Annotated in this window: 31 protein-coding genes and 1 pseudogene; 22 read left to right on the forward strand and 10 right to left on the reverse strand. The window is 58.8% G+C overall.

Annotated features, from left to right (window positions below; genetic code table 11):
• Window positions 1–209 precede the first annotated feature (209 nt).
• Window positions 210–472: pseudogene (locus tag RH90_RS21010) on the forward strand (transposase); the annotation flags it as partial.
• A gap of 1176 nt (window positions 473–1648) precedes the next feature.
• On the opposite strand, the gene RH90_RS23755 reads toward RH90_RS21010, so the two are convergent.
• From RH90_RS23755 to RH90_RS23030, 6 genes are all read right to left on the reverse strand, one after another.
• Window positions 1649–2041, reverse strand: a complete 393-nt coding sequence (locus RH90_RS23755; protein WP_157134794.1) for a toxin-activating lysine-acyltransferase — start codon at window positions 2039–2041, stop codon at window positions 1649–1651.
• Between the two features lie 118 nt (window positions 2042–2159).
• The gene (locus tag RH90_RS23760; protein ID WP_157134795.1) at window positions 2160–3512 is read right to left on the reverse strand and encodes a hypothetical protein; all 1353 of its coding nucleotides are present in this window, start codon (window positions 3510–3512) and stop codon (window positions 2160–2162) included.
• A gap of 172 nt (window positions 3513–3684) precedes the next feature.
• On the reverse strand, window positions 3685–5790 hold the full coding sequence (locus tag RH90_RS21015; RefSeq protein WP_081477066.1) for a peptidase domain-containing ABC transporter: 2106 nt from the start codon (window positions 5788–5790) through the stop codon (window positions 3685–3687).
• Entirely contained in the window at window positions 5787–6887 is a 1101-nt protein-coding gene (locus RH90_RS21020) for an HlyD family secretion protein (RefSeq protein ID WP_037493990.1), read from the reverse strand. The genes RH90_RS21015 and RH90_RS21020 overlap by 4 nt, the downstream gene beginning before the upstream one ends.
• Window positions 6888–7344: 457 nt before the next feature.
• Window positions 7345–9063: a hypothetical protein gene (locus RH90_RS23765; RefSeq protein WP_157134796.1), complete on the reverse strand. Its 1719-nt coding sequence runs from the start codon at window positions 9061–9063 to the stop codon at window positions 7345–7347.
• A 169-nt stretch (window positions 9064–9232) separates the two neighbouring features.
• Window positions 9233–11863 (reverse strand): prolyl oligopeptidase family serine peptidase, encoded by a 2631-nt coding sequence (locus RH90_RS23030; RefSeq protein WP_157134797.1) that lies wholly within the window; start codon window positions 11861–11863, stop codon window positions 9233–9235.
• Between the two features lie 617 nt (window positions 11864–12480).
• Here RH90_RS23030 and RH90_RS23035 point away from each other — a divergent pair.
• The 3 genes from RH90_RS23035 to RH90_RS21035 all read left to right on the forward strand — a co-directional run bounded on the left by RH90_RS23035 (window position 12481) and on the right by RH90_RS21035 (window position 16675).
• A complete protein-coding gene (locus tag RH90_RS23035) occupies window positions 12481–13521 on the forward strand; it encodes a prolyl hydroxylase family protein (RefSeq protein WP_081477068.1) in 1041 nt (346 codons plus the stop codon).
• A gap of 45 nt (window positions 13522–13566) precedes the next feature.
• A complete protein-coding gene (locus tag RH90_RS23770; RefSeq protein ID WP_157134798.1) occupies window positions 13567–15264 on the forward strand; it encodes a hypothetical protein in 1698 nt (565 codons plus the stop codon).
• 688 nt (window positions 15265–15952) lie between these two features.
• On the forward strand, window positions 15953–16675 hold the full coding sequence (locus RH90_RS21035; protein ID WP_010188911.1) for a hypothetical protein: 723 nt from the start codon (window positions 15953–15955) through the stop codon (window positions 16673–16675).
• Here the strand turns inward: RH90_RS21035 and RH90_RS21040 are convergent.
• From RH90_RS21040 to RH90_RS21050, 3 genes are read right to left on the reverse strand one after another with little or no spacing between them, the layout of a single operon-like run.
• Window positions 16625–17146 carry a Mov34/MPN/PAD-1 family protein gene (locus RH90_RS21040; protein ID WP_051124913.1) on the reverse strand — a complete coding sequence of 174 codons (522 nt, stop codon included), beginning with the start codon at window positions 17144–17146 and terminating at the stop codon, window positions 16625–16627. The two genes, RH90_RS21035 and RH90_RS21040, sit on opposite strands and share 51 nt — an antisense overlap.
• Complete coding sequence (locus RH90_RS22325; RefSeq protein ID WP_010188913.1) at window positions 17143–18891, reverse strand: ThiF family adenylyltransferase; 1749 nt, start codon at window positions 18889–18891, stop codon at window positions 17143–17145. Before RH90_RS22325 ends, RH90_RS21040 begins: the two co-directional genes overlap by 4 nt.
• A gap of 25 nt (window positions 18892–18916) precedes the next feature.
• Entirely contained in the window at window positions 18917–20155 is a 1239-nt protein-coding gene (locus tag RH90_RS21050; RefSeq protein WP_157134799.1) for a CBASS cGAMP synthase, read from the reverse strand.
• 454 nt (window positions 20156–20609) lie between these two features.
• On the opposite strand from RH90_RS21050, the gene RH90_RS21055 reads away from it, so the two are divergent.
• From RH90_RS21055 to RH90_RS23775, 18 genes are all read left to right on the forward strand, one after another.
• Window positions 20610–21452: a DUF932 domain-containing protein gene (locus RH90_RS21055; protein WP_010188915.1), complete on the forward strand. Its 843-nt coding sequence runs from the start codon at window positions 20610–20612 to the stop codon at window positions 21450–21452.
• 621 nt (window positions 21453–22073) lie between these two features.
• On the forward strand, window positions 22074–22952 hold the full coding sequence (locus RH90_RS21060; protein ID WP_157134800.1) for a replication initiator protein A: 879 nt from the start codon (window positions 22074–22076) through the stop codon (window positions 22950–22952).
• 421 nt (window positions 22953–23373) lie between these two features.
• Window positions 23374–24210, forward strand: coding sequence for an RNA replicase (locus tag RH90_RS21065; RefSeq protein WP_010188919.1), 837 nt, complete (start codon window positions 23374–23376; stop codon window positions 24208–24210).
• A 297-nt stretch (window positions 24211–24507) separates the two neighbouring features.
• Window positions 24508–25200: a hypothetical protein gene (locus tag RH90_RS21070; protein WP_232280469.1), complete on the forward strand. Its 693-nt coding sequence runs from the start codon at window positions 24508–24510 to the stop codon at window positions 25198–25200.
• 52 nt (window positions 25201–25252) lie between these two features.
• A complete protein-coding gene (locus RH90_RS21075) occupies window positions 25253–25582 on the forward strand; it encodes a single-stranded DNA-binding protein (RefSeq protein WP_029625573.1) in 330 nt (109 codons plus the stop codon).
• 157 nt (window positions 25583–25739) lie between these two features.
• The gene (locus RH90_RS21080; RefSeq protein WP_051124915.1) at window positions 25740–26252 is read left to right on the forward strand and encodes a DUF2726 domain-containing protein; all 513 of its coding nucleotides are present in this window, start codon (window positions 25740–25742) and stop codon (window positions 26250–26252) included.
• 84 nt (window positions 26253–26336) lie between these two features.
• Window positions 26337–26780: a hypothetical protein gene (locus RH90_RS21085; protein ID WP_010188930.1), complete on the forward strand. Its 444-nt coding sequence runs from the start codon at window positions 26337–26339 to the stop codon at window positions 26778–26780.
• 93 nt (window positions 26781–26873) lie between these two features.
• Window positions 26874–27812 carry a DUF7146 domain-containing protein gene (locus RH90_RS21090; protein WP_010188931.1) on the forward strand — a complete coding sequence of 313 codons (939 nt, stop codon included), beginning with the start codon at window positions 26874–26876 and terminating at the stop codon, window positions 27810–27812.
• Window positions 27809–28756 (forward strand): GGDEF domain-containing protein, encoded by a 948-nt coding sequence (locus RH90_RS21095; RefSeq protein ID WP_010188933.1) that lies wholly within the window; start codon window positions 27809–27811, stop codon window positions 28754–28756. The genes RH90_RS21090 and RH90_RS21095 overlap by 4 nt, the downstream gene beginning before the upstream one ends.
• 106 nt (window positions 28757–28862) lie before the next feature.
• On the forward strand, window positions 28863–29999 hold the full coding sequence (locus RH90_RS21100; protein ID WP_010188934.1) for a hypothetical protein: 1137 nt from the start codon (window positions 28863–28865) through the stop codon (window positions 29997–29999).
• 72 nt (window positions 30000–30071) lie between these two features.
• Window positions 30072–30539 (forward strand): type IV secretory system conjugative DNA transfer family protein, encoded by a 468-nt coding sequence (locus RH90_RS21105; RefSeq protein ID WP_157134801.1) that lies wholly within the window; start codon window positions 30072–30074, stop codon window positions 30537–30539.
• 66 nt (window positions 30540–30605) lie between these two features.
• Window positions 30606–34826: a strawberry notch-like NTP hydrolase domain-containing protein gene (locus RH90_RS21110; RefSeq protein WP_010188936.1), complete on the forward strand. Its 4221-nt coding sequence runs from the start codon at window positions 30606–30608 to the stop codon at window positions 34824–34826.
• Between the two features lie 127 nt (window positions 34827–34953).
• The gene (locus RH90_RS21115; RefSeq protein WP_010188937.1) at window positions 34954–37032 is read left to right on the forward strand and encodes a ParB/RepB/Spo0J family partition protein; all 2079 of its coding nucleotides are present in this window, start codon (window positions 34954–34956) and stop codon (window positions 37030–37032) included.
• 140 nt (window positions 37033–37172) lie between these two features.
• Entirely contained in the window at window positions 37173–38096 is a 924-nt protein-coding gene (locus RH90_RS21120) for an ArdC family protein (RefSeq protein ID WP_010188938.1), read from the forward strand.
• A complete protein-coding gene (locus RH90_RS21125) occupies window positions 38093–39064 on the forward strand; it encodes a phosphoadenosine phosphosulfate reductase domain-containing protein (RefSeq protein WP_010188939.1) in 972 nt (323 codons plus the stop codon). The genes RH90_RS21120 and RH90_RS21125 overlap by 4 nt, the downstream gene beginning before the upstream one ends.
• A gap of 85 nt (window positions 39065–39149) precedes the next feature.
• Window positions 39150–39419 (forward strand): HU family DNA-binding protein, encoded by a 270-nt coding sequence (locus RH90_RS21130; protein ID WP_010188940.1) that lies wholly within the window; start codon window positions 39150–39152, stop codon window positions 39417–39419.
• Window positions 39420–39534: 115 nt separating this feature from the next.
• Window positions 39535–40170 carry a hypothetical protein gene (locus RH90_RS21135; RefSeq protein WP_010188941.1) on the forward strand — a complete coding sequence of 212 codons (636 nt, stop codon included), beginning with the start codon at window positions 39535–39537 and terminating at the stop codon, window positions 40168–40170.
• Between the two features lie 22 nt (window positions 40171–40192).
• The gene (locus tag RH90_RS23775) at window positions 40193–40333 is read left to right on the forward strand and encodes a hypothetical protein (RefSeq protein WP_157134802.1); all 141 of its coding nucleotides are present in this window, start codon (window positions 40193–40195) and stop codon (window positions 40331–40333) included.
• A 56-nt stretch (window positions 40334–40389) separates the two neighbouring features.
• Here RH90_RS23775 and RH90_RS24665 read toward each other — a convergent pair.
• The coding region (locus tag RH90_RS24665; RefSeq protein WP_010188942.1) for a calcium-binding protein at window positions 40390–43107 on the reverse strand (2718 nt) is incomplete at its 5' end.

The raw sequence follows: 43107 nt of genomic DNA on the forward strand, positions 1-43107 counted from the left end.
GTATGAGCAGCATGGCGAAAAAGTTGAGCCAGAGCGCCGAAGTCAACGACCGCGGTGCAGTTGGTGGCGGATAGTGATCGCGATCATACTCAGCAGACCATCGCTGGTGGGCAAGCAGGACGGCAGAGGTGGCTCGGCAAATCTGGACAGGCTGCTAAGTGGAGTTTCTGCCTGAAGGCGGCCAGTATGGCTGCCGAACAGGATATCAGATGACGAAGCGAACACGCCGGAACCACAGCCGGCCTTCAAGGCGAAGCTGACGTTAGCTGCCGTGAAAGGCGAGAAGACGCTGGCCGAGCTGCCGCCGCAGTTCGACGTTCACCCGAACCAGATCACGAGGTGGCGCAGCCAGCTGCTGGACGGGGCTGCGGGGGTTTTCGCGTCGGAGAGCCATAGTGAGCCGGCAGAGCCGGCGATCGACGTGAAGACGTTGCACGCCAAAATCGGCGAGTTAACACTGGGGACGATTTTTTGTCATGGGCGCTCAGCAACGCGAGGATAGTCCCTCGAAGTCGGCTACGATCACAATCGGATACGCGCTCATGGAGTGTCCATGACAAGTGGCGATAGGACCGATGCTGCGCATCTTCAGGGTTATCAACAGGTACAGCCGCTTCTCCTCGGCCGCGGTGCCGCGGTTCAGCTTCCGGGCGCCAGATGTGATCGATATGCTCAATCGGGTCTGCAGCGAGACTGGCTATCTGGGCTCGATGGTTGATCAGGGGACAAGTTTGTCTCCGAGGACCTCGATCTGTGGCGTTCATCAAGGGCGTTACACTAGACTTCTAGCAGCTTAGCGCGTCGACCGACCACGCCTTGATCGAATCGTTCGAGGGCAAGTTCCAGGCGAAATCCCTGAACCAACACCGGCTCATGGGTCACGATGACGCAGTCAGAAAAATTCGAGACTAGTCCCAAACGCAATGATTAAGTGCGGCTAAATGCGCGATTGGCTATAAGCCGTCACTGGCTAGGTTTTGGCGGTGAAAGAGCAGAGCGGTGTGGCGAAGGCGCCCGCGCTCGGGGCGCGATACCGCCCGCCATCGTTATATCGTGTGACGAGACGCCTAACAACAACTCGGCCCACGCAGTTATGCATGGGCCGAGCATCTGGTTAAATACGCTTAGTTTTCCTGGCCGTAGAGATCGTAACCTCTGGTTCCCTTGTAAGGATAAGGATAAGGTCCCGACCCTGGACTCGTCGGCGTGGAAGGCGGCGTCGGGCTCGGAGCCGGGGGGCCTGCTTGCCCACCAAAGACCCGGTCCAACTCCTCAGCTGCCAGGGTCTGTAGGGGAGCGCCAAAGATTGGCCCCCGGGTCTTCGAATCGCTTCTCAGTTCCTTTTTCATGCCTTTAGCTCCTATTTGGCCTTGGAGGGCGCAATTGGTCTGCCGCGCCTAGCTCAAACCCTTATGTCACTTGGATTAATTGTCAAGTATAAGACCGGAGAAGACACAAAATACAACGCTCAAGCGCGCTGGTCATCGGACAAAAAGTCCGATCGGGTCCTAACCGACATAACTTTAAAAAATTTTAACGGCGCCATTACGGAACCGTAACACTTGAACTGCCTTGGATTTCCCAATGAACCATAAGTGATTCCCGTTGCCGCGAAGGTGGGGCTCACGTCGCTCGAAAGATCTCGATTCTAGAAAATTGCACATATTTTTGGAGATCCATAGACGCCTAGGTGGCATACACCAGATAACCTGGCCAATTCACGTAGTTGATTTCTAAAAGAAAGAGGCAAAGTTCGCTGTTGCGACATGAAGGCCCAAGCCCATAGGTTCAATCCTTCGTTCCATTCTGATAAATGAAGAATTCTCGCCTTGCCGCGTAATAGATCGCAATGAATGTCATCCCCGACAAATGCCCACACCATAATACCAGCAACCTGACTCGAGTCATCAAATTGCAAGGCTACCTGTTGGCGGGAGATGGGAACCTCTAGATGATACTGAATAAGCCAATCAGGCCACTCATATTTGTTGTAATCTAGCAAGAACTCCGTTAGCGTTTCGATGTCAATATCGGTCTTCATTAATCGACCCTTCATAGTATGCCGGAAAACGCTCCGTTTTTGGGGCCGCCAGTCTTCTCCAAGATAGAAAAATATAGCCTAGTTTGAAGCGCTGCGTGATATTCTGTAATATGTTCGATCATGGTATTTCGGAGACCTTTTGGCTTCCCACGTACTTTTTTAGAATTCGCTCAAGCTTTAACAAATGCCAAAGCCTTACGGCCATGTCTGTGGTAAAATCTCGGCCAGCTTGTTCCCTCGCATCACGTAACAGCTCGAAAATATTGATGCCATAGTCGGCCAAGATTGACTCGCCGACCTCAGCGTCGAAATCTGTGAGCGCGGCTTCTCTAATGAGCAGCGGACCAAAGTTTTCGCCATATCGTGGAAAAATGAAACTGTCGCTCAAACCTGATCTCGCGAGCGTAAGCACGTGAAGAAGTCGACCGTTTCGGAAAGTCCGCGGAAGTCGCCGGCAAAAATTGACAACGCGGTGAGTTGCAAGCGGATTGCATGGCCAAATTCCACGCCTCAGAAATATGTCTCCTCGTCCCACGCTCGCCAGAACGGCGGAGGAAGAAAGTAGGCCTGACACCTCGTAATCCCGGCGAATATATGTACGCTCCATACCTAACTCATCACCACCTATCCCGGTGATGACCATATCCAAACGGTCGACGTCAGGGTGGGAACTGATCGCATGCACGCAGGCAAGCCTATGGTTGTCATCCATCGGGGTGAAAAGGCATTCCTCGTACTTTAGGGCGGCAATGGGAGATACTACGTTAGACGGGTATTCGTGATCGTTCAGAGAGAGTAGTTCAACAAGTTCTCGCCGCCGCGAGCTTTGCTGTATCCCAACGGCCCCTTCGTGAACTAATCCGTAGGAACTCAGGTCATCACGGAGCAACGCAGCGGCTAACACGGAGCAACTGGAGTCCATACCACCACTTAATTCTAACAATACGCCCTTAGAGCGATTCAAACTACCTGCGATACTCTCTCCAATTACATGAAGAAACTCATTTGTCGCGGTGCTGCCCTGAGATAGATACGACTCCGCGGGCACTCCTCGAAGTTGCTGTTCGGTAAAGCTGATTCTATAACCGTCCGAATTGACGGTTTCACCTGGCCAAAGATTGAAGACACCTTTTAATACCTGATTCCTCGTAAGAGAGGGCCCGTGCTCTAGATAAAGCACGCAGGCCTCAATGTCAGGCTGCGGTGCCTGTTGCCAAAGTGCGATCTCTTCAAAATCCCACGTGGCTCTAAAATTGCCATTTTCGCATGCAATGTGCATCGGTGTCGAGCCGTCTGCCGCCCGAACCATACTTATGCGTGCAGGGTTGAAGTTCCAGTCGATCACAATTTTCGTAGCGTCAGCGCCCTCTAATGCCGAATATTTTTCTAAGCGATCAATCGTCCCGCGGTACGGGTCGGCTATCTCCCCAATCCAGACAATCAAGCGTTGGTCAGCATAGATGTGCTCCATCTGGATATGCCTAATCTGGAGACATTTGACAAACCCATCATCTATTTCGACCGATCGCTGAGATGTCGAACAAATCTTCGGCCGCAAATTCGTATTGACGCACAGGCTAAACATACCCAGTTCCTTTGATATAACTTAACTGATAGAGCTACAAAAACACGAAGGAATGGTATCAATGCATCGTCAATAATCCATCATTCATGGAATAAACAATATCAGCGTTCTTTATCGTCTCTTTTCTATGGGCAATGACAATTCTTGTGATACCCATTGCGTTAATAGCCTCATTAACAAGAGCTTCTGTTTGCCAGTCAAGATGGGCAGTGCCCTCGTCAAGAAGCAACAACCTTGGCTTTCTGTATAAGGCACGGGCCAATAGTATGCGCGCCTTCTGACCTCCGGATAGGGCTGATCCCATGTCGCCAACAAGAGACTCATATTTCATCGGCATTGCGTCAATTTCGCGGGCGATCGCGGCTAGCGAGGCGGCTTCGATCACCCGGTCCATAATAATCTCCTGATCGAACATCGCGATGTTGCTTGCGATTGACCCGGCGAACAGGCAGTCTTCCTGAAGAACGGCGGCTATTTTCGACCGATAGTTGCGGACGCCGTGTTGGAGCAACGGAACCCCGTCAACCAACATTAGCCCACTTTCAGGCTGATCGAGGCCCAGTAAAATCTTCGCAAGAGTTGACTTTCCGCCGCCAGAACTTCCCGTAATTGCGATATGCTGTCCACACTCGACTCGCAAATTCAAGCCGCGAAGGACCCAAGGTTCGGCTGGGCCATATCGGTAAAACACATCCTTAAGCTCGACCTGTCCGGAAAATTCGGTATCGGCCGAATGCGGCGGCGCGAAGCTGATGTCCTCCTTCTCGAGCGCAATGTCACTTATGCGATCAAGGTGAAGGCTCAGCATTCGGAATGCGATGCCTTGGTCGATCAAGGTCGATGCTCGCGATACAAATTGCTGTTTGTACGCAAGGTAGGCTACGAGCATGCCAATTGATAAGCCACCGGCTAGTACGAGATTGGCGGCCAGCCATACTATTAGAACCCCCTCTAGCCCAGTAATGATGCTATTTGCTGCCCCTTGCCAAATGCCAATTCTCGCTACCATCACGTTTGCGTTTGCTTGGTCCGTAAGTCTACCTTGCCAAAGCATGTGGCGATCATTTTCTCGTCCAAAAAGTCGGAGAACGGTGATACCCCTGAGAGTTTCTATTAACATCGATTGCTCTCGACCGCCGGCGATTATTGCAGCCTCACGCGCCTGTCGCTCAAGCCTAAACGAGACAATCCTTACGAGAATATAGAACGTAAAACTAATAAAAGTGATTGCTGTTAAAAGTATGCTGTACCACATCATTATTATTAAGGTCAGAAGAGCCATGGCGCCATCGACTAGCGATGACACGATTCCCTGAGTAAAGGCATCCTGAATAGGGTGCACGGATTGAAATCTCGACATCACATCGCCAACATGGCGTCGCTCGAACCACGCGATCGGAAGCCTGAACAGCCTTTTCCCTAGCCTGGAAGTGACAACGAAGCCTAATGACGTTCCGGTTGAAAGTAGTACAAATCCACGCACAATCACGGCGACGCCGTTGAGTATCGTTAGTGCAGCAAACGCTAAAGCTACAAGGGCCAACAAGGTCTCATCAGATGATGGTAAAACCTTGTCTATTACGATTTGCATATAAAACGGCCAAGCTATGGCGGCGATTTGTAGCACGATCGTGAGTATCAGGGTCTGCGTGGCTACACGCTTCCATCCCGTTACATTTTTCCAAAGCTGTGATGCCTTTAGACGCGGTCGCTTTTCAAATACCTTAAATTCTTCAGTTGGACTTAGCTCGAGGGCCGCGCCGGTAAAGTGGTCCGCAACCTCGTCCATCGTCATTCTAGAACCCTGCCCATTCGCTGGGTCGAAAATCTCGGCTCGTCCGTGTTTAATGCGCTCCAAAACCACGAAGTGGTTGCTATCCCAATGCAAAATCGCCGGGAGGTGTAAACGGGTTAGCGAGTCAGCAGGAACCCTCACTGGGCGCGCGAGTAGTCCGATGTTTTCGGCAACGTTGGACAAATTACGGAGCGACAGGCCCTTTAGGCTGGGCGCGTAGTCTTGCCTTAATCCTACCAAGTCGAGGTTCGAGCCGTAATACTCGCTTATCATTGCTAAACATGCCAAACCACATTCTGCAATCTCGGTTTGGCGGATGTGCTTTATCCTGCGTAGTGAGAAAATGCCTAGATTTAGCTGATCGATCATTGTTTCTTTACCGCGTAGATGGGCTCAAATAACCATTCCAAGAGGGACATCTGGCGAATAATTACGCGCGCTTTTAACGTCATTCCTGGGTGTAATAGCTGGAAGCCACCGAAAGCTCGCACCATCGACGAGCGTATGGAGCACGTAACGATGTATACGACCTCATTTTTTCCATCGGACCCGACATGATTTATCGTAACCGGGCTGATCGCTAGGATTGTAGCGGGCACAGCGCCGAAGGTCGCAAACGGAAACGCATCTACTTGCAGTCGAACCTTTTGCCCGATCGTAAGAAATCCGGCTGCCCGAGTAGGGACGTACAATGTGGACTGAAGGCGGGCTCCGCGAGGTACAACGGCCATCAGCGGCTGGCTCGGTATTGCTTGCTGCCCCTCCCTCACCACGACGGCGGTGACACGACCACTGACGGGAGCTACGAGCGTATAGCCGCGCGATGCAGCAACTTCGTACCGTTGTCGTGCGAGAGCGGCGCGCGTTTCCGCTATCTGGGCCTGAGCAACTTTCCTTTGATTCGTCGCCTCTTCAACCGTCTTACGAGTTGCGTTCAACTCCGCAAGCTTGTCCCCTCGCGCCTGTTCCAATGCCGCCATTTGCTGGCGCCGTAACGTCACGGCGTCCTCGCGCGCAGCCATGTCCCGGCGACTGATAAAGCCGCGGTCAGCGATAGTCTGAACTCGAGCAAGATCTGCAACGGCGTTTTGGATCAGGCTGCTTTGCTCGCCTATCTGGCGATCAATCGCCGAGACCGCGGCACGCTGCCCCAGCGCTTGCACCTCAAGCTTTTCGCGCGAGGAATCTGTCACGCTTGCGGCCGCCGCTTGCTGGAGCTGTAAGGTGCTGTCTTGCAAATCGAGCGCGGACAAAACCTGTCGCGGACCAGTTTCTCCCGGCGACACAATCTCCTCGACTTTAATAGACACAAGCGGAGCGCCGGCCGTTACTTGGTCTCCCTCATTGACTAGCAACTTGCCTACCAGTCCGGGCCGACTTGGGGTGATACTGATCGAGTTCACGGCGATTTCGCCCGACACAGTTTCTGATTGCGTGTACTTTCCCCAAGCCAGCGCGGCACCCATAACGACTACAAGAAAGAGCAAAGAATACCCGAATATATGCCACGAGACGGGTAAAAACAGATGTATGTCTCCCCCGATGCCATCACCTTGGTTGGACCTGGGGGGAAGCCGGTTCAATTGGTGATCCTATCAAGGGAACTCAATAAACTAACCGACCGCGCGAAAGGCTCCCGGGATTCGGGGAGCCACAGCGAATCAGCAGATATGGTGAAACTTCCAAAACGCCCTCTAACTATACCAATGGACGGCGCACCATTTGCGTTCGGCGTACCGCCAACCTGGCGTTTAGCGCTCCGCGACGCGCAGATTTGATCCTCGAACAGGGCCTCACGCTTCGATCGAGCAGGTGCAAAGGGCTGCTCAAAATCGTGGAGGTTGCGGATGGTGTTATCAATGCAAGGAAGCATAATTGAACGGCAGCGACCCGGGAAGTCGCGGCAACTGGAGGGCGCTGGGGTCAAAAACGCGGCCTTTGAATTGACGTCCTTCTAATAGGTACGAGATTCAAGACAATTGGCACAATAGTCCAGGCTATAATGGCAAAAGGTACGCCTGGGCCAGCGAAACCAGCGGTAAACGAAATAAGTGAGATTAAAATAAGAAGGACTTCAAGCTTTCTTCGGGCAATGATTGGTCTATTTATATCGTCCGGATACCATTCCAGTAATCCCTTTCGGCCGGGTAAAGTGAGCCTAAAGGACGTTTTTATTAACGCGTGGAATGTGATAAGCGCGTCGCGCTGAAGATAGAATAGCGTGCCTAATGATCGCATAAAAGCATTCGCGATGAGAAAGCGCGCGGTATTAAATAATCCATTTTTGCGATCCGTCTTTATTAAAAATAACGGAATGCGGCAGGCGGCAAGCAATGTTCCGCCACGATGAAATAGGAGCAGAAGTGATCCAATTACGAGTCCCAGGCGCCAACTGGTGAACAAGCATCTCACCACTACGATGTAGATAGCTACTGGATTTAACGCGTCGAGGATGACGTGCGCGATCGCTGCTCTCATTGAGAGAGTTATCGCGGAAACCCTTTTTTCACCTACTCCTTTGAAAAGCCAAGGTAGTACCTGAAAGTCTCCTCTCATCCAACGATGCTGCCGTCGTTCCCAGCTTGTCCGCGAAGCAGGAAATGGCTCGTAGACGCTGGCGATTGGCGAAGAGCATCCGTGACCAAGTATTGCCTCCAGATGATCGTGACTGAGAATTGTGTTATCTGGGATAGCGCTACTTAAGGAAAGGAAGTCGTCGACCGCAATGAGAGCTTTCCCATTATAAATGTCATGCCCAAAAACGCGATCGCGGAGTGTGTGTTCGCGCCAGTCCTTGTTAACCGAAAACACCCAAGGTTCGTAAAGCCATCTCTGGATCGGCTCTTCAGCGCGGTCCAGCGTCCGAACGACGGGCGACATAAGTGCAGGCCGCTTGTCGCGCTCCCAACCTGCTCTCCGCTGCTCGAATGTCTTCGACAGCAGCAGCAGACCTTCGCCGGTCACTCTTGTATCAATGTCCATGACGAAGACAGTTGACGCTCCCACCCACATCGCGGGGCAATCGCCGATGAAAGAAGTCGGCATTTCCCGCGTCAGTTTCAAAAACTCTACAACCTTTCCCCGCTTTCGCTCCCAACCCATCCAAGTTCGCTCGAACGGGTTCCAAACCCGTCTACGGTACAACAGACGTGCGGCGGGCAGCCCATCCTTCACACGGGCTTGGTTTAGAGAATGGACAGTTTGCTCCAAGCGTTTCTGGAGGTGAATATCTTCTTTTTCCTCGGCGAGAGCTGAATCGCGAAAGTCGACCAAAAGGATAATCTCTACAGGCCATTCGTACGTCATTGACCAGTTTTCGCTAAGGCACGACGCCGCAGCCTCGATATCGCGATAGCTCGCGACAAGAAGTGGCACAATGATTGGTACTTGATCAAGAGGATGGACGGGGCGTTCAAGCAGGCCGTCGATCCCGCAAAGTCTGCATTTTTCCAAATCCGGAAAAATTGTGGCAAGCACGATCAGGCTTAGATCAATACTAAATAGCACTGTCGGAATCAGTATAAAGATTCCAATTTCTGCGGTTAAAAGTCCAAGCCGATTATAATTAAAAACTAGTGTTATTATAATCGTTACTAACAGGACATAGAAGCAAATTTTTCGCAAAGAGAAGTTGTTAAACAAAGTAAATTATCCAGCCTAATTCAACTGTAGATGCCGGCGGGTTGCAGTTGGCATGCTATTGAAGTCACGCCGTATAACGTATGAGGGAGCCGGTGAGAGAAGCCTGTGAGAGCTGGGGGTACGTATCGTACCATTACAGCTGCCAGAACATAGCGTCGGAGCATTTCAATTAGGGCTTCTCTTTTGCAGCGTCGTTGGGTTTCCTTAGGTACCTGTCGAACCAAATGATCGTCTGCTCGAAAGCATCGCGAATGTTTGCAGGGGACTGAGATACGCTATGACTTTCGCCGCCATAGCGCCTGAGTTCCGCAGTTTTTCCTTGGGCGTACAGCGAAAAGAAGAAGCGCTCGGCTTGGGCTTGGTTGCCGCGTAAGTCAGCGTCGCCATGAATCATTAGCAGTGGCGTGGTGACGTGATCGACATGACTAAGCGGGGAATTAAGGGCATAGCCTGCTGGATCCCCCCAAGGCGGAAATTGCTCGCCGAACTGACCTATTTCGAACCAATTATCGCTCTTTTCGTGCTCAATGTTCGGGTATCCCCGTCCGGTCGGATCGAATTCGCCATAAAGGCTGGACAAGTCCGACAGTCCCGCGATCGCCACGGCTGCCTTAAAGCGACTAGTCTGCCCTAGAAGGCCATAAACGCTGTATCCTCCAAAGCTTTGGCCAATGACGCCCAATCGTTCGGGATCGGAAATGCCGAGGCTCACGAGCTTGTCGATCGCCGACATTACCCCGGTGGGGAGTTGCGAGTAGATGTCGCTCTTACTGCGATCCAATGGCATAGAAGGGACGACGACGACATAGCCCTTGGCCGCATAAAGCCTAAGGTTATAAAGCCCAGGCTGAAGCGGATCTGTCATGAAGTCATTTTCAAGTGAGCGCACATCATAGCCGCCGTAAACCCACGCCAATGTGGGGTAGGAACGCCCCGACTGGTAACCTGGCGGAAGAAGGACTGCGGCATTTAGCGATCCGCCACTTGGGGTTTGGTATTGGACAAGCCGTGTATCACCCCAGTCGATCTTATTTAGATATGTGTTCAGCTTGAGTAGCTCGCGACTTTTCCCCGTCGAAAAATCTTGCTCGAGGAGAGAAATTCCGGACCGTCCGCTTTGACTATACAGTAGGCGTCCACGCTCCAGATCCACATCCAAAATATCGCCCCCGGTCGCAGGGCTCAACGCCCCTAGCACTCCTGTCGCCGCATTTAGAGTTGCCAGTCGAAAGCCACCATCATTGCTGTGAAGGAGCGTCAGCTGCCCAGTAGATGGTGCATCGGACTTATTAAAGAGAAGGAATCTTCCTTCCTCGCCCAGTTCGGAAACCCGTACCATTCTAGATTTCGCGGGATCGAGCCTAAATACACCTTTGCCTATGAGCATGGTCAAGCTGCCATTCGCATCGCGGACGAGAACGTCTGACGGCAGGCCGGCGGTGCCGCTAACAAGGCTCTCGCGCCCATCGATGCTCAGCAGCCACCATTTTCCGTCGGATGCGCGAGCGAACAGCTTACGATCGTTGGCCCAACGGGCCAGCGGCGAGCGAGGCCGATCGGCGCCCGCAGCCTCGTTCCCGATGGAGATCGAGCCCAACGAACGGACGGAGTCTTTATCTGCATTCACAATAAAAAGTGGGGTGGCCACAGAGTACTGCGACGCGCGCGCGCGAATCGCGACGTCTTGACTGTTCGGAGACCAGCCGTAAAGTTCGAGTGGGAAATGCGAAGCCGCGGACATAGTCTGCCAGTGAAACCCGGTGCCAGTTTGAAGATTTGCAACCCCAAGGCGTCGTTCGACTGTCCATTCCGGCTCGCGGACATTGGGAAACTGTCGACCCACCTCTGGCTGAAACGCACTCACCGAAGCAAGTACAGCCAACCGCTGGCCGTCTGGAGAAACCGAAGCTGTCAGGCCGCTCCGGAAGGGGTAGGCTGGGACCGTGCCTACGGTTCTCTTTACGCCAGTTCGGACATCAATAATCTGAATGACCGAGCTAAACAGGCCCTGCGTTTGCTGTTTCCTAGCGTCGCCGCTTGCAGAGACGCTTACGGTGGCAGTTGAACCACTGCGGAGGCGAACAGCATCGTCGGCCTCGGCGCGATATCGCCGGGCATATTGATCGACAGCAATCGATATCTCGCCTTTTGGCAGGGTAACGGCCAGCAACCGATTGTCATCGAGCCAAAGAAACGGAGCATTCTCGCTCACCACCCCCGTGTGACAGGTATGCGCAGTCGTCTCGTGATCGGCACCCCCTCTTAAGTCGAGCTTATCAATGGGACTTCCGAAGCGAGACTGGGTCATAACGGCGTCGCCGCTCAGTCGCGAGAGATCGCTTGTCGTCCGATCCCAAATATAAAGTCGTACATTGTCGCCGCCGCGTGGTTCGCCCCCTTCCGGCGCGGTCGACAACATGGCTAATCGCTGTCCGTCCGGAGACCAAGTGGCGCACCAGAACCCAGCCGCGTTAGGAAGGCCATTGGTCAAGGCACGACGTTCGCCGGTCTCTGTCGAGATCAGCCATACGTCTCCGCGGGTCGGATCGATCTCGTATGATGCACGACCAAAAATTTCACCGTCTTTCGCACGCCGTCGAACGACTGCTGCGACCCATTTGCCATCCGGCGAAATCGAAGCGCGGTCGAGCTGCTCCATGGCCAAAACATCGTTGATCGACAACGGCAATTTGCTCGCGATGGTCGTCTGAGCCAATTGAGCATGGGCGGCATAGGCAAAGCCCACTGAAAGCGAAAATGCAATAATCAGCCGAGGGAAACGCGCACGGTAGCCAGTCAATCCACAAATCACCGTCGCGATACCTTCAATGATAAATTGTCAGATCGACGGTCGATCGTCCCGAGCGCTGTATCGTGACTTGACCACAGCCCCTAGCCGAGCGTCAAGCGTGCACTTGTCATGTGCGCGCGCAACGACCAAAAAAAGCTTAGAAAGGCTCGAAATCATGCTCTTAACCTGCAAAGCCAGCCCCAACCTGGGATCGGTTTTCGTATTGTTACGACTCGATGCACGCCTGTCGTAGGCCGTGGTGACATGGCAGGACGCGCGCTGCCCGAGAACCGAGGCTCGAGCGTTCTCTCATCCATCTTCTGGGCCCCGGTTCGGTCGCAAGGCGGAAGCTAAAATATTTGTCGCGCCGCTATGTGAGGTCGGCCTGAGGCGGCTGCTGTCCTTTCTCATGCATGTATCCTGCATTGCGCGGACGGTTTGATCTGGAGTGGGGCGGCAGGGATGCGACGGATCTATTGAGCTTTCATATCTTTGAAAATCCTAGCTGCCTGGGTAAGACAATTCTTGCGGTATATGCCGCGTCGATGCGGGCGAGCAAAGTCTCTATGTCGCAAGTTAGGCCTTATGTAAGAATAGTGATCGGTCTCAAATAAAATAATGGAGCTATGATTGAGATGGATGTTGGAACAATAGTAACGAGTACAGATCGGTATAATGAAATCATTAGAGACCGGACTGTTCTGACCCTAATCAGGCATCTGGCCAGACAGGACGTCGGCTTTTCATCGGATCGATTGGTAAATTATCTTGCCGGCATAAAAGAGTTCCCTTTTTTTTCTGCAAGAAATCTATTATCGGCCGCTGAAGCGGCGGGCGTCAACTTGATAGGGCGAAAAGTAGCAATTTCTGAAATTAGGCACTGCGGTACACCATTTCTGACCTATATGGAGAGTCTCACGGAGACGGATCACCGGGTACAACTCGTCGAGGTGATTCATGTCGATAAAGACCGGATGACGATGTCGAATGGTCCCGCTGGACCCGTCGATATGTCGCTCAAAAAGCTAGCTCGGTTTTGGACTGGCGTAGTGTTTCTCACGCCGTATCCGGGTGCGTCCGAGGAAGAGTCGGAGTTGGAGGCTTACCGCCGTCAGGTTGCTGTCTTGCCGTCCATTCTTTCTGATGCCGACTGTGCGGAGATGATTGAATATTGTGAGCAGCGCGTGTTTCGGCGCAGTCGAGTCTCAAATGGTGATGAGCGACTTGCTCGAGCGCCGGGCGTTATTGAGCAAAAGGTAAGAAATAGCACGTCATTAATTCTTGAGGACCGTAGATATCCTCTATTAGATCGATTGTACCGTAATATTGCTGATTTAGAGGGAGTGGATGAGAGAGATATTGAACAAATACAATGCGTTCGTTATAAAATCGGTCAGAGATTTACAACCCACTTCGATGCCGCGGTTGAGGTGCCAAGAAAAACTACGTATCTCTTATACCTCAATCGAACATTCGGCGGCGGCGATACCTATTTCCCAATGCTAAATCTAAACGTAGAGCCGCTTACAGGCAACTGCCTTCGATTCCCAAGCTGCGATGCTGCCGGCCGGATATATTGGCAATCTGAACATGGTGGCCTTCCTGTAACTAATGGCACCAAATATGCCTTGAACATCTGGGTCCATATTTCTGGAAAAGCGGTTTAGGCGATACTCTAATATTAGTGATTGCGGAGTTTTGCATTGATAAATATGGCGCTAGAAGACGAGACGTTTTTGTTGCGGGAATGCCAGCATTTATACGTTCCTTTTGAAGCGTTCCATTTCAACAAGGCTGCCGTACTATGGCTTAACAGCCGATATTGGTGCTCGCAGGACTTAAATCTCGGCGACCCGGGGCTTGTTCATGATCTTGAGAACTGGCTCTTAGCAAGATTCGGGGTGTCGGCATTCGGTGACTTTGACCAAGTGGATACCTTCCGTGAAACGAGCGTAACTCTCTACGCCGACCGGTATGGTGGCACGTTCGGGCATTCTCATGGGGGTAGTGGGCGGGCCGGGACTGCGGGGCGCTTTAACGCGAAGGGGGTCGGTGCTACGCCTCTCACGGACCCAAACGCGAACTGGTATCATTCACATGGATGTATGTGGCTTGAAGAGGCAATCCGCGAGGCGATCTTTTCGGAGGTCTGCTGGCATGTGTTTCCTTGGCGGGCAAATCCGATTGTGGCGATCATAGATACAGGGGAACACGTTAAATCCGTTGCGGGCGAGATTGGTGCGCGGCGCGTTATTGCCGTCCGACCCGCGGCCTTGCGATTAGCGCATCTCGAACGAAATATTCTTTTCGGCTCCGCCGGAACAGGCGAGTCGGATCAATTCCTCGACTTCCTTCGGGTTAAAGAAGTTGTAAACTGTGTTAAGGTGAATGGCGTAGATTTAAACGGCGAAACTAGCAGTGCGTCGATTTTGTCGGATATAATGTCTAGAGTTTGTGAACAAATAGGTTATGGCCGTGCTTACCGTCTATTTCACGGTGACTATTTGTCATCTAACCTCTGTATATCTGCTGCGCTCGTCGATTTTGGAGCGTTCCGCGGTGTCGCGGATTGGCGTCGAAACGCATGGGAAGACAACGGGTTACCGTTTGGTGGGGAAGATCGCCGTTTATTTCAGACGGCAAGATCGCTAAGTTTTCACTTTCGGAAGCATGGCGGAGATCCCTTTGAAAACCAGCTGATGTCATTAGACCAACTAAGCATTGCCATCCATAAGGCTTTCGTTTCAACCCTTACCAAGATTTGCGGTCAGCATTCCAGGGCAGGAGAAATTGTTACTAGATTAACAGAACTTTATGATCAGCAACAGGCGACGCCCCCTACCCAAGGGGCAAGTTGGCCCCTATTTTATGACGGGTTAAGAGGAAACACATCTGACAACTACGATGATGTCTCTTATAGAGTCGGATCCGCCGTTCGGGCTGATTTAAGTACGGATCCCGACAATGCTCTCGTTAATGTTACCAGGAACAGGCTGCTTCGATGGGCAGCTCCTTTTGACTATGCATCTCGTGAGGCGGTACTTTCACGTATTTCATCAGCTTTTGGAGCAAATGGTACGAACCTATGCCATGCCCGAGTATATGATTTCATTGCAGAAAACGTAAATTCAATACGACGAACGTTCATAGCTTCTTCTGAACGGGAGTTAATCCTTCAACAGCGGACTGTGGCAAGGTGTCTGCTTCTTACCTGCTACGACGCAGCAACAGGACTTCGTCATTGGCGTATTGAGGGGCCCGGAATTGGGGAGAGTTTGCTCGTGAATGGCAAATCTCGATCAGCATTGCCTGATTGTCACGTATATGACGCAGGTGAGGGCCTAATCGGTTTGCGATGTGCCTATGACCCAATAGGCTATCTGCTCGATGCGAATTATCTGGCAACTTGATCGGAAGGTAGAATCGGCGAGGCCTGGTACTGGCCGTAGCGCTGGGCCTGGGCTCTGAGTAACCTCCTCCCCGTTTTCAGGTCGCTGATAACTTAGCTTCGGTTTCCATTTGAGCTCCTACCCATTCTTGGACCACCCGGCTGGGCGTCATCCAGTTCCTGCCGGCCAGGGCGGGCCATGTGCCGCTGACCGGTTCACCAGCGATATCGGCGGCTTATTGCCGATCGCGCTATGTGGTCGCACCTCGTTATAGTCTCTACGCTGTGGATCGGCGCCCAAAGCGGGTCCCCCCCTCTGAGCGAAGCAGCTACCTGTAATCCTTTGGCAAATATGGGTTATGATGGGGTCCCGATCGGCGCCGATCGGGACCGCTGCCTCGGTAAAGATTGGACGCATGATCAATAGCTTGGCAACAATCTAGCGGGATCCCGCTTTAGGCGCCGATCCACATGCCTGATGAAACGGTCGTGCCATTTAGCTCTGACAGGACCGTGCCAATTAGCGCTGAAGTCTACAGGCTGCCGACCATGGTTATGAGAAAATGACTTTGGGAACGGTTTTTGGGAAAATGGAGATCGCCGTTTGCTCGGTGAGGCAGATAGGCCCGGCTATTACCGTTCAAACTCAGCTACATGATCTTGAGAGGAATGGTCGGCGACCATCAGAGCTACGAAGAAGTGCCGTTGCGATGAGCCCGCAGTGGCTTATGGTCTTTGCGATGTACGCTGCCCTTTCGCTCAAACGCCTCGCCCAAATTCTCCTTTGGCCGTTCGGTATCATTCTGCTGGTATTGATCGCGGTCAACGGTGCGCCTGGCGATTCGCGCGCCGCCTTTAAGCTTATCGGGTCGGCGCTGACCTGTTGGGGCGTGTTGATCTACGTCGTGTTCGGCTTTTCCGGACGGTTCGCGATCTGGCGAGGTATCTGGTGGTTGGTTCCAAGTCTGAACCGATCGGTGTTTCCCGATCTAAACGGCACCTGGACCGGCACGACCAGCTCGAACTGGCCTGTGATCGCGACGATGCTGGATGCGGCCGAGGGTGGAGGAGGTATCGACCGGGGTGCGCTTCCCACTGTCCCTCTCCAGGAGGACGGGGTGACGATGACCATCGTCGCATCTCTGTTCACCTTCCGCATCAGTGCGGTCCTCGATCGCACCGGCGGCAAGTCCTATTCGCTGACCGAGCGGGTCACGCACGAGAAGCGTCGCAACGTGCACGAACTCTACTATGTCTACCGACAGGAGACGCCACAACCTGTTGCGACGGATGATGACAGCCATATCGGCGCGGCGTCGCTGATCGTCGACACCGCCGCATGGACGCTTGACGGGCCGTACTGGACCCGACGCAGTTGGCGATCAGGGCTTAACACGGCCGGCATCATCGAGGTTGTGAGGCAGCGCCGTTGATAAAGCTACGGCCGGCTGCAAATGGTGCGTGCTCGTGCCATCCTGAAACATCATTGCCAGCCCCTCTGGCAGCGGATCGCGCCCGATGATGGCGAACAGGAAACCGGCGAAGCCGTGGACCGATAGCGCAACGCGGCTTGCCATCGTCTTGCGGTCCAGAGGCGAGGGCTTTGGCCTCGCCTCCGGATGCCAATCACCCACATAGTGGAGGCCCATGTCAAACCGGGTTTCGACGACGGCCTGCTGGCGCTCGAGCGACGTCGAAAAGGAAAAGCGTGAGCGCAAGTCCTTCGGGTGCGGGCCCGTCGCCTCGACGATCGTGATCTCAGGCCCGGCGATCCGTGCGAACAAGAGTCCGCCGGCTTCACGTTGCCACCAGCGCATCTGCTGGTGCTTAAGCAGATGGTCGAGCGCCGGATCCGTGACGATAACGACCTCACCTGACGTACCGATCGGGTATCGCAGGCTCAAACGCCCTTACCTCCGCACTGAGGACAATCGGCACGCGGGGGCCAAACCGTCTCTTCCTGATTACCGCCCAATGTCCTGCCGCCAGACAAATCCTGCCACGCTTGGGTGAGCCGACCGCCCGCCAGATCGACGAGCCGACGGGGTGCGGCCATGAGCCGGTGGGTGCCCGGCGTAGCTCGATCGAGCAGCAGATCGAGCGCCAGGTCGGCGACGAGCACCGCAATGGCTTCGATCTCGGCTGCGCCGTATGGCTGAAAGAAGGCGCCGCACGCCGTCTCGCGCCGCAGCGTCGGCGTATCGAATTCGGCAACTGGCAATCGAGCATCGCCATGGGCGTCGAGACCGCATGCGAGGCAACCCGAGCCGGGTCCCAGCAACACGGCTTGGCCCGCGACGCCATGCGGCTCGCCCCACCCGTAGAGCAGCGAGCCGCCAAAGTGATCCGCCAGATGCCACTCATTAAGTTCGCGTTCGTCATTCCAGCCACCGATCGTGCTGATGAGCAGGTTGCAGCGCGCGAGCAGTTCCGGCCGATCGCGGGTGATTGGCTGCCAGGGCATTGCAAACCCTTCAAATGTCAGATGTGGAAAGTCGCGCCGCAGCCGGTCGGCCAGCGCCGGAGCCTTGTATCGGCCAGCGCTGGCGGCGCCGAGCACGTGTCGTCCAGTATTCGCGCGGGTCAATGTTTCGGGATCAATCAGCACTTGCTCGCCAACCCCGGCCGCGGCCAGCATGCGCGCGACAGGTGACCCCAGCGAGCCGCATCCGATCAGTCCAACGGTGCATGCGAGCAGGTCGCCGACGTTCGGGTTGGAATCGCGACCATGGATCCACCAGCCGTCGGCGCGATCGACGCGCGAATGAACGATTCGATCATCTCGGCGCTGCGCGACCATCAAGGCTGGCGGCACCTTGCCCGGCCGAAATCCTGGCAGGTATCCACCACGGTGCCCGCGTCGGACACTGACGCCAGCGAAGACCGCGCCATCGCCGGATGGCGCGCCGAGTACCACTATCGTCTCGGTATCGCCGCGCGCGAGTTGTGCGTCGAAAAGCGCCGCCTCTCGCGCGCCACACATCGCTGCCAAGCCGCGAAGGTCGTCGACCGTCCGCGGATATGCATCGGGAAGCAACGGTGCATCAAGCCACAGCAACAGCCCTTTGCCAATCATTCGAGGCGCAACCGCGCCCTTGCCGAATGCGCGGCGCACATAATCCCGGATTGCTCGCTCGCTGTCCGCCGCAAGCATGCCCTTCTTGCTGCGCCATAGTCGGATCGGGCGACTGGGTTCGCAGGGGTCGAGCAGGCTGATGATTTCGACACCGTCGGCCGTCGGGTTCCAGTAGGACAGGAATTCGGTTTGGAAGTCGCCGGAATTGACTCCGGCCAATCCCTCTTCGAGCACCTGAGCGACACTGCCTAATACGCGCTGGGCGACCCCGACGGGTAGCTCGGGATCAACGCTGTCGTTCGAAGACAACGCGCAGAATAGACCGTCGTCCTCGACATGCGGAATGCTAGGAAATGGTGGCGCGTCGACCCACGCCGCGCGGGGGCGCGATCGCGGGAAGCGATTGTCGACGAGCAGATCGACCGTGACTAGCCTGGTAGCGGTCCTAATCGTCGGCAGACGCCAGCCGTACGTGAAATTTTTGAGGGTCCAGGGCGACAGCGCTGCCGTGTCGAGCGGAGTGGCGCCAAGCTGGTGCTCGAGCCACGCGCCAAGCTGCTGCAGTGCTACCACCCGATTATCCTCGGGTGGCCCGCCATCAGCCAACGCGTGAGTCGCCTCCCAGCCTGACCGAGCGCTGCGCCTCCTCGCTTTTCTCGAAATCCCCTAGCATGCCGGTCGTGAGGATCGAGGGGGCGCTTTCTACGACCAGCAGATCGGCATCGTCGGGCAGATAGTCGCCGAATAGCTCGCAAAGTTTCGCGCTCGCATCGGCCGCGCGCGTTCCGTTGAGAACGACTCGAAGACCGGCCGCAAGCTCTTGCGCCTCGGTGATGAACTCCCGGCGCATTTCGGTCGACCACCCGTCGTCCAGGAATTGTCCGGCGACGACCGGATTATACACCCGGTGGTTGAGCCGCATCGCCAGTTGCTCCGCCGCCATCAACAGCGCCTTGTCGTCACGGGTCTGATCAATGGTCGACCCGAGCTGGTCGAACGCGGCGACCGTGCATGCCATCAATGTAATAGAACTGAGGCGGCATACCCCCCAATGATGGTCGCGCCAGGCCTTGAGATAGCGGCAAACGCGCCGCAGCTGGTAGCCATGAAGCGCGATCGCCGCCTTGAACCACTCTTCGAGCTTGCGCGGGTCGGACGGTTTCCAACCCTCATCACGATGCGCGAGCATGATGTGATCGCTCGGCAAGCGAGGATAGACATCGCGCGTGAATGCAATCTGCTCGTCGAGCGCTCCGGCAAAAGCAACGCTGGCCTCAGCTTTCTCGATCAGTACGGCGAAATCGTCGTCCGGGATGGCGTAGAGCGCGAGATCGACATGCGCGCCATCGCGAACTTCGACGCGGACGCATGACGGCTTGGGGTCGGAAAGCGTCCATCCGCGCTTTTCGCAGATAGGCGCGAGCATCGCCTCGACCGCGGCGAAATATGCGCCGCTGATCACCGCCGGATGCGCCTCGCCGTTCTGGCTCAGAAACGACACTGGCAGGAACACGCCGTCGTCCAGGTCGATCTCCTGCGGCGGCTCGTGCGTAGTGCGATTGAGCGTGTCGTAGGACCAGCTACCTTGCATCTTGAATTTGGGGCGAAGCGGCGGCGGCGCCGCAGCAAACTCGACCTTCGCAAGTGCTGCATGCTCGAACATTTCCTGCCCTCCTAGATAATCTTCCCAATCGCGGAAGCCCTGGCGCAGTGTTTCGCGAATTTCGTCGCGTACGGCGCGCAAGGCGAGCCGATCCTCCTCGTCGATGTTTAGCGCCGATAGATAGGTGTCGTCCGCTCCCTCGCGGTAGAATGCACGATGTGCGTTGATGGCCACGGTCAATTCCCTGTTGTGATCTATTCCCCAGCTCGAATTAGGATCAATCCTAAATAGAACAAGAGGTGAGTACTCGTGTTATCGGGCGTCTCGTGGTGGGCGTGATGCGTGGTTGGCGCGCCCGATGTGACCGCGCTCTATCTGCGCTCCGACCGAACCGCCTCCGCCGTTTCGTCCCATCCGGGTGACGATCGCTCGCGCTCGCAGGCTGACGCCCGCGGGTGATGAGGCCGGCATCGTCGGCAAGATTCGCTCGCCGGGTCGGGGAAAGGGGCGCGCCGCCCCCTCTCCCCGGCAACGACAATCAGCCGGGCCGTGGCTCCCTCGCTTGCGCTCAGTGCGCCCGCACCACCCCGTCGGATTCTCGCTGCCCACCTCGCCCCCGGCTGTTCGCCACGAAGGCAGGGTTGATGGCGGGGCCGTCGCCCTGCGGTCGATTGAGAAGGAAACAGTCATGTATCACCAGCTCGCCACCCGGTTTGCTCACAATGCCCACCAGATCACGGGCCGCACGCCGCTCGACAATGACGCATTGCGCAGCCACGTCCCCTCGATTTTCGCAGGCGAGGCGCACGACAGTCGGTCGGATCGCTATGTCTATGCCCCCACGATCGAAATCGTTGAGGGGTTGCGCCGTGAGGGATGGCAGCCGTTTTTTGCAGTCCAGTCGGTGCCGCGTGACGGCAGCCGCCACGGCCACGCCAAGCACATGCTACGCCTTCGCCGCGACGACCAAATCGGAAAAGCCGAAGCCGCCGAGGCCATCATCGTCAACAGCCATGACGGCACCAGCGCCTACCAGATGTTTGCCGGGATGCTGCGGTTCGTCTGCACCAACAGCATGATTGCGGGCGAGCGGTTCGAGGAAGTGCGCGTCAGTCACAAGGGTAAGATTCAGGACCAAATCACCGAGGGGGTTTTCACCGTCGCCGAGGATTTCCCGCGACTGATCGACGCATCCGAGCAAATGAAGGAAACTCGCTTGTCCGAACCAGAGCAGCGCGTGTTGGTAGAGGCCAGCCTTGTCGCTCGCTTCGGCGAGGAGGACAGCCCCGTCCGACCCGAACAGATTATCAATCCCCGTCGCCGCGAGGACGTCGGGCAAAGCCTGTGGACCACGTTCAACGTCATTCAGGAAAACGTGCTGCGCGGCGGACTGACTGGACGTCGCCAAAAGGCCAACGGCCAAATCCGCCGCAGCACGACGCGCCGAATCAACGGCATCGATCAGGGTGTCGGTATGAATCGTACGTTGTGGACGCTTGCCGAAGGGATGCCCCGCTTCAAAAACGGCTAATCGGCATCCGGGGCCACCCTGCGGGGTAGCCCAAGAATCGCGGGCGGTCCTTGGCGGGCCGCCTGGTCCTCCTGTGATTCATGAGGTCGATCACCCGTGCCGGGTGTTTCAGACATTTAAGTCAGACCCGAAGCGGGACCCCACTTAAATCCTGCTAAACATCTGTTAAAGCCAATAAAGTCGGTATTAAAAGCGGTCCCGATCAGCGCCGATGGGGAACCCGTGGAAAAATCCTATTTCTTCGCGTTTTCAAGTGTTTGCGCTAAGAGGCGATGGGGGGCCTGCTTCTGCTTCGACGCTTATCCACAATCCAGACTCTCATAGTCGATGAACCAATCAGAAGGGCGCAGCTCAATCCGTCGGGCTATAACCCGGCCAGAACGGAACCAGCGACGATGATCCGGGAAAGCACGAAGCTCGCCTTGGAGAATGTTAATTGATCCGCGAAAGCACGAATTGCATGCCTCAGAATGCGGCCTACGGGGTATCAACTCGGGCAAAGCCCTCTGCTTTCGTGCTTTCGCGGATCAATCAGTATGGTCGGATTCGTGCTTTTGCGGATCAATGCGAAGTGGGCGTAGATAGTGCCGCGTCATGAGCGCCACGATGGAGACGAGGCCGATGCCAACCAACCAAGCTGATCTGTTCGCGCTCGATAGTCCGTTAATGAGCGAAGTGCGGGGCGAGCGGTCGCTAATGGCATTTCCGTTTTTCGCTCTGAGCAAAGGAAAATGGACAAAAACGCTGTCTTATAAGACGGATACGGTCTCGATCGAGATCGTTCCTACAGCTAAGGGTGTCGCGACGATCTACGACAAGGAGATCGTTCTCTACATTGCCAGTCTGATGGTGGCTAAGCTCGAAGCCGGCGAGGAAGTGTCTCAAGATTTTTATTTCACGGCGCATGACCTATTTTGTGTCACCGGAAACAACCCTTCAGCTCGTTCCTATACGCGTTTGTCGCAGGCGCTTGAGCGGCTGCAAGGTACACAGATCAAAACCGACATAGAAGCTGGTGGAGAGGGCGAGGAGGGGTATTTCTCCTGGTTGTCGGAAGCAAAGCTCTACTACACGAAAAATGGCGAGGGCCGGGGTGAGAAGCGCCTCAAGGCTGTAAAGGTCCGTCTCTGCGACTGGCTCTTCCGTGCGATCCTTCGTGATCGTCAAGTACTCGATTATGCGCCAGCGTATTTTAGGCTCGGTCCGGTCGAACGTCGACTTTACGAGATTGCTCGATCCGCTTGTAGCGGCGGCCCTCATGAGTTGAGCCTTGAAGAATTGCGCCTTCAATTAGGCTACCAGAATTCGCTCGCCCATTTTCGGCATGCATTGAAGGCGATATTGGAAGCCGATGCGATCCCTGACTACCGCGTGACTTTATTCGACGCACCAGCAGTCGGTATTCAAGCTGCTCCACGTCCAGGTCGGAAGACCGGGCATTGTCACGTTCTGATCGAGCCAAAAGTCACGAAGCTCGTACCTCCTACCGCGCGGACCTGATTCGGGCAGCCTGCCCGGTTGCGGGGCAATTAATCCGGGAAAGCACGAATTTGGAGGCAGGGTTGATCCGCGAAAGCACGAATCTGTGGGCGATTGATCCGAGATAGCACGAACGATTTTCGGCTTTGATCCGAGATAGCACGAACTGTAGTTGTTTCGCGGACCCGTCGTTTTTGCCACAATCATACTTGGACTAGTTGCACGATGTGACTGGCCAGACGGGATGACGGCTGTGACCACATAAAGGAAAGCCCGGCACAAAGGCCGGGCATCCCAGAAGTCTAAATGTGAGAGCCTTGCAGGGCTTCCACGGGTCAATCTACCGACCCTCACATAGCGACTTCCGAGCTTCGGTTCAAGGATGCGCGCTTTGCGCCATGGAGTTTCTTTGCCCCGGTCCCAGCCCCAAAGGGGATGGAAGATGCAAGCCGTATCAGTCGCACGCGCGAGCTTCATGGCGCTTGAGCGCATCACGCTAACCCACACCCGCGCGAGATCAGGCGGGCCCAACCCCACGCGCGCAAAGGTTCACCCGAACAGCCGGCTCGCCGGCACATTCGAGGACGATTTCTTCTACAGCTACGCAAAAGGCGAGACCGATCGGATCTACGCACGTGCGGCCGAGCTTGAAGACCAGAAGAACGCGATCCGGCGAAGCGCCAAGGCTGAAGGCCGCGTTCTCACCCCTGACGAGCGGCGTATCATGCTGCTCACCCCAGGGGCGCTGAGGATCCTCAAGGTGCTGCTCGAGCTGGCCCGGACCTGCTCAGGCAAGGTTTTCCCGACGTGGGAATGGATCGAGCAGAAAAGCGGGCGATCGCGCGCAACCGTCCACCGTGCCCTCAAGAACCTCGCCGCGGTCGGCTTGTTGGATAAGCAGCGTAGGTGTGTCCCGATCGAGCCGACCGCCGATCGGCCAAAGGCCAAGAACGAGCAGACGTCAAACGTGTATCGGATGCGCTTCCCCAACTGCCTCGTCAGGTTTCTGCCACGCAAGATGCAGCCAGTACCGCTTCCCGATGATGTCGTTCAAAGCGAGTCTGATCGGGTCGAGGCAATCGCGGCTATGCGCCTCTGGCGATCACCGCGGCAGGTCGCTGCCGAGGATTTCGAGGACGCCGGCCTGCGTCGCATCATGCTTAGCCTCGCAACCGCTGTCGAGAGACAAGAGTCTCAAAAAAATGGTCAACCGCATATAGATTCATCTATTCTATGGGAAAATGGAATTGGCCTAGTCGGCCAACGCCCTGACGCCTGACGGCAATCAGCCCGGACCAACGGCGCAACCAACAAACAGCCACCACGACCCAGCGCAAACGTGGGACGCTACGCTTCGCTTCGCGGTGCACCCGGGGGGCGCATGCGTTTTCTGTCGCTTTCAAATGGTCGTCGTCACGCTCGCTGCACGCGATTCCCAAGTCTCCGCTCGATCAAACGGCGCTCATCTCAACCACGATCAAGCGAACCTAAAATTAAGGGTTGTCCATTTTTGTCCCTTGTCGCAATAATGACGAATGTGGCGTCGACACCGCACTTCGAAGGATAACGCGCCACAGTGCGGAAGCGGGATCACCCTGCCGCCGCGATCGACAATCATCGCATGAGGGCCCGAGCGATCCTGGGCGGCGCAGCAATCCTTGGGGCGATCGTCCTTTGGCACCGCCCCTCCCTCGACTACGGCGCTGTCGGTTCCAACGCGCTCGGCTGTACTGCCACGAACGACGGGTCCGTGTGCGATGCGGTCGCCGGCATTTCCAAGGTGATCCACTCTCCCCTGCTTCCTTCTAATCGCGCGGCACTTCTTCCACCGCCCGAAACACCGGGGGCGGTCGACCCGGCCATCACCCAGGTCAACATCGACAACACGATCTGCCGCCCGGGCTACGCTCGGTCGGCACGACCCGCCTATTCGATCACCGGCCCGTTAAAACGCCGCATGATGGATGCGCAGCATCCCGGCGATAGCATGGCCGATTACGAGCTGGACCACCTCATCCCGATCTCGATCGGCGGGGCGCCGCTCGACATGCACGACCTGTGGCTTCAGCCCCGCGAGGGCCAAGCAAACGCGGGGGACAAGAACGTCCTCGCCTATGTCCTGTGGCGGCTGGTCTGCACCCATCAGGTGCCGCTCCAGACCGCGCAGCGCGACATCAGTCACGACTGGACGCGCGCGTACCAGCTTTATGCGACGCCCGAAAATATCGCCAAATACCATTTCCGACATCCCGAGCAGGAACGCGAATAGCGTTTATTGACCGGGCGGTTTCCAGCATTTCACTTCAGCCAAGGAGAGTATGATGCCTCAGAATATCGCGGAATTCCGGATCATCGGTCGGATCGGAAAGATCACGTCGCGTGAAAAGGTGAAGTACGTCAGCGTTGCCGCCAATTATAATCGGCGTGACGGCGAGGAGTGGAAGACGGACACGCATTGGAACAGCGTGGTCTGTTTCTCGAACGTCGCTTCGCAGGTTGATAATGCCAATAAAGGCGACCTCGTTCACATCACCGGCCGGGTGCGTGAAAGCCAGCATGGCGAAGCGAACGATACATCTTACCGAACCGAGCTGATCGCAGATACATTTTCGGTGCTGACCAAGGCTGATACCGAGGACTCGGATAACTGATGGGACGCGGGGGCGGCCTTCGGCACGGCTCTATCGGCGCTGCGCCCCGACCGAGCCCGCACGCGGTCTCGGCCCTCCCGGGTGACGATCCTCGCCTGGCCGGGAGGGCGCGCAAAGCGCGCGCCCTCCCGGCCCTCGCACCAATTCCAACCACACGATGACCCACTACACGCGTCCCGAATTGCTCCTCGCAGCACTGGTCGCCGTCATCGTCCTGGCCGCGATTGCCAAGGCAATCCCGCGCACCCCCCGCGTCCGCGCCAAGGCGCTGCTTACCGAACGCGAGCGCGCCGCCCGCGGCATCATCGAGCGCCTCCTTCCTCATACCCGGGTGCATGTGCAAGTCTCGATGGGCGCGCTCTTGCAGCCCAAGGGTGGTTTCGGTCACACCGATGCGACACGCACTCGCTACAAGTTTTCCTCGAAGATCGTCGACTTCGTGATCGAGGACCGCGCGTCGGGCGCAATCCTCGCGCTTGTCGAGCTGGACGACCGCAGCCACGACGCCGCGCGCGATCATCAGCGTGACGCGATGACCGCTTCGGCCGGCTATCGCACCATCCGCCTTCCTGCCGGACGGCTCACCACGGCCGACATCGCCGAGCGGCTTCAGCCGCTCCAACGAAAGAACGCCTGCACGTCCACCAGTGCGATGCGGAGCGGCGCATGACCGATCAAAGGAACAGGACGAGTTCGGCGCTGGACGGCGATTTTCTCCTTTCGTTCTCGTGGCGCATAATTCAGAATCGGTGCCATGCCGATCCGCCCGGAACATCGCTGGCTATACCCGATCGACTGGCCCGAGATCAGCCGGATCGTCCGGTTCACGCGCGCGGGTGGGCGCTGCGAGCATTGCCAGCGCCCGCACGGACGCCGCGTAACGCTGCTGCTGGGCACCAATGGCGTCTGGTGGGATACCGAGATCCACGCCTGGCGCGATGGCCGCGGCCGCCAGCTTCGCCGCCAGCCCGGCTACGTCCCGCTCGAGGCGATCGGCATGACGCGCAAGCCAGTCTATCTCGCGACCGCCCACCTCAATCACGACCCGACCTTCAGCGGTCCGCGCTGGCGCAATCTCGCAGCGCTCTGCCAGCGCTGCCACATGATCCACGACGCGCCCGAGCATCGTCGACGCCGCTGGTGGAACGCATTTCGCAAGCGTGCGCTCGGCGACCTGTTCTCAGGTCGATACAGCTAGACCCTTTCGCGACGATGCAGACGCGGGCGGCGATCGCCGCCTCAGAGGGGAGGATGCCGGTTGCTCTTCGGTTCAATTTCTCCGGAGGCACCCATGACCGAGATTCATCAAACCCACAGGACGATCGCCATGGCACGTCTCCCGCTAGACGCTGAGGTTCGCGCCAAGGATATCGTCGAGAAACTCGGCGGTGTCTGGCGCGGGACACGCGGCGAATGCCGCTGCCCGGCGCATGACGACGGCTCTCCGAGCCTGTCTGTCCGCTTGGGGGACACGGCGATTCTGTTCCATTGCTTCGCCGGCTGCACGACGATCGAAGTCCTCAAGGCCCTGCAGCGCCGCAAGCTCCACGATCGCGCAGCCGTCTCGATGCCCGAAGCCAAGCCCAAACGCGACATGGGCGCACTCGCGCTCCGGCTCTGGAAAGCGAGTGAGCCCATCGCCGGCACGCTTGCCGAGGAGTACCTCCTCGCGCGCGGCCTTTCCGGCCCCTTTCCCAAGTCGCTGCGCTTCAACCCCGAGACCATCCACGGATCCGGGCCGTCCAAGCGGACGATGCCCGCCATGATCGCGGCCGTCGAGAACGACCTGGGCGTGGTCGCGGTGCAGCGCACGTTCCTCGATCCCGACAACGTGCTGCACAAGCCGATGCCCAAGCCCAAGGTCTCGCTGGGCCTGCTCGGCACCGCGGCGATCCGGCTGGCGCCAGCGACGGACGAGCTGGGCTTTGCCGAAGGCATCGAGGACGCCCTGTCGGCGATGGAATGGTTCGGCACGCCGACCTGGGCCTTGGGCGGCGTTGAGCGCCTCGCCTTCGTCGCCATCCCCGAGAAGGTGCGCCGCATCATCGTCTATGGCGATCGCGGACGGGCGGCCGATCGGCTGCTCGCCAAGGCTCGCGACTATCTCACCGCCAATGGGCGCGAGCTGGTCAACCGCGTGCCCGAGCATCACGACGACTGGAACGACGCCTGGAGAGCCCATCTGCAGAACCAGTCTTTGCCCTCGAACCCTGTCGGAGGCATCCGATGACCTACAGAAAAACAGGCGCCAAGGTTCTTGCCTTTCTTGACGAACATCGTCTGCTTGCAACGCCTGAGCATTACGCGTTCGCCTATCGCTATCTGTTCGGTGACGATGCCACTCTGAAAACCAGTGTCGCCGCTATCATCGACGGGGGCGTGCGGATTAAGCCTCACCAAATCGAGAAACTCGCTCAGCCAGCACGGCTTCCGTCTGCGGCGAATGATACGATTGCCCCTCACCTAGACCACATCGCAGCAACGATTCTCGGCATCATCGGCACCGCGGCCCATGAAGCAGGAGCTTTTGGCAAAGAACTGACCTTAGCGGCCGTCGAACTAGTCGAATCCGATGCCGCGAGGGTTCACCAGGTTGTCGCTAGAATGATCGCCCAAGCGGATCGCGCCGAGGCCGGCCTCGCAGACATGAGCCGGCGAATCGCTGTTTTGCGCGATGAAATTGTCCTCGCGACCAACAATCCCAAGAGCTTGCAAAGCCGCGAGTTTGTAGAAGCCAATCTACGGAAAGCACTCGCCGCATTGCCGTCGCGCCTGTGCTTCGCTGTGGTTACAGTGGACCAATTCGAGGCCATCGAGCGCGACCATGGCCCCGGTGTCGCTGATAGGGTGATGCGTGTTGTTGCGGAGACGGTGCAGGCTGGTTGCGGTGAATATCGGGTTGGCCGCTGGGCAGTTGGATCGCTCGCCATCGTCTTTGACGGGATATCGGTCGGTACAGCGACGGAACTGTTGGGCAATGCCCGTTCGGCCTTGGCCGCCCGAAACATGAAAACGCGGGAACACGATCGGCCGCTGGGGACGGTCACCTATTCTGCCGGTGTGGTCCAGACTGGTTCCAACGATGCTAAATCACTGATGGATAAGGCATCGACGCTTGCGCGCGACGCTTCACTCTCCGGAGGAAATATCACCCAGTCTGGGCTGTCACTCTGACGTGATCGCTTCACCATTTCTATAGCAGAGGTGAAAAGATGAAGCTTACCGAAGCAAGGAAACAGGCCCCCGTGCACCATAACGTCACCACTATGTATCCAGTACGATGAAGCCGCTCCCCGCGACTTATCTGGAGCATTTAGCGGCCTACGATGCGCCGCTGCTGAAGGCAGCGCGCGACAACGCGGCCGAGATTCGATCGAGCGGCCAAACTGAACTTTCCGCGTCTGAGTTGATCCAATCGGACAAAAACTACGAGCCGATCATAATGCGCCGGATCGACGCGCTACTCGCGAACACATCCAAAAAGCACCGCATATCCCTTCCCGAGCTTCGCAAACGGATGAAGCAGGGCGAGTTCGACAGCGACATCAATGCGCTTCGGATCATCTCCGCCAAAATGTACCTGACCGCAATCAGGCACTTCATCGCCGGCGAACGCATTTATTATTGTGCCGATGGCTTGGCTGATCGACTGATGCACACGGACGTCAAGGTGCCGTCCGAACTTCTACGGCTGCCCTTCAGCCATATCATGCTGATCGTCAGCGCGCCCGACCTGACGGAGCGATTCGCGCGCGATCGCGGCGCGAAGGCGACCAAGGCACGCCCCATATGCGTCACGGTCGCCCAGGACGAACGCGACGGCTTGCCGGCCTGGGTCATCGACATAAGCCAGACGCGAGGCGAAAAACTGATTGCGTCCGATCATCGAACGCTGATCCTCCACCCCGGTACTACCAGCGCCGCGATCATACGGCAGGATCATGAGGCGGCGCTAACCCACGTCCCTGCGGACGATTTTGCGGCAATCCAGGAGCACATCCCGAGTTTGCGGGGGCCAGATACCCCGACAGCGTTCGATGCTGACCAGCTTTGGCTTTATCGGCTGATCGTCAACCTCGTCCTTTATATAACGTCAGCCGCGCCCGAGCTTGGCTGGAACCGGAAGAACGGCAAGCAGCACGCGGGGGACCGCGTGAATTTCAGCCCAAGAGAGCATATCGTCGTCGGCGAAAGTGTCTCCCGCATCATCCGATATTCCGAACCGGCCGCCCGCACGTCGACCGATAACGGGACCGGCGCCGTCCGCCCCCTCGCCCACCAAGTTATCGTCGCAGGACATTGGAAATCTCAAGCCTACGGTCCAAATCGGGAGTCACGGAAGACGATATGGATCGAACCCTACGAGCGCGGGCCAGACGTGGCGCAGATGGTCGCAAGACCGGTCCTCGTTCGATAAGCTGCATTTGGGAAACACGGCACTACAGCCGCTAAAGCGATTGCGCCGAGGCGCACGACGAAGGGAACGCGAGTGAACGCCTTCACACCTAACAGCGACTTTTCCGGGCAGCCGCATCGTGCCCATGATGTCATCATGATCATCGGTCGCGCGACCAATGCGCTTGGGCGCGCACTGGTCCCCGATACCCGTCGCCCGTCGCGCCAGCTTAGCCTGCGGATGTTGGCCGTGGTGAAGGCGATCCAATTCCTTCCGATGTATTTGGACGGAATAGCAACGATCGACCTGGAGGCGGCTTTAAGCGAAGCCTCGAGCGCGATCGACGCGCTCGAAGCGGCTATCGAACGGGATCGCCGCACCTTGGCCGGACGCTTCGCCCAGTGGCTCCATTTCCGACGCCACCCCGAGGAATATACCGTGTTCGTGGCCGCACCGACCCGTGCTGGCAAAGGGGTCGCGACCATCATTCCCACGTTGCTTGGCTGGCGCGGTCCCGTCCAGGTCATCGATCGCAAAGCGAATCCCGACACCCTGCATTGAGAGGAGAGGGAGCCTTCGGCTTGTTGATCCGGTGATGAGCACCGGGCGATAAACCGGAGGCCCTCGATGCGCACTTCAGCCGCAGCTCTCGAACTCGATTTCACCGAACCCTCGATCACGGCCGCCAAGGCGGTCGCCGACACCATCGCCAGGAACGGATCGTTCCAGCGCGACACGCTGCTGTGGGTCATGGAGCAAGCCTATGGTGGATCCTCGGCCGACGGTCGCTGGTCGCTTCGCGACGCTTACGACATGCTCGAACTCGCCCAGGTCATGCACCTGGCGAAGGCCGACCTGCCGTCCACCCCGGGCGATTGCCTTGCCGCGCTGACAGAGTTGGTCGCCGGTTTGCCCACGCATACCGTCCGCAGCGAAGAGCAAATCGAACTTCAGCAATTCTCGACCCCGGCGCCGATCGCCTACCTCGCTACGCTCGCCGGCAGGATCGCGGCCACGGATCTGGTCCTCGAACCGTCGGCCGGCACCGGCCTGCTCGCGGTGTTCGCGCACCGTGCCGGTGCGCGCCTGGTCCTCAACGAGATCGGTCCGGCGCGCGCCGAGATGCTTGGCTCCGCCTTCCCGGGCGTCGCCGTCACGCGCCACGACGGCGAGCTGATCCACGACCTCCTCGAACAGACTGTCCGGCCAACGGCCGTCCTCATCAATCCTCCATTCTCGCGCAGCGTCGGTCGCCACGCCGACCCGCTTGCAGCGTTCCGGCATCTGCGCGCCGCCTTGATGCGTCTCGGCACCGGAGGCCGCTGCGCCGCCATCCTGCCCGATCGCGTGGACATATCGAGCCGCGCCTGGGCCAAAGCGACGGAGGGCTGCACCCTCACGCTGCACCTCGAGCTGCCAGCGAACGCCTATGCGAAGCATGGCACCAGCCAGACCGTGAAGATCATGGTGCTGGAGAAAGGCACCGGCACGCCGGCCGAGCTGATCCGCTGCGCGACGCTCGCCGAGGCACTCGCGGCGATCGCGGCAAAGGCCGCTCCGCACGTGTCCGCGCCTGTCCCGCGCACAACCTCGCAGCTCACGCGCCCTGCAGGGCGCAGCTCGCTGCTTGGCGGCCTCGCGAGCAAACCGCGTCTGAGCGCACCCCCGGCAAAAGCCGCGCGGTCGCAGACCGCGACGCCGATCGATTACACCGTTTTCGCCGAACCACTTCCGACCGGCGAGTCTGTCGGTGTGTACCTGCCCTACCGGCCGAGCCGGATCGCGATCGGGTGCGCATCGGCGCACCCGACCGCGCTGGTGGAATCGATCGCCATGGGCTCGATCACCGCGCCGCGGCCGACCTACGTCCCCACCCTCCCGCAAGCCGTCGTCGATGCGAAGACGCTCTCCGACGCCCAGCTCGAGACGCTGATCTATGCCGGCGACGCCTTCGAGCGCGACAATCCCGGCCTGTTCAAACCTGTCGAGGAGGGGCTCTCGATCGCACCATCCGAGGATGGCCGTCCGTACCGGACCGGCTTCTTCCTCGGTGACGGCACCGGCGCCGGCAAGGGCCGCCAGGTCGCCGCCATCATCCTCGACCAGTGGCTGCGCGGACGCCGCAAGCACATCTGGGTCTCCAAGACCGAGACGCTGCTCGAGGATGCGCGTCGCGACTGGACCGCTGTTGGCGGTCTCGCGCTCGACATCCAGCATCTCAACCAGTGGAAGCTCGGCTCGCCCGTAGGCGCGGCCGAAGGCGTGCTGTTCCTCACCTATGCGACGCTGCGCTCCAATCGCGGTGATAAGGGCACGCGGCTCCAGCAGATCCTCGAATGGGTCGGCGACGACTATGACGGCATGATCGTGTTCGACGAGGCGCACGAGATGGCCGGTGTCGCAGGAGGCGAAGGCAGTTTCGGCACCAAGCAAGGCTCCGATCAGGGCATCGCCGGCGTCCGCCTGCAGAACCTCCTGCCGCGCGCCCGCGTCCTCTACGTGTCTGCGACCGGCGCGTCCGACGTCAACAATCTGGCCTATGCCACGCGGCTTGGCCTGTGGGGTCCCGGCACGGCGTTTGCCGATCGCCGGACTTTCGTCGACTCCCTGCGCCGAGGCGGGATCGCCGCGCTGGAGTTGATCGCGCGCGACCTGAAAATGCAGGGGCTCTACGTCTCGCGCGCGCTGAGCTTCGCCGGTGTCGAGTACGACATCCTCCAGCACAACCTGACCGTCGACCAGATCGAGGTATACGACGCCTATGCCGATGCGTGGGCGATCATCCACGCCAACCTGCGCGCGGCGCTGGACGCGACCCGCGTGACGGACAGCTTCTCGAACGACACCAATAACAGCGGCGCCAAGGCGGCCGCGCTGTCGATCTTCGAGTCCACCAAGCAGCGCTTCTTCTGCCAACTCCTGATCGGCATGAAGCTGCCCTCGCTCGTCCCCGCGATCCGCGCCGACATCGCCCGCGGCGAGAGCGTCGTCATCCAGCTCGTCTCGACGTCCGAGGCGATGCTCAACCGGGCACTGGCGGCTCTTTCGGTTGAGGAACGCGCCAATCTCGACATCGAGCTTTCGCCGAGGGAGTTTCTCATGTCGTACCTCACGGCCGCCTTCCCGGTCCGGCAGATGAAGACCTTTGTCGACGAGACCGGTAAGACCCGCTCCGAACCGATGTCGGACGAGGACGGCCGCCCCGTCTTCAGCCAGGAGGCGCTTGAGATGCGCGACAATCTCCTTGAGCAGCTCTGCGCGCTGCCGATCGTCGGTTCCGCGCTCGACCATATCATCGGGCATTTCGGCACCGATGCCGTCGCCGAGGTTACGGGGCGCAGCCGGCGCGTCATCATGGACGCGCACGGTCGCCAGCGTGTCGAAAGCCGCTCGCCCCGCACCAATCTCGCCGAGACCGACGCCTTCATGCGCGGCGCGAAGAAGATCCTGATCTTCTCCGATGCTGGCGGCACCGGCCGCAGCTACCATGCGAGCCTGACGTGCGAGAACCAGTCGCGCCGCAACCATTACCTCCTCGAGCCGGGCTGGCGCGCTGACGCCGCCATCCAGGGGCTCGGCCGCACTCACCGGACGCATCAGGCGACCGCGCCGCTGTTCCGGCCGGTTTCGACCGACTGCCGGGGCGAACGTCGCTTCATCTCGACGATCGCGCGCCGGCTCGACAGCCTGGGCGCGCTCACCCGCGGCCAGCGCCAGACTGGCGGTCAGGGCCTGTTCGACCCGCGCGACAATCTCGAAAGCGACTATGCCAAGGAGTCGCTCGAACAGTGGTTTCGCCTGCTTGCCAATGGCAAGCTACGCTCGACCACGCTGGACGAGTTCCAAAAGCTGACCGGCCTCGAGTTGGAGGGCGAAGGTGGCGGGCTCAAGGAGGAGATGCCCCCGATCCAGCGCTGGCTCAATCGCATCCTCGCGCTGCGCATCGCCATGCAGAACGCGATCTTCGACGAGTATCTCGGTCTGATCGAGGCACGGATCGAGGCGGCGAAGGAGGCCGGCACGCTCGATCTCGGCGTCGAGAGCATCAACGCCGAGCGCATCACGATCCTCGATCGCACCGTCATCCGGCGCGACCAGACCAGCGGCGCCGAGACCGAGATCCTCCGGTTGGAGACCGAAGAACGCTACAAGCCGCTCGCACTCGATCGCGCTTTGCGGATCCTTGGCGACGACGCCCGCCCGATCGTCAACCGCAAGTCGGGCAAGGCGGCGATCCGGTGCAGCACCTACTCGCTCACCGATGACGATGGTGAGATCGTGCGCCGCTACGAGCTGGTGCGCCCGACGCGCACCGAGCGGATGCGGCAGGATCTCCTCCTCGAGACGATGTGGGAGGATGCGAGCGAGGAAGAATTTTCCGCGCTGTGGCAGGCCGAGGTCGAGGAGATGGCGGGCAAGACCCGCACCAACACGCTCTACCTCGTCACCGGCTTGCTCCTGCCGGTCTGGGATCGCCTGCCCGACGATCACGTCCAGGTCTGGCGCCTGAACACCGACGACGGCCAGTCCTTCCTCGGCCGCATCGTCCCCGCCCCGCTTGTGACCAAGCTCGCGGACGCCTTCGGTATCGCGGCGACCATTACGGTGTCGGGAGCCGAGACCGCCAAGCACGTCATGGGAACGGGTGAGATCACCGCGCTCGGTGCGTACCGGCTGAAGCGCAGCCTGGTCGCCGGCCAGCAGCGCCTCGAACTGCTCGATTGGCCGCACACGCGGTTGCCCGAGCTGAAGGCGGCTGGATGCTTCACCGAGATCATCCAACACAAAACGCGGATGTTCATTCCCGTCGCGACTGCCGCGACCGTGATCGACCGCATCACCGCCTGACGCGACACGAGGCTCTCTTCCAGTGTCCCCAAAGGGAGGGGAGGGAGCCTTCGGCTTTGTGAGCTTGATGAGCAGGCTCGCGTGACCGTCGGACAACGGCGCGCTTATCTCGAATGGAGTATGACCGATGATCCAGTCCGTGAAGGTCAAGAACCTGACACTCTCGAAGGACAATGTCCGCAAGCGCAGCCGGGAGGTCGGCCTCGAGGATTTTGCCGAGAGCATCGCCAAGAACGGTCTCCTGCAAAACCTGGTAGTAACGCCGCTCAAGAAAGCGGGCACTTTCACCGTCAAGGCAGGCGGTCGACGCTTGCGGGCGATCCAGCTCTTGATCGAGCGCGGTACATTGCCAGCCGATCACGAGGTGCCTGTGCTCGTTCTCGCGAACGACGACGCCGCATCAGTGGGTGCCAGCCTCGCCGAAAACCGTCAACGGGTGCCGATGAACCCTGCAGATGATTGCGAGGCCTTCAAGACGCTTATCACCCAGTTTGGGATGACCGTCGAGCAGGTGGCGATCCAGCAGGTCGTGTCGGTTCGGTTCGTTGAACAACGCCTTGCCCTCGCCAACCTCGCCCCCCCGATCTTTGAAGCTCTCGGTGCCGGTGACATCACGCTGGCGGTCGCTCAAGCCTATGCCATCACGGCCGACACCGACCGACAGGCTCGCGTGTTCGCCCAGATGCAGAACGCCTATTACGGCAACCAGCCCGACAATATCCGTCGCGCCATCCTCAACGGCTCCGTCAAGGCAAACGACGCCAAGGCCCGCTTCGTCGGTCGCGAAGCCTATGTCGCCGCAGGCGGTCGAATCGAGGGCGACCTGTTCGCCACGGAGAATGACGAGAACTGGATCGACGTCGACCTTATCGAGACGCTTGCAGCTTCCAAGCTCGAAGCCGCAGCAGCCGAACTTGCGTTGGCCGAAGGCCTAGCGTTCGTCACCCCGATCGCGGCAACGCACGTCCCCTACGACCTCGAGCGCCAGCTTCACGAGTATCATGCTCCCGCCCGCGCCCTCACCGACGACGAGATCGCGCGTGTCGAGACATTGTCGGCCGAGAACGACGCGCTGATCGACCAGCTCGAGCAGGAACTGCCCGACGGCAGCACCGAAGCCGAGGCGGCGAACGCGCGTATCGAGGCGATCGAGCGCGAGCTCGAGACCATCGAGGACGCCCGTCACGAGATCGATCCGGCGCTGAAAGCGCAGATCGGGACGTTCGTCTATATCGGGGGCGACGGCGAACCCCGCGTTCACACCCGCCTCTTCAGCGAAAAGCCGGTCGTCGATCCGAACGCCCCGCCCAAGGAGTCGGGCGGCGTAGCTGGGGACGGCGATGCCGGTGACGGCGAACAAGGTCCGAAGCTCAGCGCCACGTTGATCGATGAACTGGCGACCCAGCGCCGCCAGATTCTCGTCGCCCACGTCGCCAGCGACCCGGGACTCGCGCTCGACCTCACCATCTTCCTGATGGCGCAGAACGTGGTCTTCGAGCAGGCGAACATCCCCAACCACTCGACCCTGAAGTCGGGCGCTGCTGGCTTCCCGATCTTCGCCTTCCGCGACGAGGGCTCGATGGCGTCGCAGACGATCGACGACCAGCGCCAGAAGCTCGACACGAGCTGGGCAGGACTGCCGACCATGACCGCGCGCTTCGACGCCTTCCGGGCGCTCGATGACGAGGCCCGGGGCGCGTGGGTCGCGTTTTCGATAGCACGAACTCTCGAACCGACGCTCAATGTCGCCGAGGGCTATCGCAGCAACGGCTTCCACGACCATCTCGGTCGCCTCCTCGACATCCAGGTTGAGAATTGGTGGCGCCCGACGGCCGAGAACTTCTTCGGCCGGGTCAAGAAGACCGTCATGCTCGACGCGCTCGAGGAGATCGGAGGCCCGATCCTGCGCGGCCGCTACAAGGACGCCAAGAAGGGCGACCTTGCCGGCACCTGTGCCTCGCTTTGCAACGGCCAAGGCATCGTCGAAGCCGAGATCCGCGAGAAGGCAACCGCCTGGTTGCCGGAGGCGATGCGCTTCGACGGCATCGAGAAGGCGGCGCGCACCCCGCTGCACTCCAGCTTTACCGACGACGAGACCGGCACCGATCCGGACGAGGACGAGGATACCGACCTCGACACCGGTGACGATGCAGTGATCGATCCTGACACCCACGATGACGAGGAGGATTTCAGCCAAGCGGCGTGACGCCGGCTTGCACATTTCGAGGCAACTGGGGGCGGCACTCTTCGCGGAGTGTCGCCCCTCTTTTTGTAACCCGGCACCGCCTCCCGAAAAAGGGGAGGACGCTCACGCGGGTTTGCCTCACCTCAATCAGGAGAACGATCGTGGCACAGACCACCGACAAGCCGTCGCCTGCCGACATCATCACCAACACCATCATCGACAAGCTCGAATCCGGAGTACGGCCCTGGGTCAAGCCATGGCGCCCCGGCCTTGGCGGCCGTCCGCTGCGCGCGACGGGCGACCCCTACAAGGGCATAAACTGCTTCTGGCTGTGGCTGTGCGCCGAGGGCGCCGGCTACAACTCGCGCACCTGGATGACATATAAACAGGCGCAAGCGCTTGGCGGCCAGGTCCGCGAGGGCGAGCGGTCGCAGATCGCGATCTTCTACAAATCCTACAGCAAGACCGTCGAGTCTGTCGTCACCGGCGATACAACCGACGAGATGCGCCGCGTGCTGCGCTCCTACGCGGTGTTCAACTGCGACCAGATCGAAGGGCTGTCTCCCGACTTCTACCCGAGCCCGGTCAGCATCGTCCCTCCCGCTGACCAGCTTCCCGAGCGCGCGCAGCGCTTCATCGATGCTCTGCCGGCGACCGTCCACACGCGCGGCGATCGCGCGTTCTACGATCGCACCGCCGACAGCATCACCATGCCGCCCGTCGAGCTATTCTCGACGCGGGCCTACCACGCCGCCACGCTCGCCCATGAGGCTGGCCACTGGACCGGCCATCCCGACCGGCTCGATCGCACGTTCGGCAAGCGCTTCGGCGACGACGCCTACGCGTTCGAGGAGCTTTGCGCCGAGATGACCTCAGCGCTGCTCGGTGCCGATCTCGGCCTGCCGACGTCGCATATGGACGACCACGCCGCTTATATCGGCTCGTGGTTGAAGGTGCTGCGCAAGGACAGCCGCGCGATCATGACCGCCGCGGCGAAGGCAGAAGCGGCAGCCGGGTATCTGCTCCGCGCAACCGGCCTCGACGCCTCGGCCGAACCCGAGGAACAGATCCGTGAAGCAGCATGACCGCTCCGGCCGCCCTCTCCGACCTCGGCGCCTACCGGCGCTTCGTCGTGGCATTCAGTGGCGGCAAGGACAGCCTTGCCGCCCTGCTCTACCTCCTCAGCCTCGGCGTGCCGGCACACGCGATCGAACTGCACCATCATGATGTCGATGGCCACGGCCCGACCTTCATGGATTGGCCGTGCACGCCTGCCTATGTGCGCGCGATCGCCGACCATTTCGGCATCGCGCTCTACGTCTCGTGGCGCGAGGGCGGCTTCGCGCGCGAACTGGCGCGCGACGACGCGCCGACCGCCCCGATCGCGTTCGAGACGCCGACCGGCATCGGCCGTGCCGGGGGCAACGGCCCAGCCGGCACGCGCGGGATCTTTCCCCAGACGTCTCCCGATCTTCGGGTGCGCTGGTGCAGCCCCGCGCTGAAGATCGACGTCCTCGCGGCCGCGATCCGGAATCAGCCGCGCTTCCTTGACGGCCGCACGCTGGTCATCACCGGCGAGCGCGCCGAGGAAAGTCCCTCGCGTGCGCGCTATGCGACACTCGAGCCACATCGCACATCGACCCTCGCGCGTGCGGTCGATCATTGGCGCCCGGTCCATGACTGGACCGAGCGCCTGATCTGGGACGCGATCGCGCAAGCGCGGATCCGTCCCCACCCGGCCTACGTCCTGGGTTGGGGCCGCCTGTCCTGCCGAGCCTGCATCTTCGGCTCGCCCGACCAATGGGCGACGCTCCGGCTCGTCTTTCCTGCCGCCTTCCGACGGGTCGCGGCTCGCGAAGCCGCGAGCGGGAAGACGATCCATCGCTCGCTCACCGTCACGCAGCTCGCTGATCGCGGCACGGCGTTCCCGGCTGCGACGCTCCATCCCGACGAATTGACGCAAGCCGACGATCCGGTCTGGCGTCTTTCGATCCTGGCGGATCGCTGGACGCTCCCTGCCGGGGCCTTCGGCGACCATGCAGGCCCTCCATAGATGCCGCAATGCCAAAGGCTTTTCGGCTTCACCATAATAGTTGCTTTGGCTAAACCTGCCGACTTTCAAAGGGAGCGCAAATACCATGAATATCGGTGAACTGACCAAGGGCGTCGCAGAATCGACTGGATCGAGTGAAGCTGACGCAAAGAAGGCGATTGCGGCTGTCTTCGATCAGATCGCGCGCGCGGCCGCGAAAGGCGAAGAGGTCGCGGTTCCTGGCTTCGGGAAGTTTTCGGTCAAGGACCGTCCGGAGCGTCAAGGTCGCAATCCGGCGAACGGTGAAGCGATCACGATCGCGGCCTCGAAGAAAGTGGCGTTCACGCCTGCCAAGGGTCTGAAGGACAAGCTCTGAAACATCAACGCCGGCGAGTGATCGCCGGCTCCTTCACGACCGAGCTGGGCTTTCTGACAGAGGAGAGGAAGCCTTCGGCCTTTTGAGCGCGCCCTGGCGCTCAGGAGGTTCGGTCATGCTCTTCGACACGCACTACCGCCACAACGAGGGGCTTTCCCCCGATGCACTCGGCACCCTGCCCGCAGCGCTCCACGCCCTGAACGCGGGCGTCGACGACTGCCGGCGTGCCGGCAAGCCGATCGACCGCGATGCGTCAATCCTGCTGCTAATCCGCAACCTGGCGTCCGTCGCCGAACGTGGCGCACCCATCACGAACGCGCTGCGTCTGCGCTGTGCGGAAGATCGAGGCAGCGTCATCTCCGGATCCGCGCTGCTCGACATCGCCGGCAACAGCGTCGCCGGCGACGCCGCGGCGAAACGCACCTTCCATCGAGAGGCCCGCCTCGCACTTGCTTCGCTCGCCGAGGCGATCGGCCTCGAGGCGCATGACGTCCGCATCGACACCGACATGGGAGGCCTAGCCGACGATGGTACGACCGAGCTGCGCCACTCCGACCTCTCGATCCGGGTACGGCCGCACAGCTTCCTCCCCGACAGCGAGATCACCTTCAACCGCTGCCGGGGCGGCGAACACGCCGGCCCCGTTCAGCGCGCGCCGATCGCCGAGTTGCTGGACGCAGCCACGTTCCAGCGTCGGCTCACCGCGACGGTTGGCGACGTCGGCGCTACGCGCCTCGCCGCTGCCGCCTGATCCTCACGTCCGGAGAATTATCATGGGTTGGCTCTTCATGCGCGATATGGGCGGCTACGCCACCCCGCGCTCCTATCTCGACAACCAGTTCACCAAGACCAGCACCGGCGCGCGCGACAAATGCACGTTCGGGTACAAGGACAGTGCGCCGTTTTGGCGCTGAAAGGAGAATCAGGAATGATGAGATAAGTTGAGGAAACCTCTGCCTCCCAACTTAGATCAAAGAGCATCGCGCGAGCTGTCGAACATACGCGTGGTACCGGTCGGTAGCCAAGCGCTGAACGGAGTGTCGCGTTTGTCGGGATAGACCTCTTCAATAACTCCGGATCCGAAAGGTTGAAACGCCGAAGACGCTTCGATTAGCCGCGCTGCGACCGAAGCAGCATTGTCGGACCCTGTGGACGACGTGGCTGAGTCGTAAGAGAATATGGCATCAGCAAGCATACTGCGTGATCCGTCGGCTCTTACAAAGGTGCCTGTTTGAAGAATCGTGCCGCTGTCCCAATCCCAGTTATGAGATGTTGCTTCGCCCTTGAGATCAATTGCGGAGATACCAGCATTAGTCAGTGACGAAAGTTCACCTGGGTCAACGACGCCGTTTCCGTCTGCGTCTTGCCAGACTCCGAATTCCTTAAATTGAATATCGCCCTCAGATAACTGGCCATCTTTATTGGTGTCGAAGGCACTCAATCCGTCGAGATCAGAAGTCGCTCCCGGTTTATCACCGATGAAACTGATTTCGAATATTCCACTGATAAGACCATCTCTATTGCGATCAAGGACGAGTAATCCGTCATTTTTATTGATCCAACTTGTTGTATCGGCTCGCCCGTCGCCGTTCATGTCAAACAAAGCCTTTGACCCACTTCGATTTACCAGGCTGATACCGTCATCGTTCAAGTCGAGCACAATGGGAGCTGCGAGTGATTGGCTGACATCGGCAAACGCTAGGGTTTCCACTCCAACAATAGTGTCAACTCCGTTGTTCCCATCGCCAGGGTTTAAGTCGGTTACGGTGAGGACCCCGTTCACGGTTGCCAGCTGGTAATCCCCTTGCACGCTGGCAAACCTGGCGATGTCGGTGCCGTTGCCCCCGATCAAAATGTCGTCACCCGCCCCGCCGGAAAGCACGTCATTGCCATCATCTCCGCGCAGCTCATCATTGCCAGCAAGACCGTCGATGGTGTCATCACCGCCAAGTCCTCGAAGATAATCGACTCCGGCAGTACCGGCAATCGTGTCTGCACCATCAGTCGCAGTCGTGAGATGGGCAAGGATCGCTGCCCGATCCCAAGTGGTGCCATCGGCAAACTCCAAACTGCCAAGGCCTGTCTCATGACCATTACCCCAGAATTGGTAACGCGCCTTAAAGGTGTCGCCCGAAGCAATCAGAGTCACGATCATCGCGTCGCCATCGCGCGTCAACGCTACATCATCCGACTTCCCTGGCAGGACGAGAACATCGTTGCGTTGATAGCCGCCCCCCGGATTGGTCAGCAGATCGTGACCATCGCCGATTTGGAACAAGATACGGCCACCACCATTGCCCTGGACGGACAGTGTGTCGTTACCCGTGCCTGCGCTCACACGACCGTAATTACTATTCAGCGTCAGCACGTCGTCGCCGGGCGAACCGATAACCTCTATATTTGCCAAAATCGCAGCTTGATCCCAAACCGAACCGTCAGCGAACACGATCTGATTAAGACCCCAAGTGCCGTCGTCCTGAAACTGGCGGTCTACCCGGATCTCTTGATCGGTCACGAGATCGCGTACGTAGAGGTCATCGCCGCTGCGCCGCAAATGCACGTCGACCGAATTGAGGTCGGTGAGCTTCAGCGTATCGACATCGCTCGCAACGCCCACATCATAGATGCGATCGAACCCGTCGCCCGAGGCATAGCGGTAGGTATCTCCGCCCTCGCGTCCTTCGAGATAGTCGTTGCCCTTGTTGCCGACCAGCTTGTCGTCGAGGCTCGAGCCGTAGATGTCTTCGTTGTCATCGCCACCTCGAACCCACGCTGCTTGTCGGATTGCTTCGCGGTCGATCGAGGTGCCGTCGGCGAACACGATTTGGTTCAGGCCCCAAGTACCATCGGACTGAAACTGGCGATCGACCCGGATTTCCTGGCCCGTCGTTAGGTCGCGCACGTACAACTCATTATCCCAGCGACTGAGCTGAACATCAGCCGCATTGAGATTGGTCAGCTTCAGCGTGTCGACGTCCTCAGCGCTGCCCGCATCATAGATGCGATCGAACCCATCACCAGAAGCATAGCGGTAGGTGTCTCCGCCCTCGCGTCCTTCGAGATAGTCGTTGCCCTTGTTGCCGACCAGCTTGTCGTCGAGGCTCGAGCCGTAGATGTCTTCGTTGTCATCGCCACCTCGAACCCACGCTGCTTGTCGGATTGCTTCGCGGTCGATCGAGGTGCCGTCGGCGAACACGATTTGATTCAGGCCCCAAGTACCATCGGACTGAAACTGGCGATCGACCCGGATTTCCTGGCCCGTCGTTAGGTCGCGCACATACAACTCATTACCCCAGCGACTGAGCTGAACATCAGCCGCATTGAGATCGCTCAGCTTCAGCGCGTCGACGTCCTCAGCGCTGCCCGCATCATAGATACGGTCGCTCCCATCACCAGAAGCATAGCGGTAGGTATCTCCGCCCTCGCGTCCTTCGAGATAGTCGTTGCCTTTCACGCCATCTAACGTGTCGTTCAGCGCCGAACCGTAGATCTCATCATTGCCATCGCCGCCATAAAACACCGCCCCCAGCCGGATCTGCTCGCGGTCGAGCGAGGTGCCGTCGGCGAAAGCCAATTGATTGATGCCCCACGTGCCGTCGTCTTGGAATTGGCGATCGACCTTGACTTCCTGACCCGTGCTAAGATCGCGTACCCACAGATCGTTACCAGCACGACGCAGTTGGACGTT

It is taken from the genome of Sphingomonas sp. PAMC 26605 (assembly GCF_000241485.1).
Lineage (GTDB): Bacteria > Pseudomonadota > Alphaproteobacteria > Sphingomonadales > Sphingomonadaceae > Sphingomonas.

Coding starts and splice junctions, on each gene's coding strand:
- RH90_RS23755 (WP_157134794.1), bottom strand. CDS start 2,041: ATGAAGACCGATATTGACATCGAAACGCTAACGGAGTTCTTGCTAGAT.
- RH90_RS23760 (WP_157134795.1), bottom strand. CDS start 3,512: ATGGAGCACATCTATGCTGACCAACGCTTGATTGTCTGGATTGGGGAG.
- RH90_RS21015 (WP_081477066.1), bottom strand. CDS start 5,790: ATGATCGATCAGCTAAATCTAGGCATTTTCTCACTACGCAGGATAAAG.
- RH90_RS21020 (WP_037493990.1), bottom strand. CDS start 6,887: ATGGGTGCCGCGCTGGCTTGGGGAAAGTACACGCAATCAGAAACTGTG.
- RH90_RS23035 (WP_081477068.1), top strand. CDS start 12,481: ATGATTGAGATGGATGTTGGAACAATAGTAACGAGTACAGATCGGTAT.
- RH90_RS23770 (WP_157134798.1), top strand. CDS start 13,567: ATGGCGCTAGAAGACGAGACGTTTTTGTTGCGGGAATGCCAGCATTTA.
- RH90_RS21035 (WP_010188911.1), top strand. CDS start 15,953: ATGAGCCCGCAGTGGCTTATGGTCTTTGCGATGTACGCTGCCCTTTCG.
- RH90_RS21055 (WP_010188915.1), top strand. CDS start 20,610: ATGTATCACCAGCTCGCCACCCGGTTTGCTCACAATGCCCACCAGATC.
- RH90_RS21060 (WP_157134800.1), top strand. CDS start 22,074: ATGCCAACCAACCAAGCTGATCTGTTCGCGCTCGATAGTCCGTTAATG.
- RH90_RS21065 (WP_010188919.1), top strand. CDS start 23,374: ATGCAAGCCGTATCAGTCGCACGCGCGAGCTTCATGGCGCTTGAGCGC.
- RH90_RS21075 (WP_029625573.1), top strand. CDS start 25,253: ATGCCTCAGAATATCGCGGAATTCCGGATCATCGGTCGGATCGGAAAG.
- RH90_RS21080 (WP_051124915.1), top strand. CDS start 25,740: ATGACCCACTACACGCGTCCCGAATTGCTCCTCGCAGCACTGGTCGCC.
- RH90_RS21085 (WP_010188930.1), top strand. CDS start 26,337: ATGCCGATCCGCCCGGAACATCGCTGGCTATACCCGATCGACTGGCCC.
- RH90_RS21090 (WP_010188931.1), top strand. CDS start 26,874: ATGACCGAGATTCATCAAACCCACAGGACGATCGCCATGGCACGTCTC.
- RH90_RS21095 (WP_010188933.1), top strand. CDS start 27,809: ATGACCTACAGAAAAACAGGCGCCAAGGTTCTTGCCTTTCTTGACGAA.
- RH90_RS21100 (WP_010188934.1), top strand. CDS start 28,863: ATGAAGCCGCTCCCCGCGACTTATCTGGAGCATTTAGCGGCCTACGAT.
- RH90_RS21110 (WP_010188936.1), top strand. CDS start 30,606: ATGCGCACTTCAGCCGCAGCTCTCGAACTCGATTTCACCGAACCCTCG.
- RH90_RS21115 (WP_010188937.1), top strand. CDS start 34,954: ATGATCCAGTCCGTGAAGGTCAAGAACCTGACACTCTCGAAGGACAAT.
- RH90_RS21125 (WP_010188939.1), top strand. CDS start 38,093: ATGACCGCTCCGGCCGCCCTCTCCGACCTCGGCGCCTACCGGCGCTTC.
- RH90_RS21130 (WP_010188940.1), top strand. CDS start 39,150: ATGAATATCGGTGAACTGACCAAGGGCGTCGCAGAATCGACTGGATCG.
- RH90_RS21135 (WP_010188941.1), top strand. CDS start 39,535: ATGCTCTTCGACACGCACTACCGCCACAACGAGGGGCTTTCCCCCGAT.
- RH90_RS23775 (WP_157134802.1), top strand. CDS start 40,193: ATGGGTTGGCTCTTCATGCGCGATATGGGCGGCTACGCCACCCCGCGC.